This is a genomic window from Nostoc sp. CmiVER01, from assembly GCF_034531135.2.
Taxonomy (GTDB): Bacteria; Cyanobacteriota; Cyanobacteriia; order Cyanobacteriales; family Nostocaceae; genus Nostoc.
Window position 1 is genome coordinate 288,357 of record NZ_JAVRBU020000002.1, and the last position, 56,739, is coordinate 345,095.

The window sequence follows — 56,739 nt, forward strand, 5'->3', positions numbered from 1 at the left end:
TCAGATGCTGCACTCCAAGTTGCTGCCAAACATATTGATGTGTATTTAACTTGGGGTGAACCACCAGATCAAGTTGCCCAAAAGATTGCAAAGGTACGCCGATTAGCAGCAGAACAAGGTAGAACAGTCCGCTTTGGGATTCGGATGCACGTTATAGTGCGTGAAACTACGCAAAAAGCGTGGGATGCAGCCAATGAACTGATTCAGTATGTGGATGATGAAACCATAGCTGCTGCACATCGGCGGTTTGCTCAATCTGAATCAGAAGGACAACGCCGCATGACCCAACTGCATAAGGGTAATCGCCAAAACTTAGAAATTAGCCCCAACTTATGGGCAGGTGTTGGCTTAGTGCGTGGGGGTGCTGGTACTGCCTTAGTCGGAGATGCAGAGACAGTTGCAGCGCGAATGCTGGAATATGCCGATTTAGGAATTGATACCTTCGTTTTCTCAGGGTATCCCCATCTCGAAGAAGCTTATCGAGTTGCGGAATTGCTGTTTCCTCGCTTGCCACTACAAACTCCAGCAATTGCATTACCGCAGCAGGTTGCAAGTACATTCAGTGAATTTGTTACCAAAACAGATTTACTCAAACCACAGCCTGTGTAAGCAATCCAAAATTCACACATTCAAAATTCAAAAAAGCATGAGTACGAAAAAACCTCAACTTAGACTAGGTGCATTCTTGCCAAGCACTGGCCATCATGTTGCGTCATGGCGACACCCTGAAGCGCCAGCTGATGGTGGTTTGAACTTTCAACATTATAAAAGGCTGGCACAGACGGCAGAACGCGGCAAATTTGACATGATCTTCTTTGCCGATGGCGTGGCTGTGCGAGACCGCAATCAAGGAGCCGACGTTTTGAGCCGCAATGGTAAACTCGTCCACTTTGAACCTCTCACCCTATTGTCGGCGCTGTCTGTGGTGACAGAAAACATTGGTTTGACGGCGACAGTATCGACTACATACAACGAGCCTTATCACCTCGCCCGCAAGTTTGCATCACTGGATTATCTCAGTGGCGGTCGTGCCGGTTGGAATCTTGTGACTTCTGCCACTGAAGCTGAAGCGCTAAACTTCAATCGGGAAAAGCACATGGAGCATACGCTACGTTATGAGCGTGCCAAAGAGTTTGTGGATGTTGTCACCAAGCTCTGGGATAGTTGGGAGGATGATGCTTTCTTACATGATAAAGAATCGGGTATTTACTTCGATCCAAATAAACTGCACGTTCCCAACCACAAAGGCGAGCATTTTTCAGTGCGCGGCCCGCTAAATGTAGCGCGTCCTATCCAGGGTTATCCAGTCATCATTCAAGCTGGATCTTCCGAGGATGGTAAGGATCTTGCTGCACAAACTGCGGAGGTAATTTTCACTGCCCAGCAGACTCTGGCAGAAGCTCAGGCATTTTATACAGATGTGAAGGGAAGACTGGCTCAATACGGGCGCTCACCTGACCATCTCAAGATCATGCCTGGTGTATTCCCAGTTATCGGCAAAACTGAGCAAGAAGCTAAGGACAAATTCGATCAGATTCAGGAGTTGATCGATCCGGTAGTCGGCTTAAATTTGCTTGGCTCAATGATCGGTGGATTTGACCTGTCCGGCTATCCGTTGGACGGGCCTTTGCCGGATTTACCAGAGACTAACGGCGGTAAGAGCCGTCAGCAACTTTTGACTGACCTGGCTCGTAGAGAGAATCTAACAATTCGACAACTGTATTTATGGATAGCGGGAGCGCGTGGGCATCGTCAAATTCTGGGCACACCAGAACAGATTGCCGATCAACTAGAAGATTGGTTTATCAATGGCGGGGCAGATGGATTTAACATCATGCCACCTTGGTTGCCCGGAGGATTGGATGAGTTTGTTGACTTGGTAATTCCTGAATTGCAACGTCGCGGTCTGTTCCGCACAGAGTATGAAGCACGAACCCTGCGGGAAAATCTTGGTTTACCTCGTCCGGTAAATCAGTTTAGCAAAGTTGCTACTCCTGAAGTGGCGATCGCTTAACTTTATTTAACTTACGGTTAGTTCAAACATACAAAAATAATCTACAATTCTGCGTAGTCTGAACATCTGGAATACAAATCTCTTCATCGCTATAAAAGGAGTTAAAAAAGGTGTATTTTTTTGACTCCACTTCCTTTCAATATCGTTATCACCAAAGTTAAGGTTTGATTTCTGCTGGGATTATCGCAGCATATTCTTCAGGAGAAAGAGTCACATCTTTAACATTAATCTTCTTAGTAATGAATTTTTGCTTATAGAATAAGTCAGATATCTCTTGCTGTCCTGCTATCACCTTATCGGTAATCGGTCGCAAGCCAAAACGCCGCCGTTTGACTATTTTTTCCAATGTTGGCAAATCAAGCTTGGTATCACGCCCGACAATTTCAGCAACTTCTCGTGGATTTGCTTCAGACCATTTGGCTAATTTGTACACTTCTTCAAGGACAATTTTTACTAATTCAGGGTTCTCTTTAACGAAGCTACGTGCAGCTATCCAATAGCCTCCTTGGGTCGAAAGGCCTTTAGCATTACGGAGAATCCGAACCTTTTCTGTTTTTTGAAATATAGCCAGGTGAGGATCGCCTAATACAGCTGCATCAATACTCTTACGCAATAATGCTGCACGAGTTTCTGGTGCTATGAGATTGAGATGTTTGACATCTTTGAGTTCTAGTCCTCCTTCCTGCAAAGCTTTGACCACAAAGTACTGACTAGCAGTAGCTCTCTGAAAGGCAATTTGCTTACCTTTTAAATCAGCTATAGTCTTGATAGGAGAGTCTTCTGGTACTACGATCGCCGAACCCTCACCAGTACCGGGTATAGTATTAGCAAGCAAAACAAAAGGAATACCACTCGCTTGGGCAAAGATGGGTGGAGTTTCACCAACAGCACCGATATGCAAACTGCCCACATTCACTGCTTCTAAAAGCTGTGGCCCGGCGGTAAATTGTGCCCACTCTACCTTAATACCCAATGGATTCAAGCGTTTCTCTAAAACTTGTCTCGACCTAGTTATATCCGCAGCAGTAAAATATCCTATTCGTAACACCTTCGTTTTAATGCCATTAGAAGCAGCAACGGCGGTTTTTTCTGGTGTATTCGGTGTCTTGCAACTAACTAGAGTCGTAGATAGGGTAAAAACTCCAGCCATTAATAATATTAGAAAGTTGTGTTTTTTAGTTACCATAGTGTAATGTCAATTTTTTGATATTTAAGGTTGGCTGTAAATGCTTAAGGCTTAACTTCCGAAGGGGTTAAAGCCGCATATTGGTCTGAAGAAAGTGTCGCTTCTTTAACATTGATTTTCTTAGGAATGAATTTTTGCTCATAGAACAAATCAGCAATTTTCTGCTGTCCTGATAAAACTTCTTCACTAAGGGGTCTTAATGTGTAAAGCCGACGTTTTGATACTATTTCTAATGTTGGAACATCAATTTTTGCTTCCGGCGAAATTAATTCGGCTACTTTACGTGGGTTATCTTCAGCCCATTTGCCGATGTTATTAACCTCTTCTAAAATGATTTTCACTACCTTAGGATTATCTTTGACGAAATTACGCGAGCCTAACCAGTACCCTCCTTGGGTAGTAATCCCCTTACCATCTCGGATAATCCGAATACTACCGAGTTTTTGAAATAGGGCAAGGTGGGGGTCGCCAATTACAGCTGCATCAACACTTTTACGTTCAAATGCTGCACGAGTTTCTAATGGTGTGAGGTTAATGTGTTTAATGTCGCTCAGTTTCAGCCCTGCTTCTTCCAAAACTTTCAGAACGAAGTATTGCTGTGCAGTAGCTCTTTGAAAGGCTATTCCTTTGCCTTTGAGGTCAGCTATTGTTTTAATTGGAGAGTCTTTATCAACTACAACAGCAGTTCCCTCACCAGTACCAGGTTTGCTGCTAGCAACATAAACGAAAGGAACGCCAGATGCTTGGGCAAAAATAGGCGGAGTTTCACCAACAAAGCCAAAATCTACACTTCCCACGTTCATCGCTTCTAGAAGTTGCGGCCCAGCAGCAAATTTTGACCACTCTACAGAAATACCCAGTGGAGTTAAACGTTTTTCTAACAATCCTTTAATCTTGAGTAAGTCTCCAGCTGTCATATAGCCCATGTGTAAGACCTTTGTCTTGGTGCTATTAGAGGCGTTAGCGGCTTGTTCTGGTGTACTTGGTGCTTTACAACTGACTAAAGTCGTAGATAAAGTGAACACTCCACCTACTAAAAACAGTAGAAAGTAATTGAATAGCTTGAAGTGAGATTTGCTTGATATTTCTACCATAATGCAGTGGTAATTATTTAATGTTTTCGTTTCTTGAATACTTAATTTGTGCCCTTTGCACTACTGGCAATTGGCTGGAAAATGAAATAAGAGTTGTAGCTGATAAATTTAATTCAGCAACTTTGTAAATGGGACATAATCTCGATTAAATTTTAATCTACGGTAAATCAATCGATTTACAGTATTATTGGTTGCACGGATATTATCATAGACTTCTGTAAGAATCAAGCGGCAAATATAGCAACGCTTCTAAGACAAGTTTTCTGTGTATAGTTGGTATCAGAATGTTCTATTGTAGATAAATTTAGGGGAAATTATGTATAAATGTTAAGTAGCTGCAAGCAACACCAATGTTAAATACGAAGTTGCCAGAGTCCACTTCTTAAAGTTTGATTCCATAGAGACAATTTTTGAACTTCTACTAAAGAAAGAGGTGAATGTATCGGTAGGGGTAGCTCTTGTTGCAGAGATAGTTGCCACCATCCGATATCGTGCCACTCACTAAATTTATACCCAACTCTGCGAAATACACCTACAGATATAAAACCGACAGCCTCATGCACAGCGACACTTGCGGGATTAGGTAAAGCGATTGCAGCAAAAACGTTATAAAATCCTTGGAGTTGCAGCAACCCAAAAAGGGAAGTGTACAAAGCTTTGGCAACCCCTTTTCTGCGATGTTCAACATTTACGTATACGGATGATTCTACAGACCATTGGTAAGCGGCACGAGTCCGGTAGGGAGTAGCATAGGCATAACCAAGAATCTCACCATTAATTTCACACACTAGCCAAGGCATCTGCTGTTGATAATTCTGGATGCGCCCCTCAAATTCCGCTTTGCTAGGAGGCTGTATCTCAAAGGAAATTGAAGTTTCCCGCACAACTGGCGCATAAATTGTCAACATTTGCAATGCATCGCTTTCATTAGCTAGTCTGATTGTAGCCTTCACAGCACATCCCTTTTGGGCTAAAAATTAATCAAGCAAACTCAACATACTCAATAATGGTTCCATCAGGATGCATTGCTCGCATATTAGCTCCAGTGGGAACTTTGTTAGGTTCCGACAGAATCACTGCACCCTGCTGAATAAGTGCTTCTCGAAAATCATTGAGTGAGTCAACAAGAAATGTTGCATGTGTACTCTTGAATGAAGAGAGTGCTTCTGCTGAACCAGCAATTAAAAGAATAGAACCCACACCTGCGAGTTCCAACTCAGCTTCGGAATATTGAAACCACAACCAACATTTTTCTGTAAAGAGGTTTTCATAGAAAGCGATCGCCTCATCTAAGTCTATCGGACTAAGGTAAACTCTAGTTAGTACTTTAAGAATTTGCATTGCAAACTGTCTGTTAGGCAGCAAGTGGATTTTATTTTTTTACTTCAGCAACCATAGTTAACTAAGATTGATCAATAATTTATCTTCCATCTTTAAAAGGTCTTCAACTCTTTGTTCACCTAGCTCTAGATAACGTTGTTCGTTGTCAATTAAAATACATTTCATTTCTACTCCTTTAATCCTATAAAAGTCATCTGTATAGCTATCACCAATATATATACATGATGAAGCATCAGTATTTGGTACAACTTTGCATAAAACCGTGGCGAATAGAGCATTAAAACTGAAAGGCAAAGGTTGGTACACAGAGAAGTCGGAGTTAAGCAAAAACCGGAGTGGAGGTTTCTGCCAATCTGGATTTTTCAAGAGAGGCTTAATATCATGTCCGCCTAATTAGTTATAATTCCCGCATCTATGCAAAAACTAGGAAAACTTCTTTTCCCCTGCTCCCAGCAAGAACTGCTCCCCTGCGGTCTTAATGATAAGTCTTTCACCGAATACGATATCATTAGGGACTTCCAAATAGAGGTAAGTTTCCTCTGGGTTTAGGGAGGATCAAACTTTAAGCCAAGCGTATTAAGAAATGAACTTCTCCTGTAATTGCGGCTATGCAAACAGTCAGAACGCAGAGTCTTGATTATAAAGTCGGGATGATACTGAACCTAGTAGTGTATAATATGTATTTAAAATCAATACGAATTACTGTCTTCTCTACGAGACGCACCACAAACGTAGCGTGGTGTAACTCATTAGAAGTTACCAATTATTTAAACCTTTGCTCCATGTGCATAGATAAAATAGTTATCTGTCACGTTCACTTCAGCATGAAAACCTACCTGCTTGAGCTTATGTTGAAGTTCATCAGGCTGATAAAAAATTTTGACAATCTGAAATTCTTGACCATCATTTAACTTTCGGCTTTTATATATGTTTCCGTCGTCTTTAAGAACATGATTCTTAGCCGTTGATGTTTGTTCAAAGCGAGAGTCAATTATAAATATTTGTCCACCAAGGCGAACAGATTGATAGACTTTTGTCAAAAATGAATCGAGTAATTCTGGCGGCACATGAGAGAGCCAAAAGGCAAAGAAAACTAAATTATATTCAGTGGCAGGTTCCCATGTAAATATATCTATGAGGTGATATTCAACACTCAGTGAGTTTAACTTCGAGCGATTAATTGTAATCACTTCTTCAGAGGCATCGATCGCAGTAATTTTTTTCCCGATATTTAAAAGCTCCTGCGTCCAGATACCTGTTCCACAGGCTAACTCTAAAATATCATCTACCACGCCAATTTGGTGTAATGTATTTTTGATAACAGCTACTTCATTAAACCAGCGTTGGTTGTCTTGGACACCGCGATCGTAGCGTCCTTGCCTATAGAACCACTCATCATATTCGTTAGCTCTAGCGCGATAGTACTGAATCTGTTGTTCAAGAATATTATCTGTCATCACCTGCTTACTGATTTCGTTGAGTTTAGATTTGACGTTGCTATGACTTTTGAAGGAAATTTTGTATTCAACGAATAAACTTGCATTTCAGCTTTAATTATGTGATATTTTTATCATTCTATAATAATACGGTAAATCAATAAACTTGCCGGAGTTGTGCCGGACTTTTGCTGTAGTCTGATATTAATTTCCCCTTTCAAGCAGAGTAATGATGTTGACTAAGTTCTTTTTAACCCGACTGTTGGGTATGGCTTTTGCCTGCCTCCAAAGGTTCCAACAACGAAGAATCCGCAATTTTTCCCTACTGTTTGCAGTGGGACTTAGCTTAACTCTGGCTATCTCTGCTTGTTCTCCAAGCGCAAGCAACAATGGCACACCGCAGACAACCCAAGCCCCCAGTCCAGCAGCTAGCAGTATCACAGTTCGCATAGGCTACCAGAAAGCGTCAACTGTTCTCTATGCGCTCAAGACAAGAGGAGAATTAGAAAAAGCTTTCGCAGCTTCAGGAACTTCCGTCACTTGGTCAGAATTTCCTGCTGGGCCTCCACTTTTAGAGGCATTGAATGCAGGCAGTATTGATTTTGGCTATACCGGAGAATCACCACCTATATTTGCTCAAGCTGGGGGTATTCCTTTGGTTTATGTTGCCTACGATCCTTGGAGTCCCAAGGCTGAAGCTATTCTGGTGCCTAAGGATTCACCTATTAAAAGTGTGGCTGAACTCAAGGGTAAAAAAGTGGCTTTTGCCAAAGGTTCTAATGCTAACTACCTATTAGTGAAAGCGCTGGAAAAAGCAGGGGTACAGTACAGTGACATTCAACCAATTACTCTCACTCCCGCCGATGCTCGTGCTGCCTTTGAGAGGAAAAAGGTTGATGCTTGGGCAATTTGGGACCCGTACTTAGCCGCAGTACAAGCAGCAACAGGCGCACGTACCTTAGTAGACGCGACGGGATTAGCTCCCAATCGTGGTTATTATCTGGCTGCAAAATCTTTCGTTGATGCCAAGCCAGATTCTTTGAAAATAGTTCTCGATCAGGTGAAGAAAGTTAGTGACTGGGCAAAAAATAATCCTAGTGAAATTGCTAAATTTCTTTCCCCAGCTTTGGGTATAGATGCTCCTGTGTTGGAAATCGCAGAAAAGCGGCGTGAGCATAATGTACTTCCGCTCACAGATGAAGTGATTGCGAAACAACAAGAGATTGCAGATACCTTCTACAAGATTAAATTGATTCCGAAAGAAATCAAAGTTAAGGAAATTGTTTGGCAAGGCAAATAAAATAATTAGTAATTGATAATTTTTGAATTACGGATTAGCCCATTTATTATTTGCCAGTGACACAGTTTTTGGTGAACAGGTAATATGACGAATCTCAGCGTTAACCTTAACAAAGTCGCTTTACTCAGGAATGCTCGAAATTTTGGTAGACCGAGTGTGATTGAAGCGGCTTTGACCTGTATGAAAGCTGGCGCACAGGGAATCACAGTTCATCCACGCCCAGACCAGCGACATATCAAGCCTGAAGATGTTGATGCCCTGGCGCAGGTATTAACTGTTGAGTTCAACATAGAAGGTAATCCGTCACCTCAATTTTTAGAGATAGTCCGAAAAATCAAACCAACGCAGTGTACCTTAGTTCCCGATGCACCTGATGCTTTCACATCAGACCACGGATGGGATCTGGCTACAGATGCTTCTTGGCTCAGACCAATCATTCGAGAGCTAAAAGACCTCGGTGTTCGAGTCAGCTTGTTTATGGATACTGACTTAACTCAAATAAAACGTGCTAAAGAGATTGGAAGCGATCGCATCGAGCTATATACAGAACCTTATGCGACAGCTTTTCGTAACAGCAATGTAGAGTCTGTATTTCAAGACTACCAAAAAGCAGCACACAAAGCTCAGGAAATTGGTTTAGGAGTGAACGCTGGGCATGATTTAAATCTGCAAAACTTAGGAAAATTCTGTACAATTTCTAGCATACTTGAAGTATCTATTGGTCATGCTCTGATTGCCGATGCTTTGGAGGTAGGATTATTTACTGCTGTGCAAGAATATTTAAAAATTTTATCTTTGAACTAGATTTAAAGTTTTTCATAATAGGTGAATACATCATGTATTTTACCAATTGAAGGCTTTGCCAAAATATTTTATTTAATCAAAAAATAACTAGCTATTTTATGCCTGCAACCAGCAACTTCCAAGATTCAGAAGTTAGATAGTTAAATATGTATAAGTTTGCCCCAGCTTGGGAGAATGAGCAAATAGTCTTTGGTGCTGCGCGACCTGGATACACTAACAATAAGGTTCAGCACTGGATAGAATTCATGAAGCGTCAAGATATCAAGCGAGTTTGCTGTCTTCTTCCTAATCAACAGCTAGCTTCTTACTCTAATCTTCTGGACACCTACAAACAGGAATTTGGTAATCAACTAGTGTGTTGGGCACCAATTGAAGATTTCCATCTATGTGATTTAAAAACCCTCACACAGAAAATACTTCCTTTCTTAATAGAAGCAGATAAAGAAAATGAGAAAGTCGTTGTTCATTGCTCTGGTGGAATTGGGCGTACTGGACATGTGTTAGCGGCATGGCTAGTTAGTGTCCGAGGATTATCAAATCAAGCAGCGATCGCTGCTGTCAAAAAAACAGGTAGAAATCCTTATGAAGCTGCAATCGCTGCTGTATTTATAGGTAGAAATCCCTTGACAGTTGTAAAAGAGCTTGACATGCTTCTGAATGATTGCCGTCTCGCAGTAAATACAACATTTTGATGCTATCATCCTGTTTAATCAGTCTATTGATAAGGTAAATTCTATGGCAATGGTTCTAGATAAAGTAGTTCCTTTTGGAAGATCAATGGATGAATATATAAAAATATTCAATTTAACAAATGCAGATTTAAATAAAAGAATCATTGGGATTGGGGACGGGCCAGCAAGCTTCAATGCAGAAATGACACGTCAGGGTAAAAGTGTAGTCTCTGTTGATCCACTATACCAATTTTCTGGTGATGAAATATTGCAAAGATTTAATGAAGTAGTAGATAACATCATTAATCAAGTCAAGGCTACAACGAATGATTGGGTATGGAGCTATCATAAATCTCCAGATGATTTACGACACAATCGAGTGAAAGTTATTCAAGAATTTTTATCTGATTATGAAACTGGTAAAAAAAGTAACAGATACGCAATCGGTAAATTGCCAAAATTAGCTTATGATAATCAAGAGTTTGATATAGCTCTTTGTTCGCATTTATTATTTTTATATTCAGACCATCTCGATTACGATTTTCACTTAAATTCAGTAGGTGAGATGCTGCGTATTGCTAAAGAAGTCCGAATATTTCCTCTCATAACTTTAATGTGGAAATATTCACAACACTTAGATGAAATAGTAAAATATTATACCTCCAAAGGTTACAAGATAAATATTGAAAAGGTTGAATACGAATTACAGCCTGGTGGAAATAAAATTTTGAAGATAACCAAAGATATTATATAATTCATACCCATAGAAAATTGGTATAACTATTACGGTGGAATCTCATAACCATTGGGTATGTACAATTATTCGGCAAATATTTCAGCTAAGCTATCTAAAACTGCTTTTTGTTCATCAGAGTCAATCTGACCTAGCTTTTTGACTAATCGAGTTTTGTCAACTGTACGAATTTGATCTAGAACGATTTGCCCATCCTTACCCTGAAACTGACAACCAACACGAGTCGGATAAGACTGTCCTTTAGGTGTCATCGGAGCAACAATAACCGTGGCAATATATTTATTCATCTCATCTGGTGAAATTACTACACAAGGTCTTGTCTTCTGAATCTCACTGCCAACCATTGGGTCGAGGTTAACCAAAAACACATCAAATCGATTGACTACCACTCCCATTCTAGATGTTCCCACTCTGTAGTTACGCCATCATCGAGCAGTGCATCGTCGTGTTGCTTCGCCATTCTTGCAAATGCTTCTTCCCACCCCTTACGCGATTGAGAGGCTGCACGGACAATTAGGTGACAATCTTGAATTTCAATTTCTACCTCTTCACCAATACCACTTTGTTCCAGCAGAAGTTTAGGAATGCGGATACCTTGAGAATTTCCAATTTTAACAATACGGGTTCTAATTGCTGTCCCCATGAGGATACTTCTCCTTGATTGTAATTACATTGTGATTACTAATCAGGTTTTTGTCAACAAGTGCTCAATTTATCAATAATTTTTAATACGTAGGCGTAGCCAGCCGTAGGTATCGCTCTCAAAATTACCAGATGCGATCGCTTTGTTGTTATCCCTCTTCTAAGAAACAGAAATGTTTCTTTACATCCATTGGGAATGCGATCGCTTTCCTCGGACGCTTTTGTTACTTTAGGGAGAGAAAATATTAACTAGCAATGGAAAAAGCGAGTGGAGAAGCACGAAAGTCATTCATGAAATCGATTAATTTTAAAAAGCAACGTTTCATACCAGGAATATTAAATACTGCAAGCCAAGGTTGAATCAAACAGTAAAAAATATAAGGTTGAATAATTAATCTCAGGTTATTTAAAGCACTCTTCCATGTAGTGCCAGACTCCCAATTAGGATGTTGGCTATATTGAGCAAGATTAGAGCCAGAGTGAGACGAAGAGTCTGAAGTAGATGTTGTGTTTGATTGGTGAGCAAATTGAAAGTAGGTGGCTTGAATACTAATTAAAAGAAACGTACCCCCGTGCGCTTACTAGTCTTTAGGTCGTCTCAGAGTCATCCAGTGATTCACCAAGGGTCTGCTGTGCAGCGTGACGGATATGAAGAACACGTACTGTCGATATTTCTTGTCCTGCCAAAATCGTGAAAATTATTCGGTATGAATTGCGTCCTCGACCGTAAAGTATCTGGCGAATTTCTTGGCTAAAATAATCATTTTCTCTAGCTAGAGAACATCGGCTTGGCATTTGCGATAAAGACTCAATAACTTGTAGTAATCCTGCATACCACTGACTTGCTCTTTCAGAAGAAGTAACTTGAGATAACTGCAAAAATGCGCTGTCTGCTTCTGCTTCAGCTACACTAGAGATTTCAATGCGGTATTTCATGAATCGGCTGGCAGATTATACTTGCGACGCTGTTCGTCAGCAAAATCATCAAATGAACGGAATCTACCTACTTCAAAGTCTTCTAATCCTTGCTGAATACCCTTAATAGCTGCTTCTGAGTCTTGCACCTCCCACTCTAGGACAGCCTCTAGCAATTGGGCTGCAACGAAACTAACGTCTTGTCCCTGCTGTGTAGCTTTCTCGCGGAGTCGTGCTTCTAATTCTGGGCTAAGGGAAACAACGATCGCCATAATCGGATATTTTGTGGAAGGTTTATAGATATGATCTTATTTCAGAATATCTGATAAAGCTGCGTAGGCGTAGGCATCGCTCTGGGCACAACCACTTAAGCTGTCACCATTGGCCTTACTGAATCAGGGGATGCTGGCTCAAAATGTAACACCATAATTTGCTCTGGGCGTAAACCGACAGATTCATAAGTGCGGCCAGAGCGATCGCTAAATTCCACCTCAAATGCAGCACCACCAGCTAATAATTCTACTACAGTACCAACTTGACCACGGTACAGATTGTATTCTTGCTCAAGCCAGCCGATTTGTAGGCATGAATCGTATAGCATTTCAGCATCTACTTGCAAGTCGTCAAATTTCAGTGCATTATGGGGTCGAGGATTTTGACCAAGATATAAAAAACTTGCGGGCGGTGGGTAGACTGCGATCGTTGTCAGTGATACTTCACCCATTAATAACCTCGCCGCCATTAACCTTTCTTGCAGCTTCTAACTTTTGACGAATAGCTATCTGAACCTTTTCATCAAAATCAGGGTCGTTAAGAGATGCAATAATTCTGAGTGGATGTTCGTTAATTCTGTTTAAGTATGCCTGAAATGCAGCTTCATCTTTACGATGTTTGAGAAAATACTCTCTCAACTCGGCATTAGACATTGCATCATAGTTAACGCGGCTCATCAGCAAACTCCCCGTTGGGTAAAATTTGAAACTCCAGTTCTTCGCTATAACCAGCTAATAAATACACATTGCGAGTACGATTATCAAAACAAACTAGATGTATGGGCTGAAGCATAACATAGGTCAGTTGATAGGCGATGCGGTATAGACTCTCTAGCTGTGCAGCAGTAGGCATTCTGAACATTTCCTCACCTATTGGCTATCTTAACAAGTCTTTGCGCTTAATTTTTCAGTGATACTTCGCCCATCAATAACTTTGCCGCCACTGTACTGAGTTTCCTTTTACTCTGATTCAAATTTATGCCAGAAGTCTATTGACTTCTGGTAAATATATTGAGAAGCTAATAGTTAGATTTACTAATTAATAGAAGTGCATCAAACTTGTGACAATACTGACAGGAAAAATAAATCGATCGCAACCCCCTACCGAACCAAAACCCTTGATTTTGCAAACTCAGGGACTCACACGCCGTTTTGGCAAGTTCACCGCAGTTAATAACCTGAGCATATCTGTAGAACAGGGCGAAGTGTTTGGACTGCTTGGCCCCAATGGCGCAGGGAAAAGTACAGTTATTAAAATGTTGACAACCTTGCTGCCTATCAGTGCTGGGAAAGCAACCTTAGCTGGCTATGATGTGGCTCGTCAATCTAATCCTGTGAGACGGGCTATCGGCTATGTACCCCAAGCGCTGTCTGCTGATGGTAGTCTCACGGGTTACGAAAATCTCTTAATCTTCGCCAAGCTGTATGGAATACCAGCCAAAGGACGCGATCGCCGCATCTATGAAATTCTAGAATATATGGGTTTGCAAGATGCGGCGAAACGCTTGGTAAGAAACTACTCTGGTGGGATGATCCGCAAGCTGGAAATTGGCATATCAGTTCTACATCAACCCCAAATTTTGTTTCTTGATGAGCCGACTGTCGGACTAGATCCGATCGCTCGAACTCAAGTATGGCAGCTTGTACTACAACTCTGTGCTGATTACGGCACAACTATATTTTTAACAACCCACTTTTTAGAAGAAGCAGATAGCTTATGTAACCGAGTAGCGATTATGCAGCAAGGTGAAGTCGTTACCACAGGTTCACCAAGGGACTTAAAAGCTTCTTTAAATAACCCAAATGCAACTTTGGATGATGTCTTTATTCACTATACAGGCGATCAGTTAACATCAGGAGTCAACTACCGTGACACAGCAAGAACCAGACGTACTGCTCAACGGTTGGGTTAAAGCACCACCCACTGTCCGAGGAAATTTGATCTCTGCAATTAAAGAGCTAGTTACGAAAACACTGGCGATCGCAGAATTAGAAATACGTAAACTCCGCCACGATCCCACTGATTTAATAGTTCGAGCTGTGCAACCAACCTTATGGCTCCTAATCTTTGGGCAAGTTTTCACCCGAACTCGCGCGATTCCTACGGGGAACTTACCCTATTTGGACTTTATTTCTGCTGGCATTTTGGCTCAGAGTATTTTGTTTGTGGCAATTTTTAGTGGTGGGATGACGCTAATCTGGGAGCGAGATTTAGGCATTGTCCATAAATTTTTAGCTAGTCCTACGCCTCGTGTAGCGATGGTGTTGGGCAAAGGTCTAGCATGTGGGGTACGGTGCTTATCTCAGGTAATATTCATTTACGGATTGGCATTTTTATTAGGTGTCAAACTAAATCTTTATCCTCTGGCTATTCTCCAAGTATTGCTGCTAGTCATACTGGGGGCGGGAACATTTTGTATTTTTTCATTAATTATTGGCTGTTTGGTGAAAAGCCGAGAAAGGATGACGGGTATTGGACAATTGTTAACCATGCCGTTATTTTTTGCCAGTAATGCCATCTATCCGATCTCGTTGATGCCCAATTGGTTAAAGTTGATTTCTCATTTAAATCCGTTGACTTATCTAGTTGACGGGTTACGTAGCACCATGCTGCTGAATGGCACTAGCATCTATGGCTTTGGTCTGGATTGTACAATTCTCTTATTCACATTAATAATTTTGGCCATCCTTGGTGGAAAACTTTATCCACGGGTGGCCATGTAACTAGGAGAACAACAAGCCCATGACCTTGGATAAACCTAATCAAGGTGCAACTTCCGAAGAATGTGCCGCTAGAGTAATGGAGACAGTTCCATTAGTGATGCGGTTTATCCGAGCGGATATGCGTGCCCATAGTGCCGCTTTTTTATCTATACCTCAATTGCGATCGCTAGCATTTATCAACCGGAATCCTGGTGCTTCATTATCTGACTTAGCAGAGCATTTAGGTGTCACCTCTGCCACGGCATCAGCAACCATAGAACGCTTGGTACAACGCGACTTCGTGAAACGGATCGCCCATCCTCAAGAGCGGCGGCGGGTGCTGCTCAATTTAACTGAAGATGGAAAACACCATCTCAAGCAATCCCAAGATCAAACTCGCGCTCATATTACCGACTTGCTCAAAGGTCTTTCAGAAGACCAAATTTCCAACATTGAAGAAGGCTTAACTCTACTAAAAAATGTCTTCGAGAAAACAGAACTCAAAGCCCCATAACTTTGAGGTTGCACAACACGATCCCTTTGCAGCCTTTAAGTTTCGAGACTATCGGCTATTTACCATTGGACGGCTAGTGCTGTTTGTGGGGTCGCAAATGCAAACTGTAGCGATTGGCTGGGAACTCTATGAGCGGACTAACTCAGCGATCGCTTTAGGTGGTGTGGGACTGGCGCAAGTCCTACCGATGATTATTCTCACCTTAATTGCCGGAGATGTTGCCGATCGCCGCGATCGCAAAGTAACTATGTTACTCTCAGTAATGCTGCTAGCTCTCTGCTCCCTAGCTTTAGCAGTACTTTCCTATACTCAAGGTGCAATTTTCCTAATTTACGCCTGCTTAGTATTAACAGGTGTCGCTAGAGCATTCCTCAAACCTGCCAGTGATGCTCTGATGTGGCAGTTGATACCTGTCAGCGCCTTTACCAATGCAGCCACCTGGAATAGTAGTAGCTTTCAGTTAGCTGCTGTTATTGGCCCAGCCTTCGGAGGATTTGGGATTGCGCTGTTAGGAAGTGCTACAGGGGTTTATGTATTAGCAGCGATCGCAGCTTTACTGTGTTTTATTTTAACGCTGGCGATCAAACAGCAAAAAGTCACCCGCAAAACTGAGCCAATTTCATTCAAAGCACTTGCTGCTGGTGCTAAATTTGTTTGGCAGAATCAGTTGATTCTAGCCGCGATTACATTAGATATGTTTGCTGTATTGTTGGGTGGTGCGATCGCATTGTTACCCATCTTTGCCAAAGATATTTTACATGTGGGGCCAGTAGAATTGGGATATCTACAAGCAGCCCACTCCATCGGTGCTTTGAGTATGGCTATCACGCTGGCGTATTTACCACCGTTACGCAAAGCAGGCCCAGCCTTATTATGGTCAGTGGTTGGCTTTGGGGTTGTCACAATTATCTTTGGACTTTCTCGTTCCTTTTGGCTGTCGATGTTGATGCTGATCCTTGGTGGCGCATTAGATAGTATTAGCGTTGTAATTCGCCATACATTAGTTCAAATCAGAACACCAGATCATTTGCGTGGTCGGGTTGCTGCTATTAATAGCGTGTTTATTAGTGCCTCGAATGAATTAGGCGGCTTTGAGTCCGGCTTGACTGCTGCTTTATTTGGCCCGGTGATTTCTGTTGTGGGTGGTGGAATTGGCACAATTTTAGTAGTGATTGCTACAGCAATGATTTGGCCAGGAATTCGTAAGTTAGGAGCTTTGCAAGAGTATAAATAAATTTAAAATGGAAGTATTAAATGATGGAGTTATATCCATTACTAAGTCTTCTATAAATAATAAAAATCCCACCCTATGCAAGAGCTACAAAATTATAATTGTTATCTCTTGCTAGGATGGAATTTTCTTTAGTGGAAGTTGCATATCGCTTAATTAAGAGGTAGACAAACCCAGAGCTTTAGGATTATGTCTAACTTAATTTTACTAATTGTCACACTAAGCAGTTGGGCTACCACCAATATTTGGTATATTGCCTCCGGTTGGAATACCATACTGAGAAGGATTGAAGCTATCAGCAGTTGGAATACCATACTTAGAAGGGTCAAAGCTATCAGCCGTTGGAATGCCAGAGCTACCTAAACTAAAGCTGCCTTCTTTTGGAATACCATACTTGTCAAAATCGAAGCTGTCAGCCGTTGGGATGCCATACTTAGCAGGATCGAAACTGCCTTCTTTAGGAATTCCATACTTAGCAGAATCGAAGCTTTCAGCCGTTGGGATGCCATACTTAGCAGGATCGAAACTGCCTTCTTTAGGAATTCCATACTTGTCAAAATCGAAGCTGTCAGCCGTTGGGATGCCAAAAGCGCCTCCAGATGCGAAAGGATCGCTGGGTTTGCTAGCCTGACCATCACTATTACCACTATTAATGGTATTACCAAAAACAGAATTTGAATCAGATGCCATTAGAGTTAATTCTCCTATTAGGATATAAATTTTGCTTCATTAATAAATATCAAAAAGCACAATTAAGCTTTATCAGCTTTTTTATTGTTTTTTTAATTGCTAATATTAAGCTTTTCTGAGTAAATTACAGGGTGTTTTTATGAAATATTGCTGACTAAAAAACCTGCAATTTATGCTGGTTATGTCAACAAATATAAAAAAATTAAATTATTTTTACAATGAAAAATATTTAGATACTTGTGCCAATTCTTTAGATACTTGTGTCAAATCTTTAGATACTTTTACTACAGGAATTTGCAGGGTAAGATCGTTTAAATTGGTAGAAATAGGACTTGACAAATGGGCATCATGAGTAAAAGATTATTTGAAAAGTTGTAAAGTATACTCAAAACCCCGCTCCCATTCCTCTCCCCAAAAGATCGAGAGGCTTTGAAACCCACATTCTTTTGTAGGGTGGCTACAATTGTTACCTAAAATCAACTTTAAGAGTTGCATCCGATCGCACACATATTACACTGTCGATTGGGATATAGAAGATTCTGACGGGCGACAAAATAGGCTGGAAACAACTCCTAGTAATGTGTTGCAGGAGTTCTTTATCAGGAAAGGCAGAAGGCAGAAGGGAATTATGCTTCCTGTCCTCTGTCCGTGACCGGAGCAAACTTGGGTTTAAGACCCCCACTGAACTCTTTCTTGTTCAGTAGCTCCAAGTCAGGAGGGGTCTGAATCCTCTTCTGACTTGTTCCTTCTGCCTTCTTCAATGATTTAGTTGAGTAATAAATTACAGTCTGCAATATTTGACAGACTGTCATTTAAACGCAGAATTGATGCTTCCAGGATTTTAGAGCTTTTTAACTCGGACTTATATACAAATCTTCTCAAGTAAGCTATTATTCTCATGATGATTTGATAGTAATTATAATTAATAAGGTTATTCATGCTTTTTCCCTTCTTGATCATGTTCCGAGAGGGCGTTGAGGCTGCACTTGTCGTGGGTATCATTGCCAGCTATCTCAAGCAAACTGGGCGTACCCATTTGATGAAGTCAGTCTGGATTGGCATCGCACTAGCGACTTTTTTTTGTCTAGTTGCTGCAATAGTTTTGCAAATAACCAGCCAGGATTTTCCCCAACAAGAACAGGAATTATTTGCAGCTGTAATTTCCATCGTTGCAGTTGGGGTTCTCACCTGGATGGTTTTCTGGATGCGCCGTGCTGCTCGTTCTATTAAAGGCGAGTTACAGTCCCAAATTGAAACTGCCATTCAGTCGGGGGATAAATGGGGACTAGCGCTGGTGGGAATGGCATTTTTTGCTGTGCTACGCGAAGGTTTGGAAACAGTAGTGTTTCTACTAGCAACGTTCCAACAAAATTTGGGAATTCAAGCTCCCGTGGGGGCATTATTTGGATATGCAGCCGCAGTAGCCGTCGGTATAGGCATTTATCAAGGTGGTATCCGCATCAATCTGAGGCGATTTTTTAAATGGACGGGAGCGTTTATTATCCTGGTTGCTGCTGGACTCTTAGCAAGTGGTGTGAGAGCTTTCCATGAAGCTGGAGTGTGGAATTTACTGCAAACAGTGGTATTTGATGCTAGCGGGGTACTTCCCAATAACGGGTTTATAGGTTCACTTTTGGTGGGATTTTTTGGATATAACGATGCCCCCACAGTTAGCGAGGCGATCGCCTATTTTGGCTATCTAATTCCTACCATGTTGTTGTTTTTGGGGGATAACGCCAGACAGAGGAATACAGCAAGGCATTCTTAACTAGTTGAATAATTTTTAGGAAATACAACAATGAAAAATTTTTTAAAGCACTCAACAATTATCTGTCTAATTGCCTTGACAGTAGCTGCTTGTGAATCCCACAAGTCAAGCGATAGTTCCGGGAGCAATTCTCCAGTCGCTAAAGTAGCTAGTGATACCTCTGCAAACAATCCTGCGGAAACTGCTTTGACTGTCACAGATAAAGGTTGCGAACCCAATCAGCTAACAGTAGCATCTGGGCAAAACAGCTTTGTGCTTACCAACAAAAGCAGCCAACCCTTGGAATGGGAAATTTTGTCTGGGGTGAAAGTTGTTGAAGAACGGGAAAATATTGCTCCTGGCTTCGTTCAAAAACTCAAAACCAATCTAGAACCAGGTGAATATGAGATGGCTTGTGGTTTACGCAGCAATCCCAAAGGGAAGCTGACTGTGAAAGCAGGAGTTGGAGATTCGCAAGCCAAAGAGACTGTAGATCAAGGTAAATTAGTAGGTGCGATCGCAGAATACAAAGTCTACGTCACTAAAGAAACTGACCAACTAGTGGCAGACAACAAGACCTTTACCGATGCCGTGATTGCTGGCGATCTTGCCAAGGCTCAGAAACTCTATGCCTCTACCCATGTCCACTGGGAACGTGCAGAACCGATAGCTGAACTGTTCTCCGATCTTGATAAAACGATGGATTCCCGTGCTGATGACTTTGCCAAAAAAGAGGCCGATCCACAATTCACTGGATACCATCGCATAGAGAAAGCTTTATTCCAAGACAAAACCACAAAAGGTATGAAACCTTTTGCCCAAAAGCTACAGAAAGATGGACTAGAGCTACAAAAGCGCATTGCTACCTTAACCATTGAACCGAAAAATATGGTAGGTGGTGCTGCTGACTTGATTGAAGAAGTGGCTGCTACCAAAATTTCTGGAGAAGAAGACCGCTACAGCCATACTGACCTCTGGGACTTTAGCGCTAATGTAGAGGGTTCCCAAAAGATTGTGCAGTTATTGCGCCCCATCATCCAAAAAGCCAACCCTGAACTACTGGGACGTGTGGATACAAACTTCACCAAAGTTAACCAAGAACTTGCTAAATACAAAACCCCTGATGGTGGTTATGCTACATACGACAAGGTGAGTGAAACAGACAAGAAAGACATGAAAACAGCGATCGCTGCTCTTTCTGAAGATTTGTCTCAGTTACGCGGCACTCTAGGCGTGAACTAATTTATCAATAATTCCTAGAGGAGTAAACTATGTCTAGTTCGGAGCAACCAAGTTTACGCATAACTCCCCGGATCGGTCGTCGTGACTTGTTAATCGGCATGGCGGCAGCCGGTGGAGTAGCAGCTTTGACCAGTTTGGGTTATCGCACTCTTTTAAAACCTGCCGAAGACCCATCTGAAGAAACTGTGCCATTTTTTGGTATTCACCAAGCAGGTATTATCACCCCTGTTCCGGCTTCGGCGCTGATGGTGGCATTTGATACAACTGCTAAAACCAAAGCGGATTTGGTGCGCTTATTTCAAACCCTCAGCGATCGCATTCAGTTTCTCATGGCAGGGGGAACGCCTAAGCAACGCGACCCCAAATTTCCACCCAATGATTCGGGAATTCTTGGGTCTATAGTAGTTCCCGATAACCTCACCATTACCCTAGCAGTGGGTGAATCACTGTTCGATAACCGTTTTGGACTTGGCAACTCGAAACCCAAGCGGTTAGATACTATGCCAGGTTTTGCCAATGACCAACTTGACCCAAATTTGTGTCATGGAGATATACTGCTACAATTTTGTGCCAACACAGAAGAAGCGAACATCCACGCTTTGCGGGATATTATTAAGAATCTGCCTGATTTGATAACTTTGCGTTGGCAAATAGAGGGGTTTCTACCACCCAATACTCATAAAAAGCTTGGCAAAACCACGGTACGGAACCTACTTGGTTTCAAAGATGGCACAGCAAATCTAGATGCTAGCGATGAAAAGTTGATGAACCGGATTGTTTGGGTACAGCCAAACACCGACGAACCAGCTTGGACAGTCGGGGGAAGCTATCAAGTTGTGCGGGTAATCCGCAACCTTGTCGAACGTTGGGATCGAACACCATTACAGGAGCAACAGACAATTATTGGACGCAGTAAGGACTCTGGCGCACCTTTGGGAATGAACCACGAGAAAGATATTCCCAATTATGCCAAAGACCCTAAAGGTCAACAAATTCCCCTAGATGCCCATATCCGCCTTGCTAATCCTCGCACATCAGAGTCGAGTTTGATTCTGCGGCGTGGTTTCAATTATTCACGCGGGTTTGACAAAGCTGGACAGTTAGATATGGGTTTGTTATTTGTCTGTTTTCAAGCTGATTTAGAGAAGGGGTTTGTGACAGTGCAAAATCGTTTGAAAGGAGAACCTTTAGAGGAGTATATTCGCCCCATTGGTGGTGGATATTTCTTCGCCTTACCTGGGATTAAAGCTGTTGGAGGTTATCTTGGTCAGTCATTACTAGAAGCGTAGATTTATCTTTAATTTTTAATTTTTTGACGGTGGTTAACAGCTTGTAATAACAGAGATTCTGCAAATGCGATCGCATTAGTTGCGTATTTACCACCAGGTAACTGCACTTTTCGCGCCTAATATTTACTGCGATCGCATCGCAGGTACTTGAGATTAACTCAAAAAAATCTTAGTTATGATGGTAGATATAAGCCCTGTTTCTAAGCCTCAATTTTGAACCGTAAGTATTATGAGCAATAACTTTCCAGCAGACGCGGCAAAAGATTTTAACTTAGCCGAGACTTCCATGAACAAGGAGTCACCTTTTGTGGAAAATGATGGATTGCTCTTGTATAAAGATGGGTACAAGACTCCAGAATTTTTAAGCTCATCTTTTTGCATATATCTATTTGGTGAACGAGTAATCGTAGATCACTATGTACTGTTGTTTCCTGATTCAGAAACTCTTACAGACTATGCTAAAACTCTGATCGACTATGATGCCATAATCACCGAAGGCCCAGGAAAATGGCCTGATGATTTTTGCCCTGAGCAAAACCTATTGCCCGAAGATGCAAGTATGTACTTTCTCTCAGCCTTAATGCCGTCAGGCATGATTTTGGTACTGCTTGCGCCTAACGAACCAGATGAACAGATTGCTAACTTATTCCAGGAGCAAGGTTTTAATACTGTTCATCACGTTGCTATTCTTGTTGATGATATCTATACAGCAGCAGAGGTATGGCAGCAGAAAGGCTTTATTCCTCTGTCTATGACTCCTCAAGAAGATGGCTCTTTATGCCAATGGTTTTTTCGCAACTGGACAGGGCAAATTATAGAGCTAATCTGCCGCCAACATATTGGTATAGAGACTTTTTCTTGCGAGAATATTGCTGGTTTACGCCTTTCAGAATTGGCAGCCTAAATTTATAATTTTTAATTCGTAATGACGCTCGTTCGCGCAGCGTCTCCCCTTGGGAGAAGACCCGCTAACGCTGCGCTAACGTAATTCGTAATTATTTGGTCAAGTATGCTTGCCATGACGGTGGTTAGCAGCTTGTAATAATAGAGATTCTGCAAAAGCGATCGCGTCAGTTGCAGATTTACCACCAGCTAACTGTGCTAATTCTTCCCGGCGAGTGTTTAAATTATCCAAGGTAGTAACTCTGACAACGGTACGCTGTTCGGTGTTGTCATTGCTGGCTTTTTTACCTTTGCCTTGATTGATAGTTTGCTTATCCACGCGGAAATGGCGATCGGCCATCGCTGCAACTAAGGGCTGGTGGGTAACACATAATACTTGGTTGCGTTGACTTAGCTGGTGTAATTTTTCCGCGATCGCTTGGGCGACTCTTCCCGAAACCCCAACATCAATTTCATCAAATACCATTGTCCCAGCCGCATCAACTTGTGAAAAACAAGCTTTCAGCGCCAGTAAAAAGCGGCTCATTTCCCCACCAGAGGCAACTTCTGTTAAAGGTTGCAGTGGTTCTCCAGGGTTGGAACTAAACATAAAAGTAATTTTATCTGCTCCCATAGCAGTTGGGAAAGCTGGTAATATCTCAACCAAAAATTTCACCTTTTCCATCGCTAGGGGCTTGAGTTCAGCTATCAAACGTGACTCTAAATTAGCAGCTGCTTTACTCCGCAATTGAGTTAACTGATTACTTGCTTGGGTGAGTTTTTCAAAACATGCCTTTTCTTGCTGTTCTAACTTTTCGATAGATTGTTCGCTGTCATTAAGTTGGGCTAATTCTCCTTGGATACGCTGGTAATAAGCGATCGCTTCTGTAAGTGTCGGCCCATACTTACGGCAAATTTGCTTTAATTCTTGAATCCGTTCTTCCACTTCTTCCAATCGCTGCGGATCGGCTTCTAATCCATCCCCATAAGCATTAATCTGCCTTCCCACTTCCATTACCGCAGCTTGCGCGTCCCGCACTAATTCTAATAGGGGTTGCAATTGCGTATCATATTCCACCATGTCATTTAATATCGCCTCACTGTCTCCCAATAAATCACCTGCGGCGGGAGTTTCATGATCGTTTTGATACAAAGCTTGATAAACTTTGTAACTCATTTGTTGCAAATCGACGACATGATTCAGGCGTTCCCGTTCTTGTCCCAACTGTTCCAATTCATCAGGTTCGCTCAGATTGGCTGCTCCCAATTCTTGCACTTGATAAGTAAGCAAGTCGAGTTGTTGTAAGCGTTCCCGTTCTGATGTCCGGCGTTTTTCTAGTGCTAAATTCGCCTGTTGGTAAGCATTAAAACTCGTGGCGACTTTATGACGCTGCTGCATTAAAGAGTCACCGCCATATAAATCCAACCAATCGCGGACTTGAGCAGATTGTCCCACTTGTACAGTTTGACCTTGGGCGGTGATTTCCACCAAGCGATCGCGCATTCCTCCCATAATCTGCCGATTTACCAACACGCCATTCACCCGCGATCGACTGCGGATATTACTAGCAGTAGCTGTGATTTCTCGGCTAATGACTACGGAATTTTCATCAAGCAAATCTATTTCTTGTTCGGTTAACCAAGCGGCTAGGGGCGCGTTTGAGGTGAAAGTCGCTTCTACCATCGCCCGACTTGTTCCCGTGCGAATGACTCGACTAGAGACTTTACCGCCCAAAGCGGCATCAATGGCATCCAAGATAATCGATTTTCCAGCGCCGGTTTCACCTGTTAACACATTTAGTCCCGCGCCAAATTCCAATTCCAGTTGGTCAATTAGGGCAAAGTTTTCAATTCGCAGGCAAAGCAACATCAAGCCAAATTCTCCATGAGGGCAGATGCCGGATACTTCCAACTTACAGGATAATAAGTCTCATCTGTGAGCAACTAGCAATACCTAATACGATTGAACTAGTATGCCCGTTTAAGTGTAGCAGACTAGAGGGGAGTAGGGAGTAGGGAGTGGGGAAGAAGCAAGGGAGCAGGGAGCAAGGGAGAAAAGTAATTTTTCCCCCTGCCCCCCGCACCCTGCCCCTCTGCCTCTTATGCCTATTCCCAATTCCCAATTTCTAAACATATTGTTACAATACTTAATGTGATCGTTCTGACTGGTGGCCATTCTTCATGATTGTTAAGACACTTCCCCCTAGTTCCCGACCGATTCAGGAGGACAGTAGCAACGGCACGACTAGCCGAGGCGAACTGGACGTTATTGATATAGTGCCAGAAGATGGTACATCGAGCTTAGTTGTGCGCTCGCCAAGACTCTTAGCAGCCCAACAGTTGAGGACAACAGCCCAACCTGAGACGCTTTACGATCCTGTGGGTATAGCGGCACATTACCAAAAGAGAAAAGCGCAAGTTCTACGGCGGATTTTCGCCGTGTTGGGGCCGACTCTATCCTTTGTTTTTGGATTGTGGTCGGATAGTAAACGGGGAATTGTCGTCAAAAATGATCGCCGCCGAGCTACTCAATTACGAGTATTGCTGACCAAATTAGGGCCTGCTTACATCAAAATTGGCCAAGCTTTATCCACCAGACCCGATCTAGTTCCTCCGATATATCTAGAAGAATTAACTAAACTACAAGACCAATTACCGCCTTTTCCTAACGAAATTGCTTACCAGTTTATTAAAGAAGAATTAGGCGCTCCTCCAGAAGAGGTTTACGCAGAACTCTCGGCCCAGCCAATTGCTGCGGCTTCATTGGGGCAAGTGTATAAAGGCAAGCTAAAAACTGGTGAAGAAGTTGCTGTTAAAGTTCAACGCCCCGACTTAAGAGAGGGGATTACCATTGACTTGTATATCTTGCGTAACCTCGCCTCTTGGGTGCAGAAAAAGGTCAAACGGGTAAGAAGTGATTTAGTTGGGATTCTTGATGAATTAGGCGATCGCATTTTTGAAGAGATGGATTACATCCATGAAGGCGAAAATGCCGAGCGATTTTTCGAGTTATACGGTCACATAAAAGACGTATATGTACCGAAAATTTACTGGGAATATACCAATCGTCGCGTCTTGACGATGGAGTGGATTAACGGTACTAAATTAACCCAGACAGAAGAAATTAGCGCCCAAGGTATAGATGCTCGTTATCTAATTGAAGTGGGTGTGCAGTGTTCCCTGCGCCAGTTGCTAGAACATGGATTTTTCCATGCAGATCCCCACCCTGGTAATTTGTTAGCAACAACCGATGGTAAGTTAGCTTATCTCGACTTTGGCATGATGAGCGAGATTAAGCCACCACAGCGTTATGGTTTGATTGAAGCGATCGTCCACGTCGTCAACCGCGACTTTGAAGGATTAGCAAAAGACTACGTTAAGTTAGATTTTTTATCACCAGAAACCGATTTAACACCAATTATCCCAGCTTTTGCCAGAGTCTTTGCTGATGCCCAAGGAGCCAGCGTTGCCGAACTCAACATTAAAAGCATTACCGATGAACTATCGGCTTTAATGTATGAGTATCCTTTCCGTGTACCGCCCTACTACGCCTTAATTATTCGCTCTCTGGTGACGCTAGAAGGTATTGCAATATATATAGATCCCAACTTTAAAGTCCTCAGCGAAGCTTATCCCTACGTTTCTAAACGCCTGTTAACCGATCCAGCACCGCAATTAAGAGCATCATTGCAAGATTTGCTATTTAAAGATGGCAGATTTCGCTGGAACCGCTTAGAAAACTTGTTAAAAAATGCGCGTAATAGTCAAGACTACGACTTTAATTTAGTGCTGAATCAGGGGATAGAATTTCTAGCATCTGAACGTGGTGCTTTTATTCGTGACAAGCTAGTAGATGAATCTGTTAATGGCCTTGATGCTTTAGGTAAAAATGTTTTGCATAACTTCACCTATTTGCTGCGGGAACGCGTTGGGTTGACAGCAGTTAATGAAACTCCGGCGGCGACAGTTGAGCAACAACAAACCCTGGAGCATATCAAACGTATATTAGGTATTCTCCGAGAAACACGAGGCTTTGATCCAATAGAACTTGCGCCCAAAATTGCCCAGTTATTGGTAAATTCAGATGTACAGCGTTTGAGTCAACAAATTGCCAATCGCTTTACGCAAAAGGCTGTAGCCAGGTTAGTTAGGCAATTATTGGCATCTTAGCAAAAGTTATGAGTTGAAGAATGCAGAATTCAGAAATATTGATGCTCTCTACGAGACGCTGCACGTAGTGCCGTAGGCAAGTGGTACGACACCCTCAGTAAATATCGCAGAGAATTAAATTCTGAATTCTGACTCCTGACTCCTGAATTCTTTCTTATTAAAAACTTTCTTTAACTCATAAATAATTCCTTACTAGCAACTATATAACCCAACTCTTCCAGCTTTTCTAAGACCTTAGTTGCACTTTGGGTAACAATTTCTTGGTTCGTTTTGCATTCGACTTCCGGACGGAGTGGTATTTCATAAGGATCATCAATACCAGTGAAGTGCTTAATCTCCCCGGCTCTTGCTTTTTTATATAACCCTTTTACGTCTCGCTGTTCACAAACTTCTAATGATGCATTGACGTAAACTTCTATGAAAGATGGAATACTTTGGCGCACTTCTTCCCGAATTTCACGATATGGGGAAATGGCCGAAACCAATACAATTACATTATTTCTGCTAAGAAGATGAGCTACAAAACCAATGCGCCGAATATTCTCTTCTCGATCTTTTTTACTGAAACCCAATCCTTTGCATAGGTTTTGACGTACTGCATCGCCATCTAGAACTTCAACTCTGTATCCCTGTATCCGCAGTTCCTTCTCCACGAATTTACAGATAGTAGTTTTACCTGCACCACTTAGACCAGTGAACCATACTGTCACGCCATACTCTTGTTGTCTCATCTTACCTCCACTGTACACTTCAAATGGCAGACCAAAAAAATGCTTTTTTGGCTAATTTTAGGTCAATAAATACACATTGGAGGGTATCGTGGTTTTATGGACAATACAATTGCAAACTTTTAACTTTCCTCTGGGGGATCACCATTTTTGTCGCGTTTGAGGCTTTCTTCTAAGGCTTGAATTTGTTCGCGTCTAGCTTCCAATTCTAAAGAACGCCGCGCTAAGTCTTGGTTTTGCAACGTCAGGGATTGTCGCCAATGTTCTGCTCGTTCTGCTTCGTGCTGCAAAAATTCTGGAGTAATGCCTATGGTGAGATAGCTTTGTACCAGATGGAGTACCCAGTTGGTGGCATCCTCTAGCCTTTCAATGTCGCCTGTAGAGGAAAGTTCTACTAAAACAAGCAAGTTTTCACTCATGACTTTTCCCTTTCCTAGCAGAATGAAAGCCTCTTCTGGAATTATCGCCCACAAGTTATCAGCTTCTTGACGCGCTAACAAGCGTAACTGGTGCTGGTCTAAAAAATCGTTTTTACGCACCTGGGCTAGATATAGCATGAGGGTCGCTTCGCTCCAATTAAAAATTAAAAATTAAAAATTAAAAAATTTTAATAAAATAATAAGTCCCAGAATTGAGATTTGGATCTTGTTAATTAGTAACGGGTAATTGAGAATTAATAATCTCATTACCCATTACAGTTATCCTAAGCTACGCAGGCGATCGCTACGATAACCCCTTGAGGCGCTCGCGCAAAATTTCAGCTTGCTTTTGTGCTTCTGCTAAAGCATCCCGCGCTCCTTGTACCACATCAGCCCTAGCTCTATCTACGAAACTAGGATTGTTTAATCTGGTACTCAGGGATTGAACTTCGGCTTCAGCTTTACTTAAGCTTTTTTCTAGCTTGGCACGTACAGCTTCAATATCTACCACACCGCTTAGAGGAATTAGCACCTGTATTGTACCAATTACACCTGCGATCGCATTTTCTGTTTCTTGTGGTTGTTCTAATTCTTTCTGCGGAAAAAACTGTCTCCATAACTTTTGTCTAGCTTGAGCAGTTAATAAATTTTGGCTAACAAACCACGCTGTGTAAACAAAACCAATTAGTTCAAAGAAAGTTCCGACGATGGGAATGTCATTAATGGCATTTCCCGCAGCTAAACCTAATCTACCAAAGATAATGGCCACAATAATTAAGCCAATTGTCTTCAAACCTCTTTGAGGTTTTTTCGCAGCAACAGTTTGGTTTGCTTGCTTGTCGGTAATAGTTAAAGTCTCAACCTTCGCCAAATCTTTAATATAAGACTGTCCAGCAGTGAGAATTTCCCGCTCTTTCTCACTTTCAGTTTGCAAATTCACTGTAACTTTTACCCCTGGCTTAATATCCGCCTCAGCTCGCAAATTCCGAATTGTGCGGATAGTGGCAATCAGCAATTCAAACTGTTCTTCTAAAGCTGAATCAATTAAGTTTGCATCTACCTGGGGATAGGTTTGTAATGGTAAAGTTTGCGGGGAATCTCCTGATTGTTGAGTAAGAGTCTGCCAAATTTCCTCGGTAATATGAGGCATGAAGGGATGAAGCAGTTTCATAATCCCTTCTAGTATGTAGCCGAGGGTTTGCTGTGCTACCCGCCGCGATACTGGATCGGCATCTGCTTGCAATCTGGATTTCACTAGTTCAATATACTGATCGCAGAAATCACCCCAAATAAACTCGTAGAGTCCTTTTGCTGCTTCCCCTAAACCGTAATTATCGATGTAATTAGTGGTTTGTTTAACAACTTGATGATACCGCGAGATAATCCAGCGATCGCTCAATTCTGTGGCTATTGGATTTCCCAATTGTTGCGGTGTCTGTCCATCCAAATTCATCATCACAAATCGGGCAGCGTTCCACAACTTATTTGCAAAGTTGCGGGATGCCTCTACTGATGCTGATTCATCCTTTTTGCGATCGTATTCTAAGCGGATATCTTGACCAGCACCAGCCACTTCTCTAATTAAGGTATACCGCAGGGCATCAGTACCATATTTGTCAATTAATAACAGAGGGTCAATACCATTACCTTTGGTCTTTGACATCTTCTGGCCTTTTTCATCCAGCACCAAGCCATGAATGTAAACTGTTTGAAAAGGCATTTGCTGCGTAAAATGCCCAGCCATCATAGTCATTCTGGCTACCCAGAAAAAGATGATATCAAAGCCTGTTACCAAAGTGGTAGTCGGGTAGTAAGTTGCTAAATCTTGAGTTTGTTCCGGCCAGCCCAAAGTCGAAAACGGCCAAAGTCCAGAAGAAAACCAAGTATCCAGCACATCTGGGTCTTGTTCTAACTTGACATTTTCGCCAAATTGTGATTTAGCTTTTTCCCAAGCTTCGGTTTCTGATTTCGCCACTACAAACGGCGTGTTATCGGTAATTTGTCCATCCGTTTCACTGACAGCGTACCAAGCCGGAATTTGGTGTCCCCACCATAATTGGCGAGAGATACACCAATCAGTGAGTTTTACTAGCCAATCACGATAAACCTTAGTCCAGCGTTGGGGGACAAACTCTGGAGAAGTCTGTTGGTCGAGGAATTCGAGAGTGTTATCAGCTAAGGGGCGAATTTTGACGAACCACTGAGTCGAGAGGAGAGGTTCAATAGGTACTTTACCGCGATCGCTGTAAGGAACGGTATGTTTATAATCTTCTATCTTCACCAAAAAGCCATCTGCTTCTAGGCGAGAAACCACATTTTTTCTAGCAACAAAGCGGTCTTGTCCTTGAAACTCCCCAGCGTTGGCGTTGAGAGTGCCGTCTTTGTTCATAATGTTGATAAACGGCAGATTGTGACGCTTACCCATGTCAAAATCATTCGGGTCATGGGCGGGAGTTATCTTCACGCAACCTGTGCCGAAAGTGGGGTCAACATATTCATCGCCAATGATCGGAATTTCTCGTTGTAGAATTGGCAGAGTTACAGTTTTACCAATGAGATGTTTGTAGCGATCGTCATTGGGATTAACTGCTACTGCTGTATCGCCCAGCATTGTTTCTGGTCGAGTTGTCGCCACCTCTACAAAACCGGAACCATCGGTGAGGGGATAGCGGAAGTGCCAGAGATTTCCATTCACCTCTTGATTTTCCACTTCTACGTCAGACACCGCCGACCCAGAAGCTGGACACCAATTAACTAAATATTCACCACGATAAATTAAGCCTTCTTCGTAAAGACGAGTAAATGCCTCGACAACAGCTTTAGATAAACCCTCATCCAGGGTAAACCTTTCCCGTGACCAGTCCACCGAGACACCCAAGCGGCGTAGCTGATTCAGAATCGTTCCCTCAGACTCCGCTTTCCATTGCCAAGCGCGTTCTAGGAATTTCTCGCGCCCCAATTCGTAGCGAGTCTTACCCTCTGTTTTGAGTTGCTTTTCCAGCATAGTATGCACAGCTATGCTGGCGTGGTCAGTTCCGGGTAGCCACAGGGTATTGCGCCCCTGCATCCGATGGTAGCGCACGAGAGTATCAATCAAGGAACTTTCAAATGCGTGACCCATGTGTAAGCTGCCGGTGACATTTGGGGGGGGAATGACGATGCAGTAGGGTTCGCCGCCTTTGTTGGGGTCAGCTTTGTAAACTTGGTTGTCTTCCCAGAATTTTTGCCACTTGGCTTCGGTGGAAAAGGGATCGTAGAGACTGGGGAGATTGGGAATGGTTGCGGTCATGCTGGGCAAACTAAGGAAGGACTTTAATAAATTTTGCCATAGGGTTGGAGAGGGATTGATGGAAACGAACCGCCAAGACGCCAAGGACGCCAAGAGAAGGGAGCCAAGTGAGGAGGTGGATGGATTAGTTTATGCTGTGATTGGGGCGGCGATTGAGGTGCATCGGGTGTTGGGGCCAGGGTTTTTGGAGGAGGTGTATAAGGAGGCGCTAATTATAGAATTTTTCAGGTGCGGGATACCTCATTTGGTTGAGAAGTCGGTAACAGTAAATTACAAAGGACATGAAGTAGGCAAGGGTAGATTAGATTTTTTGGTTGCTAATTGTCTAATTGTGGAATTAAAAGCTGTCCAAAATTTAGCCCCTATCCACGAAGCTCAAGTCCTCTCCTACCTTAAAATGACTCATTACCCGCTAGCCCTCCTCATCAACTTTAACGTCCCTCTCCTCAAAGACGGCATCAAACGCATCATCCTCTCTTAATCTTCTCTTGGCGCACTTGGCGTCTTGGCGGTTCGTTCCTCAAACCCATGAAAAATCAAACAACCTCCCCCTGGAAATTCATCCCCACCCTCTACTTTGCCTCCGGCATACCTTACATCATCATCAACACAGTTTCCGTAATCTTTTACAAAAAACTCGAAATAGATAACACTCAAATTGCCCTGTGGACAAGTTTTCTCTATCTACCTTGGGTCATCAAAATGTTTTGGGCCCCAATTGTCGATACTTACTCTACCAAACGCAAATGGATAATTTACACCCAATTTGCCATGTTCTGTTGCTTGGCTTTGATAGCCATCTCCTTACAACTGCCAAATTTCTTTTTCATCTCCCTCGCAACATTAACAATAGGAGCATTTATTTCTGCAACTTATGACATTGCCACCGACGGCTTTTATCTATTGGCTTTATCTCCAGAACAACAAGCCTTCTTTGTCGGCATTCGCTCACTTTTTTATAGACTTGCTGTTATCTTCGGTTCAGGAATATTAGTAGTCTTAGCAGGTCAGCTTGAAGTATATTTCAATAATATTCCTTTAAGCTGGACTCTAGCTATTGGCTTCTCAGCTTTAATTTTGGCAATCTTGTTTATTTCTCATCGCCTATTTTTACCCTTACCTGAGTCAGATAATAAAGAACAGCTACACTCTACAAAAATAATCCCCTTTTGGTCAATTATTAGCTCATATTTTGCTCAAGATAATATTATAAATATTTTAGCATTTATACTGCTTTACAGACTTGGTGAAGCAATGCTTGTGAAGATAGCCTCTTTATTTTTATTGGACAAACCAGAAGTAGGAGGTTTAGGGTTATCAACATCAGATGTCGGGCTAGTCTACGGGACATTTGGGGTAATATCCCTAATCTGTGGAGGAATTTTAGGAGGCTTACTAATTTCTAGATATGGATTAAAAAAATGTTTATTCCCTATGGCTTTAGCATTGAATTTACCTGATATTTTTTATGTGTATATGGCTTACACTAAGCCTTCACTAACATTAGTGTATCCCTTGGTTTCCTTAGAGCAATTTGGCTATGGTTTTGGATTTACAGCTTTTAGTGTTTATTTAATGTATATTTGCCAAGGCGAATATAAAACTTCTCATTTTGCCATATCTACTGGCATTATGGCTTTAGGAATGATGTTACCCGGATTAGTTAGCGGTTATTTGCAAAAAGCACTTGGCTATCCATTATTTTTTGTCTTGATTTGTTTGCTGACCATTCCTGGGATGATTGCTCTATTTTTTATACCTTTAAAAGAAGAACCGAAGCATCAAAATAATTAAGATTATTGCAATCCATGAGTTATGTTTTAGGAATAGATGGTGGCGGTAGCAAGACTGTTTGTATCTTGATGGATGATTTGCGTCAGGTGCTAGGTCGTGGTGAAGCAGGCCCAGCTAATTATCAGAGTATAGGTATCGAAGCAACTTTACAATCTATTCAAACAGCGATTAAAAATGCGATTGAGGCAGCAATAATTACAAATTCTGTGAATATTGATGCGATATGTCTGGGTTTAGCAGGTGTAGGTCGTGCAGCAGATATTGAAGTAGTAAAAAGTTTAGTTAAAGAGTTGCAGAAGAACAAATCGCCTATTGATTGGGCGTTAGAACCAGCGAATATTGTAATTTGTAACGATGCTTTAATTGCTTTAGTTGGTGGAATTGGTCAGCCTGTAGGAATTGTGGTTGCAGCAGGTACTGGTTCGATAGTTTTCGGACGAAATCATGAAGGACATACTAAGCGAGTCGGCGGCTGGGGATATATTTTAGGAGATGAAGGTAGTGCTTATAAAATTGCGATCGCAGGCATGAACGCAGCATTAAAATCTGATGATGGACGGGAAATATCAACGAGTTTGATAGAGGGTTTCAAACAGCATCTTGATTTGGAAAGTATAGAAGATTTAATAGAAGTAGTATATCGTCGAGAATGGGGAGTTAAACAGATAGCAGCTTTAGCACCAGTTGTAGATTTTGCAGCAGCGTCAGGCGATATAGTAGCGAATATGATAATTGATGATGCTGTAAAAGAGTTAGTAAAAGCTACATCTACAGTAATTGATGCGATTTTTACTGCCGACTCAGTTTTAGAAGTAGTTACAACGGGAAGTGTCTGGCGTGGTAGATGCAATATCCATGAAAGATTTGCAGCATCTCTTGTTAATAAATTTCCTAATGTAAAGGTAATTTTTCCGAGGTATGAACCTGCTTATGGTGCTGGTTTGTTAGCGTTGCAAACAACTCAAAATTGACGCGAAGAAAGCAATAATAGGAGTTTTCACTCTGCAAATATACGCCCCAAGAAAGTTACTATTTCAGCCCAAGCTGCGGTGCTAGCACTAGAATCATAACGATAACCGTCGTCGCGCATGAATGTATGTTCTGCTTCATACAAGAAAACTTGGTGAGGAATGTTAGCATTCTCAATTGCTTTTATTATAGTTTGGCGATCGCTCTCTGGTATATGAGGGTCAAGAGTACCGAATACCATTAGCATTTCGCCTTGAATTTCATTTACCCTCTGGATTGTATCGGCTACCTCTTTACCCAGTTTACCACTGGGAATACCAGTAGGGTAACAGCAGACACAAGCCCGAATTTCGCTTTGAAATGCGGCGCGGAAAGCTAAATGTCCACCAATACAAAAGCCGAGAGTACCTATTTGATTTGGAGAAACCGCACTCTCTGTTTTTAGAAATTCAATCACAGCAAGGCAATCGGCATCATAATCAGCTACGGCGGTTCGACGCGCATCGTCATTACCCCGCATCCTTCCAAGATCATCTGGCTCAATTACTGAACCAACTGGTTCTATTCGGTGAAAAATTTCTGGGGCTGCTACTACATAGCCGTATCCTGCTAAGTAGTTAGCTAGACGAATCATTGGATCACCTAATTGGTAAATATCACTGTAGAAGACAATACCAGGGTATTTTCCTGCTGCTTTGGGAGCTGCAACATAAACACGCATTAAGCTGCCATCTACTCTTAACTCAACGTTGCGCTTAGTGATTTGCACTTTTTTGTCTCCGTGTTCCGCTTGCTGTAATTAGCTTCTACACTATAGCGCCGCAGCATCCGGTTACTTTCAACTTACAATTTTGCGTTCTTTTATCATCACTGCAATCATTTAATATCCCCAGTGAAAGTTTGTTGCGAAGCTACTAAGCAACCATATCTCATTACTCTAAGTATTTTTACGCTAGCGTTTTATTTATTCAATTACATTGAAATGATTTATAAAATAAAATATTAGTAATTTTTAATTTTTATGGATAATCACGAAGAAAAAACATTTTTCTATGAAAATACCTTTAAAGTAATTCAACAATACAAAAATAAGCACAATGATAATAATATTTATAATTCTCAAGAATATAAAGATTTTTTAAACACAGTAAAAATTCCATTTATTAAGTTTTGCGACTTCATATATCAACAAATACCAACTGAAATTGCTGCCAAGAATTTTTATATAACAACAGACAATGGGCGAACTGAAGTAGATATTTATATATTAGTTTCTCCTAGTGAATTTCGCCTATACAAATATTTAGATATATTTTCATTGTTAAGTATACAGTTAATAGATTCAGGTATAGACATAAGTTTAATAAACAATGCAGGTTCATTTCTTGCAAAAAATATTTTAGAAATCAATCCTATAATGATAGCAAATAGAATTGCTGAAGATGTATATGCATTTGATTTTCCACAGAGTCATGAGAGTTGTTATTTTAATAAAACAGAAATATTAAATTCATCTAAAGAAGAATTAATTAATAAGTTTAAAGATTGGTTTCAACATTATCTTCCGTTATTTTTACAAGCAGTATCTAAGGAGGTAATACCTGATATTATTCCAACTATAAGTGAACCTTATACCTTAAACCAATGTACTGAAGATACTGGAGTTTCCCAACTAGTTTTAAAACACTGGATACGCACGATTAATCGTAAAGGTCAAGCAATTTTATATGGTTCACCTGGAACAGGCAAAACCTTCATAGCTGAAAAACTTGCAAAACACTTAATTGGCGGTAGTGATAGTTTTTCGGAACTAGTGCAATTTCATCCAGCATACTCTTATGAAGATTTCATTCAAGGTATCCGCCCCCAAAGTCAAGATGGGAAATTGACATATCCGTTGGTTCCAGGGCGCTTTTTAGAATTCTGCAAAAAGGCAGAGTCTTATCAAGATACTTGTGTTTTGATCATTGATGAAATAAACCGCGCTAATCTTGCACAAGTTTTTGGTGAATTAATGTACTTACTTGAGTACCGAGATAGAGAAATTCCATTAGCTGGCGGTAACAGCTTTCGTATCCCGAACAATGTCCGCATTATTGGGACAATGAATACAGCAGATAGGTCTATTGCCAATATAGATCATGCCCTACGCCGCCGCTTTGCATTTATTGAACTTTGCTCAAACTATGAGGTGCTGCGAAATTATCACCGAAAAAGAGGTTTTGTAATAGAGGGATTAATTAATATTTTAGAGCAGTTAAATCAGGCGATCGCAGATAAAAATTACGAAATTGGTATTTCCTTCTTTTTAACAGACAGCCTACGTGAAGATATAGAAGATATATGGCGCATGGAAATTGAACCATATTTAGAAGAATACTTTTTTAACCAGCTAGAAAAAGTAGATAAGTTTCGCTGGGATGAAATCAAGAATAAACTATGCATATAAACCCAGCACAACCAAGAATTATTGAACTTACAGAATACAAAGCTAATTTTTTTCAGCGTGATGAAATAGACGAATTAGCTGGAATGGAGTTATATCAGAAATATGAAAATCAAGTTGATGTAGAATTTCCTAACTTCAGAACAGGATATCAGTGGCAACTGAAAGCTAAAGGATGGGTAGGTTACATTTCTGTCACTCCTGAATTGCATCTAAAAATAAATCCGAAAGTACCTATCCAAAACCTCTTCGGAATGCTGGAATATGCCTACAATTTCAAAGGGTTTCGCTTTCTCGAAGGGCTAATGGATTGTGAATCTCTAGAGAATTTTTATAATAATCTAGCTCATATCTTAGCCGATAAAGTTTTAGAACGCTGCCGCAAAGGATTATATCGTACTTACTTGCCTAAAACACAGCAGCTTTCTTATGTGCGGGGAAGGCTAGATGTGCAACAGATAATTCAAAAGCCGTGGAATGTTAAACTTAAATGCAATTACGAAGAACATACGGCTGATGTTAAAGAAAATCAAATCTTGGCATGGACACTTTATATCATTGGTCGTAGCAGTTTATGTTCAGAAAGAGTATCACCAACAATACGAAAAGCTTATCACGCTCTACAAGGATTAGTAACGCTGCAACCTTGTAGAGCAGAAGATTGTATTGCCAGACAGTATAATCGCCTCAATCTCGACTATGAACTGTTACATAATTTATGTCGATTCTTTTTAGAAAATAGTAGTCCCAGTCATGAAAGGGGAAATTACAAAACCCTACCCTTTCTCGTCGATATGGCACATTTATATGAACTTTTTGTTGCAGAATGGCTTAAGAAAAACACGCCACAAAGCTATTTTTTCAAACAGCAACATCCAATAGAAATTAGTCAAAATAGGCACTTCAATATAGATATATTACTGTGTGATGCTGCTACTGGCAACACAATAGCAGTTTTGGATACAAAGTATAAAGCCCCAGAACAGGCAGGATATACAGATATTCATCAAATGATCAGCTACGCTAACACAACAAAATGCGAGCAAGCCTTTTTGATATACCCCAAAGACTTGACACAGCCACTAGATATTAAAAGCGATCAAATCCGAGTCCGCAGCCTCACCTTTTCCTTAGATGATAATCTCGATCGCGCAGGCCAAACCTTCTTGAAAAACCTTTTCTTTTCTCTCAATCACTTCAAAACTCACACCGACAATTAATAAAGGGGATAGATGACATTCGCTTGTGGCGAAGCACCCATCCCCGAATAGCTGCCCAGATCATGAACCTGGAATCTATAGTCCGGTATCTAATAATCACAGTATCGGCCGAGATATGTAGATTGTCACTGGGATAGATACTGATTTACGAAATACCTACGAAAAGATTGTTACACAATTACTCTTGTTCACCCTTAATTCCGCCTCCCATCGCCAACAGCGCCGCTCCATAAGCTGCTTCTGTGTACACTGACGCGACTACAGGAACCTGCAAATTACGCGCCCTAATCGCAGTCCAAGCTTCATTCGTCGCGCCACCGCCAGCAGTATAAACACGGTTCAATTTGTCTGCGCCCATTTGCTGTAATAATTCATACCCTCGCGCTTCTATACGGGCAATGCTTTCTAACAACCCATGCAAAAATTCCACTGGGTTATCTGGGCGTGGTGACAATCGTGGGGGTAAATTGGGATCGTTAATGGGAAAGCGATCGCCTACCTTCAACAACGGATAATAATCTAAATCGCTAGCTCTTGATGCATCAATTTCCCGGCTAAGACTTTCTAACTCAGCGTTTGTGAAAAATTGCTTTAATACTGCACCTCCAGTATTAGAAGCACCACCAGTCAACCATAAATCACCCAACCGATGGCTGTAAATCCCATATCTGGCATCTTCTTGCCGGGTACGACTTAATAACTTTAGTACCAACGTTGAACCAAGGGAAGTCACGGCTTCACCAGGTAATTTTGCCCCACTGGCAAGAAAAGCGGCAATACTATCAGTTGTACCTGCACACACCAGACAATCACGGCGAAAACTGAATTTATCTGCAACTTCAGGACTCAATTCGGCAATTGGAGTACCAGGAGGTAAAACTTTGGGTAGCTGAATCGGTATTTGCAATTCTTCTAGCCATTCTGGGTATTTCAACTCTTCCACGTCATAACCCAGCTTTAAAGCATTATGGTAATCGCTAATACCCAACTGTCCATGTAGGAGAAACGCTAGCCAATCTGCTTGATGCAGGAAATATCTGGCTTCACTAAAAGAGGGTTGTTGCCTCATCCACAAAAGTTTGACCAGGCTAGAGGTGGCGCTCAATACTGTATGATTGGGGGGTGCAATACTCTTCAAATGCTCTAGCACCAATGATCCCCGCCCATCGTTGTACAGCAATGGTGCATCTGTTGGATTGCCAGCAGTATCCACTAGTAGGACGGTGGAGGAAGTACCATTAATTGCGATCGCTTTAATTTCTCGCCGCAATTGCTCAGGTATTTGTTCCACCAGCACAAACAAAGCCTCCTGCCAAATTGTGGGCGTAACGGCGGCTGGTGAGTCCTGGAAGGGATATCGCACCTGTGCCTGGATGCTAGCTTCCTCATCAACCACCATACCGCGTGCGCCAGAGGTGCCAAAGTCGATACCCAAATAGAAATCCATAGTTTTATGAATTTTTTTATTAAAGAATTACTAAGGACTACTGATTAATAACTGCTTTTGTTGCATCTTGTAACAAGATATTCCCCAATCTTGGCAAAACAAGGAAAAGTAGTAAACGAACTGTTCAAAATCTATTCAGGTTAGGAGGTTTTCAGCCATGCCTATCTTAGATACTCTGTACATCGCTCAGATATCTTCCATCTCAGATACTCAAGTCTACATCGCTCTAGTTGTAGCCTTGATCCCCGGAGTTCTAGCTTGGCGATTAGCCACAGAACTTTACAAATAAGGCTCCGATGTGACACAGTTAAAAAGCTAATAATCCTGGCAGTACGGGGTGCAATTTCCAGACCTTATGGTGTAAAGCCATAAGTATCTAGACTTGCACTTACGTAAGCCAGGTTATTTTTTAACTGGTGCAACACTTGTAGCTATTTCAAAAAAATGAAGTAATATGACAGCTAAATCAGCAGTAATTAGCGCCAGAGAGCTTTTACAGTGCTTCCCTTCACTCAGCGAGGTTATTTTTTAGCATCATGAACGCGATTCAACCCTCCAGACCACCGTTACAACCTATACAAAAACGCCGGGTTACTCCTCGACCAAAGCGGCATCTTCGTCAACGTTCTTACCAGGTGATGGCTTTGGAAAGCACAGCCAAAATAGCAGTTAATCTTGTGATTACAGCCGTTGCAGGATCTGCTTTAGCACAACTTCTGCCTTATCATTGGTCACAGCAAGAAAAGTTGCGCGAAATTAGTACTGAAGTCAAGCTGATGGAAGGACATGTCAACAGTTTGCAGGTGGAATTTAGCCGAAACTTTGATCCTCAGCAAACCAAAAGTATTATGCAACAACAAGGGTACCGATTTGATCCTAATCAGCGTCGGGTCGTGTTAATGAATCCCGATCGCCGAGAAGATGAACAAACAGAGTCATCACCCTAAGACAAATAGCGAATTTGGGATTATTTAAGTTTCTTGTGATTCAGGCTACGTATAAGCCGGGTGTTAAATTTATATTATTGCTAATAAATAATGGTTAATAGCTAATTTTTGAATAGCTATGTAGCTATCATCTATTAGTCATGAGCGATACAGCGTCACTATACTCTCATTCAAAGTTTAATAATTTATTTTGAATTTTGAATCCCCCAGAAGAACTAATCTACCAATTAAGACGCTGATTCAGATAGCAGCTCGTTTAGCCAATTTTCGAGTTGTAAACGCAAGCGACAACCAGTAATATCCTTACTGTTGTCGAGAGAAGGCAGTTGAGTGAGGGCGCGACGATAATCAGCGATCGCACAATTCCAGTCGCCCCAAAGATGGTAAGTTCTGCCGCGTTCAGCCCAGATATGACCTTCGAGTTGACCAAAAAGCAGTGCTACCTCAAAATTCTCAATTGCCTCCTCATATTGCCCCAAATCACGCCAGGTAATGCCTCGGTTTATCCATGCCCGGACATGGCGAGGATTGAAATCAATCGCTTGATCGTAATCGGCAAGTGCTGCTGCTAATTCTCCACAAGCTGCGTAGTAATTTGCCCGATTATTATAAGCACTAGCCAGATAAGGATTAAGTTTGAGGGCGGTATTATAGTCGTCAAGCGCTTTTTGCGTTTCACCACTTTGGAAATAAATTAGCCCCCGATTGTTGTAATCAATGGCATTATGGGGATGGCGAGAAATTAGTTGGCTTAAAAGTGCGATCGCTTCAGTATAATCTCCTTGTTGAGCCGACCTTAAAGCACAAGAGCGCAAATAGCGATCGCCAAAAGTAGATTCGCTGCGATCGCTTGTCCTCTCCTCTTGTACTTTATCTGTATTATTTAGCGCGTTATTATATTGCTTGCTTTGCTGCTCACCGTCAGCTAAAAATGAGTGAATATTCATCTTTCCCTGCCTTAAATACCTGCTTTTTGAATCAAATTCTAATTTTTTGCAGCTAGTAGTTTTACTACTATGTGTATATTTTTAAGGTATTTATAGTTACTTTAAAGCTATCTCAAGACTGAATTTAAACTACTCACACCTGTAGAAATCTACGCCCTAAATAAACGATTGCTCCTCAAACCTAATCATGGATACTCGATCCCCAAGGTGAATTCCAGAAATAGCAGATGTCAATCTCAAAGACTAGTCAAGTAGTAACAGCGACAAATTGGTAGAATGCCAACAAGCCGTTCATTAAACAGGGGATGAAGAAGCAGGGGAAGCAGGGGAAGCAGGTGAGCAGAGGGGACAAGGGGACAAGGTGACAAGGTGACAAAAGTTTAGAGCTTCCAACAAGTCTTTCCCCTTGTCCCCAATTCTCCTTGTCCTCAAGTCCTCTTTCCCATGCCCAATGCCCAATGTCCAAATCCAATTTTTAAATTTTGAGAAATTTTCCGATGACAACCGCAATTTCCTATCCTAATGCCCCAGATTTAGCAACCGATGATTACATTGTTATCGGCTTGGCAACCTGCTTCGTCAAAGAAGATGGAGAAGTTTATCAAATCGAAGTTATAGAACCAATTCCCTCTGCGGCTTTAGAAGCGCTCTTAAAGGGCATCCCTACCTCCTATAAGCTGGCTCATGCCACAACTTTAGGAGCTGTGCTGGATGGCGATTCACAAGTATTGCCAGATGGCTTTCCAGAGACGGCTCAGTTTGGAGAAGAATTTGTGCCGAGGGCATTTGCAGCAGCTCGTACCTACAAGCGTCGTGAATCTGCAAAATCTTTAATTCCCTTAGGTACAAACTACACTGAATTTAAGTATTCTACTGAGCGCAAACGGGTGTTAAACGCCGCTAGAGTTGTCACCAAAGAAGATAACGTTAAACAGCATTCTCACACTCACAAAGTGCTTTAAGTAATTATGCTAAAACTTTATGGTGGCGCTCGTAGTCGAGCTTCAATTGTTCACTGGTTTTTAGAAGAATTAGGAATTCCCTACGAATTTGTCAGGCTTGATATGCAGGCAGGTGAACACCTCAAGCCTGAATATTTGGCAATTAACCCGGTTGGTAAAGTTCCAGCAATTGTTGATGGAGATTTTAAACTTTGGGAATCTGGGGCAATTTTGCTGTATCTTGCCGATAAGTACAGTAAAACTCCACTTTCGCCAGAGGAACGTGCTGTATTTTACCAATGGGTTTTATTTGCCAATGCTACCCTTGGCCCAGGGATTTTTGGAGAGGAGAATCGGGAACGGGAAATGCCCCGCTTGTTGACTCCGTTAAATGAAATTTTCAGTAAGCAACCTTTTTTACTTGGCAATGAGTTCACTGTTGCTGATGTGGCAGTAGGGTCTATTTTGAATTACATTCCCATGATACTGAAGCTAGACCTCAGCCCTTATCCAGCAGTTTTGAACTATATGAAGCAATTATCTGAGCGTCCGGCATTTCAAAGAAGTATTGGCGGACGGACTTAAAATAATTCGTAATTCGTAATTCGTAATTAAATTTTTAACTACGAATTACGAATCTTTTAACGATAATTTGTAAATTGCAAAGCAACTGGGTAGTCTTCTTGTTTTAGACGCTGCATGACAACTTGCAAGTCATCTTTAGATTTGGCAGAAACCCGCACAGCATCACCTTGAATTGAAGCTTGTACCTTTTTGAATTCGTCCCGAATCAATTTGGAAATTTGTTTGGCAATTTCCTGACTAATGCCTTTTTTAAGTTTGATTTCTTGACGCACGCGATTACCACTGGCTGATTCAACTTTGCCAAAATCAAAGATTTTCTGGGAGAGGTTACGCTTGGCGGCTTTTTCTCGCAGAATGGTGTGTACAGAATCTAAGGTAAACTCGCTGTCAGTACTAACGTTAATGCTTTCCTCGACTAACTCGACAGTAGTTTCAGTATCTTTGAGGTCGTAACGACCTTTGATGTCTCGGATAACTTGATCGACAGCGTTAACCAACTCTTGTCGGTCAAAGTCGCTCACAATGTCAAAAGAAAAAGTAGAAGCCATAAAACATTTTGGATTTTAGATTTTGGACTTCGACTTCGCTCAGTCGAACGATTTTGGATTGGGAAAAGTTTTCCCCACTCCCTACTCTCCATGCCCCAATTAACTAGTAGCTTGAATGATGCTCAATAAGATGAGAGTGGCACAGCTAAGGATGCCAATGCCAAACATCAGCGATCGCAAAAGGGGTATATTCAAAATATAAAAAATTGAGTATAGCAAACGGGCTACCACAAAGGCGATCGCAGCTATTTGGGCTGTAAAAGAATTTACACCAGTTACATAAGCCATCAATGCTGCTGCGGCAAACACCATAAACGCTTCAAAGGTGTTCTGATGTGCCCAAGTAGCTCGTTGTGCATAAGGTGGCAATTTATCAAACATAGCGCGAGGAGTAGAAAAACTTTCATACCCAATACGCACACGGGCATAAGCTACTAGCAAAAATGGCACGTAAATTAGAACGACAGCAGCAGCGATCGAGTACAAAAAAATTATCATTACTTATTAGTCATTGGTTATTAGTCATCAGTGAGCCAGCGCGGTCTTGGGGGTTTCCCCCATGAGTGACTGGCGAACCCGTAAGGGCCATCAGTCATCAGTCATTAGTCAAATACAAATGACAAAGGACAAATGACAAATGACTAATCAAAGTAAAAAAGCGTCACCACTTTTCTTTGTTCTTCTGCATCCTGACAAGTTTGTAACAGGGTGCGACTGTCGTGAAACGCAAAGCAGATTAGTTGCTGGCAACGGGAGACAATCTCTTTGTTGCACAAGTAACTAGCTTCAGCAAGAGACAGATTATCATTACTGGGATTTTCGACTAGATGCATTACCTGTTCTAGTTGCTGGCGCGATTCCAAAGGCTGGCGTTCCAGGCTTTGGGGTAGAATCACTGTCAACAAATTTGCATCCGCCCGTGTTGCTCCCTTAATGGCAGCTGAATTTGTACCTGTAGCACCAGAAGTAATGATTCGATTACCCGATAAAACTAGGGCGTATGTCATCATTTCAATAAGATTCTGATGCGTAATCGGGACATGACGAGAACCCAGCAAGGCGATTCTTTTAGAACCCGTTTGCTGGATTGTCGCTAGTTCTTGCGCTAATGTATCTAGGTTAATAAGGTCTGTTGATTGGCTCAAAGATGGAGATAATCACATTAAACGACCCAGATATTCTACCAAACAGCGTGTAGATACGAGGAAAACTTGAATTAAACATTGTTACTAATTTTCAATTGTTTGGTTCAGTAACTCTCTTACTTGGTTACACCAGGCTAGCCAATGTGTTTCGTAACTAATGCCATTTAGGAGAGTCAAATACTGAAATTTGCCTGATTCTGGCAGTTCTTGCGGATTCTGAAAGTAAAGCTGTTCTAATTGCTTGTACGTAGACAATTTTTTTAGATGGGCTTCTTGGTGATGTTCTAACTCTGCCAAGATAGTTTGCTTATGAACAATATGACCAGCAAAAATTTTTACCAGTAAATCATCTTTAATCGGTGTGGGTTCACAAGGTTGAGCAATCCACTCTTTGAGGTGCTGTTCTCCTAAGTCTGTAACGCTGTAGAGTCTTTTATCTGGTCGTCCTGCTTGAAGAATCGACTCGGAACTAATCAATCCTTGATCTTCTAGCTTCGCCAACTCTCGATAAATCTGCTGGTGACTTGCTGACCAGAAAAAGCCTACAGAGCCATCGAATCGCTTTGCCAAATCATACCCACTACAGGGTGCATCAACCAGAGCAGCTAATATTGCGTGCGCTAATGCCATATTTTTTAATTCACCACTTGACTTATGCAACTAATTGCATAATGATATTTATATGCAATTAGTTGCATATTAACTTAAACAACAAGGAGTGAGATATGCCTCAAGTAATACCGGGACGATTTACAGCCGAGATTGATGAACCCTTTGTTGTGTTTCTGATTGGGATGCGAATTAATAAATTATTCGCTTTTTCCAAATGGATTCCCACAGCCAGGGCAATGTCGCCCATGCTACAAAGCCTTAATCAGAATCCTGAAAAAGGGTTTTTAGGGGGAGAAACTTTTGTTTACTGGCGAGGGGTAGGACTGATTCAGTATTGGCGATCGTTCGAGGATTTGGAGCGTTTTGCTAGAAATCCAGCCGATGCACATTTAAAAGCTTGGCAAAGGTTTAATCAAGCCATTGGTGCTGATGGCAGTGTCGGCATTTGGCACGAAACCTATTTAATAGAACCGGGAAGATATGAGGCAGTTTATGGAAATATGCCTGTCTTTGGATTAGCTGCTGCAACTAAGCACGTCCCAGCTATGGGGCGCAAAGAAACAGCTCGCCGTCGCCTGGGAGGTGACGGTGAGCCGGCTGTACCCTCAGCAATACAGCCTTCTAACTGATAACTGAGCAATGAATCTAAGACAATGCCGTTGCCGGAGTTAAACCTAATTTGGATAACAAGCGGTCAATGTCAAAATGCTCAGACATCAACTTGCGAATATACTGAACCTTTATCGGCTCGTGGACACGGACTTGACCAAAAGTGCGGTCAACAATTTCTACAGTAGTTAGGGTATCTAAGTCAACAGACAAAATGGGGATTTCTAGGTCTTCAGCGCGACTGAGAATGAACGGTGGGGGTGGTAGTTGCCCGGTGAGAATTAAACATTGGGTAGAAGTTTCCAAAGCCGCTTGCTGAATTTCCACGCGATCGCCTCCTGTTACCACTGCCATATTCCGACGTTTGCGGAAATATTTCACAGCAGAGTTGACATTCATCGCTCCAATTGCTAAACTCTCAACCAACAAATCCATGCGATCGTTACGACAGAGAACATCAGCCTTTAACTGTTTGACCAGTTCGCCAACACTGACACTGCGGAGCAAATCGCTATTAGGTAGCATTGCTAACACTGGAATCCCCTGCTGTTCCAAAAACGGGCGCAAGAGAGTATCAACTGCTTCTAGTTGGGTGACAGGGATATCATTGATCACAACTCCAATCAAGCGATCGCCCACACGCCCTTTAGCAGCCAATAGCGACTCAACCGAAAGCAACGATTTATAGCGAGCTACTAACAGCACGCCAGCATCCAATACTTCAGCAATTTGCAGCAAAGACAAGTCAAACAAATTGCCTTCGGACAAATCACCAGGCCCCTCCAGTAACACCAAATCTCCTTGAGATTTATGCAAATATTGCTGTATTAAGGACTGCTGATAATCGGTTTTGTCTTCCCCTCGCAAGCGTTTTTGCACATTTAGTTCATCCAAAGCCAGCATTGTAGGTGCAACACGGTTTTCCGGCAAATTGAGGCTAAGAGCGATGAATTGGACATCTTCCTCAATCACGGTTCCACTGGACGAATTCAAACATGTACCAAGCGGTTTACCGTAGGTAATATCCAGTCCTTTTTGCTGTAGCTGATGAGACAAACCCAGAACAGTTGCAGATTTACCGCTATAAGTCTCGGTTGATCCAATCAGCAAATATTTAGGGGATTTTGGCACACATGCACTCCTAATTTCAAAAGTCAGAAGAACCCAGCTAGGTGTTTTCTAATTCTAGTTCCTTCTGGCAAAAGCCTCAGCTCTCACAAATTAAGGTTTCCCAGAATTACCTTCTGATTGAACAAGCAGGGGAGGCTGAGGAAGTAGGGGAAGCAGGGGAGGTTTTTGAGGAAAGAGGGTTCTTGTTCAGTAATTCTTCTCTCAAGAACAGCTTTTCTTTTTTAATTGTCTGGCTCAACCAAGAAATTCCTTAACTCAACGGTATTGCACCTTATCTCCCTCTCCCGTTGCCCTATAATCATCAATTTGGGTCAAATAAATAGCTGGCAAAAAAAGCTGCGATCGCAGTAGATGATTTCCCCAATTCTTCTTTTACGGCAATCTAGCCAATAAACCGTAGTATTGTAGCTGAGTATGAACATCTCACATTTAGCTAAAAAAAGTAAGTTGCAGTAACGAAAATTGCCCATAACTCAGGTAAAAAGCTTCTCTTCGGCAAGATCAAGTTTTGAAAAACTGTAGTGTTTAGTGAGGAAAACCTCAATGATTATCGATCCCTCCCAGAACGACCCACGGAATACTTATCAATTACTTGTAGGTTCAGTGGTTCCCCGACCGATCGCTTGGGTGTCAACGATCGCTAGCGATGGTACGCCCAATGTTGCACCTTTCAGTTTTTTTATGGGCGTGACAGCTAACCCACCGACTCTAGCCATCTCCACAGGTCTCAAACGTGGTGTTAAAAAAGATACTTTATTTAATGTAGAGCAGTCGGGTGAACTAGTGGTCAACATAGTTGTTGAAGAATTGGGAGAACAGATGAACACCACTAGTGGTGACTTTCCACCAGATGTAGACGAATTTCAAGTAGCAGGACTAACTCCTGCTCCCTCAAAGCGGGTGCGTCCGCCACGAGTTGCTGAATCACCGATTAATATTGAGTGTGTGCTGAAGCAGGTAGTTTACGTAGGAAATGAAGGTAGCCAATCGGGATTAATTATTGCTGAGGCGGTGCTGTGGCATATTCGGGACGATTTACTTACACCACAAAACACAATTGATGTCGCAAAGTTGCATGCAATTGGTCGCCTGTCGGGTAACTGGTATACCCGCACTCAGGATTTGTATGAAATTACTCGCCCGGCTTAAATGCCCCGCTTCGCTAACGCAATGGGCTAACGCCCCGCTCCGCTAACACAATTAAAAAACTTAGATACAGCAATACTTTCAAGGTTCACATCTGTATCAGATTTTTCGTGAAATGGTATAAGTTGTAGAAATTGAAAAATTCTGAAAAAATATCCTGCTGGGGAGAGAGATTTTAATGGACTAATTTGAGTGATAGCGATTTGATCGGTGTTATATCATGTCCGCCTAATTAGTTATAATTCCCGCATCTATGCAAAAAATAGGAAAACTTCTTTCCCCCTGCTCCCCTGCGATTTTAATGATAAGTCTTTCACCGAACATGATATTAATCTTATTAGTATCGACCCGACTTCAGATGCGATCGCCTCCGACACACTAGAAGCGAAAGCAGGTGAAAAGCATTCATAATTTTCATCAAAAGCCCAACACCTGCATTGATTTTTCAAGTACTTCTTTGGGGCGAAATGGTTTAGTTAGATATAAATCTGCACCAACTTCTATTCCTTTTTGTTTATCAAATTCCTGTCCCTTCGCTGTCAAGATCACGATATAAATATCAGTCAATTGTAGTTCGTGTTTAACAATATGACAGACTTGCAGACCATTCATTTTAGGCATCATCACATCGAGAAAAACCAAACTTGGTTTTTCAGTTTTAATAGTTTCGAGAGCTTCTTCTCCATTTCGAGCCGTTAGAAGTTCAACACCCTCGTCTTCTAATGCTTCTAAGGCTTGTTCCATCAAAATTAAGATATTAGGTTCATCGTCAACAATTAGAATTTTCTGGTTCATAGGGATTGGGAATTGGGGATTAGGGATTGGGGATTGCAGATTGGGGATTGGGGATTAGAGATTGCGGATTAGAAGAATTCCTTCCCAGTTCCTAGTCCCCAACCCCCAGCCTCAACGATTACTGTTCAGACAGCATAATAAAAAATACATTTTCTAACTCTTTCTCAAAGCGTAGGGTTTTCACCAAATCGGCTTCTTGAGAGAAGATAGAATCAATGATGATCATGTCAGGTTTAGCTGACAAGGCTTTATAAATGCATTCTTGCGGATTGGAGGCTTCAATCACACTGTATCCCTGAGTTTGCAGTACATCTGATAAGGTTTTTAAAGCTGATGCATTTTTATCTACAACCAATACTTTTTTATTAGAAGTACCCTGGTAAAGCAGTGAGCCAATTTCGTTGAGGAGTTTTTCTGTGTCAATGGGCTTAGTGAGATAGCGATCAATACCAATATGGTAGCCTCGTTCTTTGTTTTCAATAATCGACAGAATGATGATTGGAATGTCTGCGGTCTGAGGATCATTTTTGAGGACGGCTGCTACATCGAAGCCGTTGATTTGGGGCATCATTACGTCCAAAAGAATCAAATCGGGACGGGCTATTTTGATTTGATGAATTGCATCCATACCGTCCTTTCCTTCACGAACATTGTAGCCTTCGTTTTCCAATTGTTGACGCAGCAGTTCCCGAATATTAGCGTCATCATCTACAACCAAAATGGTTTTACGGTTTTGGTTTAGCACAAGGTTTTTGGTGATGACGTGTTCTTTAAGTTGTTTGACTAGTGTATCCAAATTCAGATTAGCAGTGGTTTTTTGATCGCTGGCGTAGGTGGGAATGATAAATGAAAATACGCTGCCGTTACCTGGTTCACTCTCAACCCAGATTCTACCGCCGTGATGATCGACGATTTGTTTACAGATAGGCAATCCTAACCCTGTGCCTTTGGGTTTGTCGGTGAGGGTGTCGCCAACTTGGCGGAATTTCTCAAACACTTTCGGCTGATCTTCAGGTGCAATCCCAATGCCTGTGTCGATAACGCTGATGCAAACACCGTCGTTTTCTTGTTTGACGCGACAGGTGACACAACCAGATTCGGTAAACTTAACGGCATTGGAAATTAAGTTGATTAAAACTTGCAGCAAACGATTGCGATCGCCTATTATCTGAGGCAGTTCAGGTTCAATCTCGCTCACAAATTGCAAACCATTGGTTTCAAATAATCCGGCGGTCGAATTGGTTGCCCAATCCAATAATTCGCTAGGATCAATCGGCTGCATCTGCCATTCCACCTTACCTGCTTCCATCTTGGCGATGTCCAAGACATCATTAATCAAAGATGTGAGCCGTTCTGCTTCCGATACAATAATGTTGAGATTGTCAGCCACCCGCTTAATTGTTTTTTGAAGCTTGCGGTCTTCGCTAGAAATCATTGGGAACACATCGGTTTGCAACTTTTCTTGAATAATCGACGCAAAACCGAGGACAGAAGTCAATGGCGTCCGCAGCTCATGAGAAACTGTTGAGATGAAGTCGGTCTTCATCTGGTCGATTTCCTTTTCTGCCGTCACATCTCGAATTAGCAGCGCCGAACCAAAGCAGGCGGCGGGTTCTGAATCTGTCGTCTTTTTGAAAATGGCAGTTGCCACTGCCTGACCAATGCGTTCTTTGGTCAGTGCAACTTCGGCAGAGAACACCTCTTTGGGATAGGACTGAGTTCGTGCAATTAGGTCTGCTAAACCAGATATCGGCAATTCTCGGTAGTGACCGTTGAGGGCGGTAGCTGTTAATCCATGCATAGCTAAAAAAGCAGGATTGAAGTGGGTGATTTTTCCTGCGGTGTCTGCCACTAACAAACCATCTGCTAAGTTATCCAAAATGGCATTTAATCCCTGCGCTTCTGCTAAGGTATTTTGCAGGGCAGCTGTCCGCTCGACAACTCTGGCTTCCAGTTCTTGATTTAGTTGCCGCAGAGCGATTTCTGCTTGTTTGCGAGCAGTAATATCGGTATTGATTTCTAGCATAGCGCAGGGTTGACCGGATAAATCTCGTTGCAAAGTCCAACGGCTCTGAACGGTGATCGGTCTGCCATCGCGCGTCATGTGTTCCAGTTCTCCCTCCCAAGTGCCCTCCCGTAGAAACTCTGATAGAATTTCTTCTAAAGGTTTTGGAAAGGTTGATTTTATAAATGCGTGAATGTATTGGTCTTTCACTTCCTCACGCGTCCAACCGTAGAGTCTTTCGGCACCCTGATTCCAGTGAGAGATTTTGTCGCTCATGTCGCGGACGATAATGGCATCGCTGGAATGATTCAACATATCGAATAAACGTTGATTTTCAGCTTCTGCCTGTTTGCGATCGTGAATATCAGTACAGGTGCCAATCCATTCCCGAATACTGCCGTCTTCTTCCAAGACGGGGGCACCACAGACAGAGAAGTAGCGGTATGTACCATCCTTACCATGCAGTCGATATTCGGTTTGGTAGATACTTCGGTTTGCCACAGCAGCATTCCAAACTTCTATGGAGTTGGCACGGTCATCGGGGTGAATTGGATCGATCCAGCCCCAACCCTCAACTTCAGTTTCACTCTGCCCCGTATAGTCCCTCCAGGTGAGCATTTCACTACTTATTCCTAGCCCTTCCGGGGTAGCTCCCCAGACAATCTGTGAAGTCGCAGTTACTAACGAGCGATATCGTTCTTTTAGACGCTGATTTTCTGCTTCTGCCAGCTTGCGCTCGTTAATATCGGTGCAGGTGCCAATCCACTCCCGGACGCTGCCATCTTCTTCTATAACGGGCGCACCCCACACCCAAAAGTAGCGATAGTTGCCATCCTTGCCACGAATTCGGTATTCAATTTGATACATACTCAGGTTTGCCACAGCAGCACTCCAGACTTCTCCGGTGTAGGCGCGATCGTCGGGATGAACGGCATCAATCCAGCCCCCATTTTCCGCTTCAGCTAGACTTTGACCTGTATAGGCTATCCAGCTTGCCAGTTCAAAACAAATTCCTTGTGGTGTGCTTACCCAGACAATTTGTGTATTAGTAGTTACTAAAGAACGGTATCGGGCTTCACTCTGTTTCAGAATTTGTTCAGTATGTTGGCGTTCCTGCTGAATGCGTCGAAGATCGCTGATATCCTCCACACTAGACCAGATCAGTTGCTCTCCATCTTTCTCAATCATCAGTCCAGAGATCCTGACCGGAACCAGATGCCCGTCTTTGTGGATTAACTCTTTCTCATAGGGGCCGTAGCGACCAGTTTGTTCTAGGTTCTTTAGCGTAGCTTGGTCAGTAGCTGCATAGTTTTCTGGAGTAATTTGCCAGTAGTTGAGATTCAGAGTTTCTAGAACAGTGCGCCCCAAAATGGCAGCATAGGCGGGGTTGATATTAATTAGTGTCCCATCTGTTCGGCATAGTACTAGCCCAACAGGACATAGTTCAAATAGCTGACTATTGTATTCATCAAGTTGATTAAACATGGTTGAAATTTCTTTTAATGGCGTATTTGGGTAGGGTTAGAACAACAGAACCAAGACAACAAAGTGGCGTAAAGCCTTAATGAAATTGGATGGCGTTGGAACATCTGGTAAATTTGATCGGGTGATGCACTTTCCACATTTTGATTGTGCTGTGAGAGTCGCTGGATCAATTGAGTATGGCGAATCAACAAATCCGTCGGTTTGAGCATTGGAGTTGTTGATGGAATGAAGCCATCAGTATTGGGAGTATGGGATAATTCTGTTGTGTAAGTTTGCGAGACAGAGGCGCTATTCTGTTCTTCAGTAGCATCCACCAATGCACAATTTAACGGAATCTGAATCCAGAATTCTGTTCCTTCACCCAGTTGAGAACGACATTTGAGCATTCCCCCATGTTTGTCTACAATAATTTGGTAGCTGATTGCCATACCTAACCCGGTTCCCTTACCAATATCTTTTGTGGTGAAGAAAGGATCGTAAATGCGGCGAATTACCTCCTCCTTCATGCCTGGGCCGTTGTCAGCGATACGAATCACAACCCACTGTTGGTCAAGAACTTGGGTACGAATAGTTATTTGGGGATTGGGGGTTAGGGATTGGGAGCTACTTCTGAATCCGGAATTTTCCATATTTTCTTCTAAAGCATCGATGGCATTTGCCAGGATGTTCATAAATACCTGATTCAACTGTCCGGGGTAACATTCAATTAGAGGAAGTTTTGCATAGTCTTTAACGATTTCAATTGCCGGACGATGAACATCTGCTTTCAGGCGATGATGAAGAATCATTAAGGTTCCATCGATGCCATCGTGGATGTTCACGGCTTTCATGTCGGCTTCGTCATGGCGAGAGAAATTTTTCAGAGATTGGACAATTTCTACAATGCGACTTGTGCCCAGTTTCATCGAATCTAACAGTTTGGGAAGATCCTGCATGATAAATTCTAGGTCTATGTTGTCTAACTCTGATTCCAGTTCTGGAGGAGCAACAGGTAGGAACTTTTGATACTTTTCCAACAGGTGCAATAAGTCTTGGGCGTATTCGGCAACATACCTTAAATTGCCGTAAATAAAGTTAACCGGGTTGTTGATTTCGTGGGCAACTCCGGCAATGAGTTGTCCGAGACTGGACATTTTTTCGCTTTGGATCAACTGAGTTTGGGCCAATTGCAACTCATGAAGAGCTTGCTGAAGCTTCTGTGTTTGGGCTTTTGCCTGGAGGGCTGCTTTGGTGCTTTGCTCGTAAAGCAAAGCTTTGTCAATAGCGATCGCACTTTGAGAGGCAAAGATACTCACAAGTTTCAGGTGTTCAGCCATGTATGAGTCTGTTTTGGGCGTTCCAATGGCGATCGCTCCCAGTACCCGCTCCTTGGCTCGCAACGGTACACAAATCATTGCACTAACGTTTTTTTGCCCCTCTAACCGAGGATCGGCTTGCACATCATTGACCAGTTCTGCGCGGTTGGATTGTACAATGTCGCCAATAATTCCCTTACCCGGTTCCGGTTGACTGTGGTCAAAAAACATTCCAAATTCGGCAATGATTTCAAACTCAGTTGCATCTGGACTCAAAAGCAGAATCATCCCCGCAGATGATTCAATTAATTGACTCAATTCTTGAAGCACAAGTTGGGCAATTTGTCGCGTATCTAAACTTGTTGTCAGTTGAGTCGAGATATCCTCAAACAAATCAATTTCTTGGTATCGCTCTAGCAATTCTTTGGCGAGTACTTTCTTCTCAGCTTCCTGCTTTGCCAAAAAGGAGAGCAAAGTCGCAAGTAGAGTTGCCTGTTCTCCCCCAACAACCCAACCGATGATTTCTCCTGACACCTCGATTGGATATCGGTTTTTTGCAGTTTGCTCCCCAATGCTAATCAGTTTCGTGCCGTCTACTAGTTCAATATCAATCGCAATGTTAAACTGGTAAATTAAGTTATGAAGTAGAGATGGCAACTCTTTTTTGTTGAGCATCTTTCTGAGGTTAACTGCGGACATGAAACACCTCATAAGTAGCAACTTGTAAATTGGCTGTATTCAAGTCAACCAGGTTATTAATTTTATCTGCTACCTCTGGGGCTAAGTTTCCAAAGACAGGCATGTTCTTAGTTTTTACCAGTTGCGATCGTGCGGCCTCTCCTATAGAAAAGCAGCCTAAACTGTATTGCAACCCTCTGCCTTCTGCCTCCTGCCTCCTGCTCACTTCACCGTAGCTATCCATACCCCTTCCCTGCGGGACGCTCCGCGAACGGATAAGGAAGCTACGCCTAGCATCTCTAAAAAAGAGAGAAATTGTCATAAAAATCTAGGGATATAATAATTTACTAATTAAGACTAGGTTTCCCAGAAAGATGGGCGACATAACAACAAAGTTGAGCATTAGCAAATATATTTAAATTACGTAATAGAGGCGTTCTTGCGTCTATAGAAATCGCTTGCTTTTTGATGAGTTACAGACAAACTATAAATAAAGCCTTCACAATTCTATAAAGGCATAGATTAAAAGCTATAGTCAATTGGTGTCTGTTGTTGCGATTACTCGTAAATTGGGAATCAGCTTTTCTGAGGTTGGAATAGTTTTCTGTCTGGCAAAAAATAAATAGTTTACGAAAAAAGGCTGCGATACCTTCGGTAAGCTTCTCTACGAGACGCTCCGCGAACGCTAACGCAGCCTTTTTTGCTAATTTTAAAAAGTATGGCTCTCCAAGAGGAGTTAGGTAAGCGCTAGCTTCTGTTAGATCCGAGAGTAACGAAAACGAAGTCTAAGTAACCGAAGCCAGCGTAACCACATTTGTGCAGGTTGTTCAAAGAACGTGAAAATATCACCGAAACCCAAATTAGTTTTGTGATGATGCAACCAGTGTCTTTCAGGAGTAGTAATAAATAGAATTTGGCATAAAATATTGACAGGCTTTGAAGTTTGCCAACCTAGTACACTTATGTGTCTCCACCATACATGAAACTGACCAAGCAGTAATCCAGAGATAACGCCGATGGGAGAGAAAGGCCACAAGACTACTGCTATAAGTACATAAGGCAAAGCTCCCAAGATACCATCTAAAAGAACTTGGGGATTAAAAGTCAAAATAGCGTAGTGGCGAAAGTCCTTCTTCCAGGAGTGGTGCGTTTTTAAATGTAGGCTACCAAAAACGTGCTCGGGTACGTGGTAAAAAAATGTAGATAAAAAATCGCCAAAAAACAGTAATAACCAAGCAACAACGATAGCCTCAAGCATTTGTACTCCTCAAGTAAGTTAAGAAACTCCACAGAAAATATGCAAATTTGATGCTGTAAACGTAGACACCTGATTTTCTATGATGCTTGCATCATCTATGCATTTCATGGGTCTACACTCCAGTTAATTTGACTCAGAGTATATGTAATTGGGTAAGTTGCAGTTTCTACGAATCTATAATCCTTAATGCAGTAAACAGCAACTTGTAAGAACCTCCAATTTGGCTTTTAACTCTGGATTAATGGCAATAATACATCTAAATTCCGATAGGAATACTGTATTTTACCATAGTTACTACATAATCTTCTTACTAAGACATACAGCGTAAGCAAAGGTTAAGTTAAAATTAGTACAAATTTAGGTTAAGGCGTTCTTCAGTATTATTAATACTAAGCTGATTGCAATTTAAGCTTTAATTAAAAATTTAATTAGAACAATAGAAATAGGCATTCTGCCAAGGTAGTCTGGGTTATCAAAGTGAGGAAAGCTGCTTGACAATTAAATTAAGAAGTGGCAAAATTTGGAGTATCTAGAATTAACTATATGTCATATATAGTAAGCTATCAATCAGCATCATCCTATCTTCAAATTTCTGGATGATTTGCTCTTCCAGCAAGAACTGTCTCCTGCGGTCTACCTCCTTCAATTAGAACTTGTCCTCTTGAAAAGGTATCTCGGCATACCCCAAATTTAGGTTACTTTCCAATTAGGAAGGTAAAATTAGAGTTTGAAGGTATGATTACAGGATTTATCTGTTTCAGCATGAACAAAAAATGGGCCGTCAAACGAATCACTATAAACCTGGCATCAAATGAAGCCAAGAACCTTGAAAAGTATTGTGAACAAACAGGCAGACCAGCAACGGATGTGATTCGAGAACTGATTCGAGCTTTGCCACTGATAAAATAAAAGTAGATTTGCGAACCATTTAACCTTAGTTTATTCTCAAGATATTAAGTATTAGAATCTGGTTGAACTACTCAGACTTGCCTACGGCTGTTCGGCTTTACCGTTCCCGAAGGGTAGTTTGATGGCCCTTCTGGACTGAGGCTTTTCAAACTTGGCATGAAAAGTCAGATCAAGGCAACGCTTGAATGAGTTCCCGAATTACATCTATTGCTGGTCTACCTGTCTGTTTACAATACTTTTCAAGGTTCTGGGCTTCATCTGATGTCAAGTTTAAGGTAATTCGCTTAAGCGCCCTTTTTCTACTGGAGGTTGCCAAACGGGGAAATTTAAGTGCAGCAGTTTTATTCATTGATTGATAGGCTAGATATATAGGAAGTTTCTTTATCAAGCTTGCCAATTTAGAAACGTCTTTACCAGTGAAGATCAGGATTTTGAGATTGAACTTAAGCTTTACGCCTCAAGTATATTACTTAAAACTCAAAGTATTAAATTAC

General features: G+C 41.9%; 59 protein-coding genes (1 of these 59 cut by a window edge). 29 read left to right on the top strand and 30 right to left on the bottom strand.

All coding sequences use genetic code 11. The features are described from left to right. Positions 1-609, top strand: the 3' portion of a protein-coding gene (gene ssuD, locus RMZ43_RS03925; RefSeq protein WP_322654589.1) for an FMNH2-dependent alkanesulfonate monooxygenase. The gene continues 528 nt to the left of window position 1, outside the view; only the last 609 of its 1,137 coding nucleotides appear in the window; its start codon lies off the left edge, out of view; it ends in the stop codon at positions 607-609. Positions 610-646: 37 nt separating this feature from the next. After that, positions 647-2,014 (top strand): LLM class flavin-dependent oxidoreductase, encoded by a 1,368-nt coding sequence (locus RMZ43_RS03930; RefSeq protein WP_322654588.1) that lies wholly within the window; start codon positions 647-649, stop codon positions 2,012-2,014. A 157-nt stretch (positions 2,015-2,171) separates the two neighbouring features. Here RMZ43_RS03930 and RMZ43_RS03935 read toward each other — a convergent pair whose 3' ends face one another. From RMZ43_RS03935 to RMZ43_RS03955, 5 genes are all read right to left on the bottom strand, one after another. Then, the gene (locus RMZ43_RS03935; protein WP_322654587.1) at positions 2,172-3,200 is read right to left on the bottom strand and encodes an aliphatic sulfonate ABC transporter substrate-binding protein; all 1,029 of its coding nucleotides are present in this window, start codon (positions 3,198-3,200) and stop codon (positions 2,172-2,174) included. 44 nt (positions 3,201-3,244) lie between these two features. Next, positions 3,245-4,294: an aliphatic sulfonate ABC transporter substrate-binding protein gene (locus RMZ43_RS03940; RefSeq protein WP_322647511.1), complete on the bottom strand. Its 1,050-nt coding sequence runs from the start codon at positions 4,292-4,294 to the stop codon at positions 3,245-3,247. A 353-nt stretch (positions 4,295-4,647) separates the two neighbouring features. Further along, positions 4,648-5,247, bottom strand: a complete 600-nt coding sequence (locus RMZ43_RS03945) for an arsinothricin resistance N-acetyltransferase ArsN1 family B (RefSeq protein ID WP_322647512.1) — start codon at positions 5,245-5,247, stop codon at positions 4,648-4,650. Between the two features lie 28 nt (positions 5,248-5,275). Beyond that, complete coding sequence (locus tag RMZ43_RS03950; protein ID WP_322647513.1) at positions 5,276-5,635, bottom strand: VOC family protein; 360 nt, start codon at positions 5,633-5,635, stop codon at positions 5,276-5,278. A gap of 767 nt (positions 5,636-6,402) precedes the next feature. Continuing rightward, a complete protein-coding gene (locus RMZ43_RS03955) occupies positions 6,403-7,092 on the bottom strand; it encodes a class I SAM-dependent methyltransferase (protein ID WP_322647515.1) in 690 nt (229 codons plus the stop codon). Positions 7,093-7,303: 211 nt separating this feature from the next. Between RMZ43_RS03955 and RMZ43_RS03960 the strand changes: the two genes are divergently transcribed. The 4 genes from RMZ43_RS03960 to RMZ43_RS03975 all read left to right on the top strand — a co-directional run bounded on the left by RMZ43_RS03960 (position 7,304) and on the right by RMZ43_RS03975 (position 10,600). Further along, positions 7,304-8,371 (top strand): sulfonate ABC transporter substrate-binding protein, encoded by a 1,068-nt coding sequence (locus RMZ43_RS03960; protein WP_322647624.1) that lies wholly within the window; start codon positions 7,304-7,306, stop codon positions 8,369-8,371. Positions 8,372-8,455: 84 nt separating this feature from the next. Next, positions 8,456-9,175 (top strand): pyridoxine 5'-phosphate synthase, encoded by a 720-nt coding sequence (locus tag RMZ43_RS03965; protein WP_322654586.1) that lies wholly within the window; start codon positions 8,456-8,458, stop codon positions 9,173-9,175. Positions 9,176-9,321: 146 nt separating this feature from the next. Further along, positions 9,322-9,867 carry a protein-tyrosine phosphatase family protein gene (locus tag RMZ43_RS03970; RefSeq protein ID WP_322654585.1) on the top strand — a complete coding sequence of 182 codons (546 nt, stop codon included), beginning with the start codon at positions 9,322-9,324 and terminating at the stop codon, positions 9,865-9,867. Between the two features lie 43 nt (positions 9,868-9,910). Beyond that, complete coding sequence (locus tag RMZ43_RS03975; protein ID WP_322647518.1) at positions 9,911-10,600, top strand: SAM-dependent methyltransferase; 690 nt, start codon at positions 9,911-9,913, stop codon at positions 10,598-10,600. Positions 10,601-10,665: 65 nt separating this feature from the next. Here RMZ43_RS03975 and RMZ43_RS03980 read toward each other — a convergent pair whose 3' ends face one another. The 5 genes from RMZ43_RS03980 to RMZ43_RS04000 all read right to left on the bottom strand — a co-directional run bounded on the left by RMZ43_RS03980 (position 10,666) and on the right by RMZ43_RS04000 (position 12,758). After that, positions 10,666-10,995 carry a type II toxin-antitoxin system PemK/MazF family toxin gene (locus RMZ43_RS03980; protein WP_322647519.1) on the bottom strand — a complete coding sequence of 110 codons (330 nt, stop codon included), beginning with the start codon at positions 10,993-10,995 and terminating at the stop codon, positions 10,666-10,668. Further along, positions 10,983-11,243, bottom strand: a complete 261-nt coding sequence (locus RMZ43_RS03985; RefSeq protein WP_322647520.1) for an AbrB/MazE/SpoVT family DNA-binding domain-containing protein — start codon at positions 11,241-11,243, stop codon at positions 10,983-10,985. Before RMZ43_RS03985 ends, RMZ43_RS03980 begins: the two co-directional genes overlap by 13 nt. Positions 11,244-11,830: 587 nt before the next feature. Further along, positions 11,831-12,178 (bottom strand): type II toxin-antitoxin system RelE/ParE family toxin, encoded by a 348-nt coding sequence (locus RMZ43_RS03990; RefSeq protein ID WP_322654584.1) that lies wholly within the window; start codon positions 12,176-12,178, stop codon positions 11,831-11,833. Continuing rightward, entirely contained in the window at positions 12,175-12,429 is a 255-nt protein-coding gene (locus tag RMZ43_RS03995) for a hypothetical protein (RefSeq protein ID WP_322654583.1), read from the bottom strand. The genes RMZ43_RS03990 and RMZ43_RS03995 overlap by 4 nt, the downstream gene beginning before the upstream one ends. Before the next feature lie 95 nt (positions 12,430-12,524). Then, positions 12,525-12,758, bottom strand: coding sequence for a DUF4926 domain-containing protein (locus tag RMZ43_RS04000; protein WP_322654582.1), 234 nt, complete (start codon positions 12,756-12,758; stop codon positions 12,525-12,527). Here RMZ43_RS04000 and RMZ43_RS04005 point away from each other — a divergent pair. Further along, positions 12,743-12,928, top strand: coding sequence for a UPF0175 family protein (locus RMZ43_RS04005; protein ID WP_428850696.1), 186 nt, complete (start codon positions 12,743-12,745; stop codon positions 12,926-12,928). The two genes, RMZ43_RS04000 and RMZ43_RS04005, sit on opposite strands and share 16 nt — an antisense overlap. Here the strand turns inward: RMZ43_RS04005 and RMZ43_RS04010 are convergent. Together RMZ43_RS04010 and RMZ43_RS04015 are read right to left on the bottom strand one after the other, a co-directional pair. After that, positions 12,874-13,107, bottom strand: a complete 234-nt coding sequence (locus RMZ43_RS04010; RefSeq protein ID WP_322654580.1) for a DUF6887 family protein — start codon at positions 13,105-13,107, stop codon at positions 12,874-12,876. The two genes, RMZ43_RS04005 and RMZ43_RS04010, sit on opposite strands and share 55 nt — an antisense overlap. Continuing rightward, on the bottom strand, positions 13,094-13,282 hold the full coding sequence (locus RMZ43_RS04015; RefSeq protein WP_322654579.1) for a DUF6888 family protein: 189 nt from the start codon (positions 13,280-13,282) through the stop codon (positions 13,094-13,096). Before RMZ43_RS04015 ends, RMZ43_RS04010 begins: the two co-directional genes overlap by 14 nt. Before the next feature lie 208 nt (positions 13,283-13,490). On the opposite strand from RMZ43_RS04015, the gene RMZ43_RS04020 reads away from it, so the two are divergent. From RMZ43_RS04020 to RMZ43_RS04035, 4 genes are read left to right on the top strand one after another with little or no spacing between them, the layout of a single operon-like run. Next, positions 13,491-14,342, top strand: coding sequence for an ABC transporter ATP-binding protein (locus tag RMZ43_RS04020; protein WP_322654578.1), 852 nt, complete (start codon positions 13,491-13,493; stop codon positions 14,340-14,342). Then, on the top strand, positions 14,299-15,153 hold the full coding sequence (locus RMZ43_RS04025; protein WP_322654577.1) for an ABC transporter permease: 855 nt from the start codon (positions 14,299-14,301) through the stop codon (positions 15,151-15,153). The genes RMZ43_RS04020 and RMZ43_RS04025 overlap by 44 nt, the downstream gene beginning before the upstream one ends. A 19-nt stretch (positions 15,154-15,172) precedes the next feature. Next, positions 15,173-15,646 (top strand): MarR family winged helix-turn-helix transcriptional regulator, encoded by a 474-nt coding sequence (locus tag RMZ43_RS04030; RefSeq protein ID WP_012410989.1) that lies wholly within the window; start codon positions 15,173-15,175, stop codon positions 15,644-15,646. Next, on the top strand, positions 15,612-16,880 hold the full coding sequence (locus RMZ43_RS04035) for an MFS transporter (RefSeq protein ID WP_322654576.1): 1,269 nt from the start codon (positions 15,612-15,614) through the stop codon (positions 16,878-16,880). Before RMZ43_RS04030 ends, RMZ43_RS04035 begins: the two co-directional genes overlap by 35 nt. A gap of 216 nt (positions 16,881-17,096) precedes the next feature. Here the strand turns inward: RMZ43_RS04035 and RMZ43_RS04040 are convergent, their stop codons facing one another. Further along, positions 17,097-17,567 (bottom strand): hypothetical protein, encoded by a 471-nt coding sequence (locus tag RMZ43_RS04040; RefSeq protein WP_428850697.1) that lies wholly within the window; start codon positions 17,565-17,567, stop codon positions 17,097-17,099. 937 nt (positions 17,568-18,504) lie between these two features. Here RMZ43_RS04040 and efeU point away from each other — a divergent pair. The 4 genes from efeU (at position 18,505) to RMZ43_RS04060 (ending at position 22,749) form a co-directional block, all read left to right on the top strand. Then, positions 18,505-19,335 (top strand): iron uptake transporter permease EfeU, encoded by an 831-nt coding sequence (gene efeU / locus RMZ43_RS04045; RefSeq protein WP_322654574.1) that lies wholly within the window; start codon positions 18,505-18,507, stop codon positions 19,333-19,335. Positions 19,336-19,365: 30 nt separating this feature from the next. Further along, positions 19,366-20,556, top strand: coding sequence for an iron uptake system protein EfeO (efeO, locus tag RMZ43_RS04050; RefSeq protein WP_322654573.1), 1,191 nt, complete (start codon positions 19,366-19,368; stop codon positions 20,554-20,556). Between the two features lie 29 nt (positions 20,557-20,585). Continuing rightward, complete coding sequence (gene efeB, locus RMZ43_RS04055; protein ID WP_322654572.1) at positions 20,586-21,845, top strand: iron uptake transporter deferrochelatase/peroxidase subunit; 1,260 nt, start codon at positions 20,586-20,588, stop codon at positions 21,843-21,845. A 229-nt stretch (positions 21,846-22,074) separates the two neighbouring features. Then, positions 22,075-22,749: a VOC family protein gene (locus RMZ43_RS04060; RefSeq protein WP_322647532.1), complete on the top strand. Its 675-nt coding sequence runs from the start codon at positions 22,075-22,077 to the stop codon at positions 22,747-22,749. A gap of 99 nt (positions 22,750-22,848) precedes the next feature. Here RMZ43_RS04060 and recN read toward each other — a convergent pair whose 3' ends face one another. After that, positions 22,849-24,597, bottom strand: a complete 1,749-nt coding sequence (gene recN / locus RMZ43_RS04065) for a DNA repair protein RecN (protein WP_322654571.1) — start codon at positions 24,595-24,597, stop codon at positions 22,849-22,851. 311 nt (positions 24,598-24,908) lie between these two features. Between recN and RMZ43_RS04070 the strand changes: the two genes are divergently transcribed. Next, positions 24,909-26,897, top strand: coding sequence for an ABC1 kinase family protein (locus tag RMZ43_RS04070; RefSeq protein ID WP_322654570.1), 1,989 nt, complete (start codon positions 24,909-24,911; stop codon positions 26,895-26,897). A gap of 170 nt (positions 26,898-27,067) precedes the next feature. Here the strand turns inward: RMZ43_RS04070 and cysC are convergent, their stop codons facing one another. The 3 genes from cysC to RMZ43_RS04085 form a co-directional block, all read right to left on the bottom strand. Next, on the bottom strand, positions 27,068-27,628 hold the full coding sequence (gene cysC, locus RMZ43_RS04075; protein ID WP_322654569.1) for an adenylyl-sulfate kinase: 561 nt from the start codon (positions 27,626-27,628) through the stop codon (positions 27,068-27,070). A 119-nt stretch (positions 27,629-27,747) separates the two neighbouring features. Beyond that, positions 27,748-28,182: a hypothetical protein gene (locus RMZ43_RS04080; protein WP_322647535.1), complete on the bottom strand. Its 435-nt coding sequence runs from the start codon at positions 28,180-28,182 to the stop codon at positions 27,748-27,750. A gap of 166 nt (positions 28,183-28,348) precedes the next feature. Beyond that, a complete protein-coding gene (locus RMZ43_RS04085) occupies positions 28,349-31,333 on the bottom strand; it encodes a valine--tRNA ligase (RefSeq protein WP_322654568.1) in 2,985 nt (994 codons plus the stop codon). Between the two features lie 58 nt (positions 31,334-31,391). Between RMZ43_RS04085 and RMZ43_RS04090 the strand changes: the two genes are divergently transcribed. Genes RMZ43_RS04090 through RMZ43_RS04100 form a run of 3 tightly spaced genes read left to right on the top strand, consistent with a single transcriptional unit; the run spans position 31,392 to position 34,098 of the window. Continuing rightward, positions 31,392-31,814 carry a GxxExxY protein gene (locus RMZ43_RS04090; RefSeq protein WP_322654567.1) on the top strand — a complete coding sequence of 141 codons (423 nt, stop codon included), beginning with the start codon at positions 31,392-31,394 and terminating at the stop codon, positions 31,812-31,814. Positions 31,815-31,861: 47 nt separating this feature from the next. After that, positions 31,862-33,127 (top strand): AmpG family muropeptide MFS transporter, encoded by a 1,266-nt coding sequence (locus tag RMZ43_RS04095; RefSeq protein ID WP_322654566.1) that lies wholly within the window; start codon positions 31,862-31,864, stop codon positions 33,125-33,127. Positions 33,128-33,141: 14 nt separating this feature from the next. Beyond that, positions 33,142-34,098 (top strand): N-acetylglucosamine kinase, encoded by a 957-nt coding sequence (locus RMZ43_RS04100; protein WP_322647538.1) that lies wholly within the window; start codon positions 33,142-33,144, stop codon positions 34,096-34,098. A 26-nt stretch (positions 34,099-34,124) separates the two neighbouring features. On the opposite strand, the gene RMZ43_RS04105 is transcribed toward RMZ43_RS04100, so the two are convergent. Beyond that, on the bottom strand, positions 34,125-34,865 hold the full coding sequence (locus RMZ43_RS04105) for a dienelactone hydrolase family protein (protein ID WP_322654565.1): 741 nt from the start codon (positions 34,863-34,865) through the stop codon (positions 34,125-34,127). 252 nt (positions 34,866-35,117) lie between these two features. Here RMZ43_RS04105 and RMZ43_RS04110 point away from each other — a divergent pair, with 252 nt between their 5' ends. Next, positions 35,118-36,545: an McrB family protein gene (locus RMZ43_RS04110; RefSeq protein WP_322654564.1), complete on the top strand. Its 1,428-nt coding sequence runs from the start codon at positions 35,118-35,120 to the stop codon at positions 36,543-36,545. Then, positions 36,536-37,762, top strand: a complete 1,227-nt coding sequence (locus RMZ43_RS04115) for an McrC family protein (RefSeq protein ID WP_322654563.1) — start codon at positions 36,536-36,538, stop codon at positions 37,760-37,762. The genes RMZ43_RS04110 and RMZ43_RS04115 overlap by 10 nt, the downstream gene beginning before the upstream one ends. Positions 37,763-37,940: 178 nt before the next feature. Here the strand turns inward: RMZ43_RS04115 and RMZ43_RS04120 are convergent, their stop codons facing one another. Then, a complete protein-coding gene (locus RMZ43_RS04120) occupies positions 37,941-39,209 on the bottom strand; it encodes an FGGY-family carbohydrate kinase (RefSeq protein ID WP_322654562.1) in 1,269 nt (422 codons plus the stop codon). Positions 39,210-39,408: 199 nt separating this feature from the next. Here RMZ43_RS04120 and psaM point away from each other — a divergent pair, with 199 nt between their 5' ends. Both psaM and RMZ43_RS04130 read left to right on the top strand, forming a co-directional pair. Next, positions 39,409-39,498: a photosystem I reaction center subunit XII gene (gene psaM / locus RMZ43_RS04125; protein ID WP_040630342.1), complete on the top strand. Its 90-nt coding sequence runs from the start codon at positions 39,409-39,411 to the stop codon at positions 39,496-39,498. A 247-nt stretch (positions 39,499-39,745) separates the two neighbouring features. Next, positions 39,746-40,156, top strand: a complete 411-nt coding sequence (locus RMZ43_RS04130) for a hypothetical protein (RefSeq protein ID WP_322647544.1) — start codon at positions 39,746-39,748, stop codon at positions 40,154-40,156. A gap of 227 nt (positions 40,157-40,383) precedes the next feature. On the opposite strand, the gene RMZ43_RS04135 is transcribed toward RMZ43_RS04130, so the two are convergent. Then, positions 40,384-41,103 carry a tetratricopeptide repeat protein gene (locus tag RMZ43_RS04135; RefSeq protein ID WP_322654561.1) on the bottom strand — a complete coding sequence of 240 codons (720 nt, stop codon included), beginning with the start codon at positions 41,101-41,103 and terminating at the stop codon, positions 40,384-40,386. 497 nt (positions 41,104-41,600) lie between these two features. On the opposite strand from RMZ43_RS04135, the gene RMZ43_RS04140 reads away from it, so the two are divergent. Further along, positions 41,601-42,065: a hypothetical protein gene (locus RMZ43_RS04140; RefSeq protein WP_322647546.1), complete on the top strand. Its 465-nt coding sequence runs from the start codon at positions 41,601-41,603 to the stop codon at positions 42,063-42,065. Between the two features lie 6 nt (positions 42,066-42,071). Continuing rightward, positions 42,072-42,629: a glutathione S-transferase family protein gene (locus tag RMZ43_RS04145; protein WP_322654560.1), complete on the top strand. Its 558-nt coding sequence runs from the start codon at positions 42,072-42,074 to the stop codon at positions 42,627-42,629. A gap of 56 nt (positions 42,630-42,685) precedes the next feature. Here RMZ43_RS04145 and RMZ43_RS04150 read toward each other — a convergent pair whose 3' ends face one another. The 4 genes from RMZ43_RS04150 to RMZ43_RS04165 all read right to left on the bottom strand — a co-directional run bounded on the left by RMZ43_RS04150 (position 42,686) and on the right by RMZ43_RS04165 (position 44,952). After that, entirely contained in the window at positions 42,686-43,177 is a 492-nt protein-coding gene (locus RMZ43_RS04150) for a YajQ family cyclic di-GMP-binding protein (protein WP_012411046.1), read from the bottom strand. 99 nt (positions 43,178-43,276) lie between these two features. Then, a complete protein-coding gene (locus tag RMZ43_RS04155; RefSeq protein WP_322647548.1) occupies positions 43,277-43,675 on the bottom strand; it encodes an MAPEG family protein in 399 nt (132 codons plus the stop codon). 143 nt (positions 43,676-43,818) lie between these two features. Continuing rightward, the gene (locus tag RMZ43_RS04160; RefSeq protein WP_041565591.1) at positions 43,819-44,322 is read right to left on the bottom strand and encodes a hypothetical protein; all 504 of its coding nucleotides are present in this window, start codon (positions 44,320-44,322) and stop codon (positions 43,819-43,821) included. A gap of 84 nt (positions 44,323-44,406) precedes the next feature. Then, positions 44,407-44,952 (bottom strand): PadR family transcriptional regulator, encoded by a 546-nt coding sequence (locus RMZ43_RS04165; protein WP_322647549.1) that lies wholly within the window; start codon positions 44,950-44,952, stop codon positions 44,407-44,409. 95 nt (positions 44,953-45,047) lie between these two features. Between RMZ43_RS04165 and RMZ43_RS04170 the strand changes: the two genes are divergently transcribed. Further along, positions 45,048-45,563 (top strand): DUF4188 domain-containing protein, encoded by a 516-nt coding sequence (locus RMZ43_RS04170; RefSeq protein ID WP_322654559.1) that lies wholly within the window; start codon positions 45,048-45,050, stop codon positions 45,561-45,563. Between the two features lie 16 nt (positions 45,564-45,579). Here RMZ43_RS04170 and RMZ43_RS04175 read toward each other — a convergent pair whose 3' ends face one another. Next, positions 45,580-46,674, bottom strand: coding sequence for a phosphotransacetylase family protein (locus RMZ43_RS04175; RefSeq protein ID WP_109010813.1), 1,095 nt, complete (start codon positions 46,672-46,674; stop codon positions 45,580-45,582). 543 nt (positions 46,675-47,217) lie between these two features. On the opposite strand from RMZ43_RS04175, the gene RMZ43_RS04180 reads away from it, so the two are divergent. Both RMZ43_RS04180 and RMZ43_RS04185 read left to right on the top strand, forming a co-directional pair. After that, entirely contained in the window at positions 47,218-47,823 is a 606-nt protein-coding gene (locus RMZ43_RS04180; protein ID WP_322654558.1) for a flavin reductase family protein, read from the top strand. A gap of 207 nt (positions 47,824-48,030) precedes the next feature. Continuing rightward, the gene (locus RMZ43_RS04185) at positions 48,031-48,231 is read left to right on the top strand and encodes a hypothetical protein (RefSeq protein ID WP_322654557.1); all 201 of its coding nucleotides are present in this window, start codon (positions 48,031-48,033) and stop codon (positions 48,229-48,231) included. Positions 48,232-48,237: 6 nt separating this feature from the next. Here the strand turns inward: RMZ43_RS04185 and RMZ43_RS04190 are convergent, their stop codons facing one another. From RMZ43_RS04190 to RMZ43_RS04210, 5 genes are all read right to left on the bottom strand, one after another. Further along, positions 48,238-48,615, bottom strand: a complete 378-nt coding sequence (locus RMZ43_RS04190; protein ID WP_322654556.1) for a response regulator transcription factor — start codon at positions 48,613-48,615, stop codon at positions 48,238-48,240. A gap of 118 nt (positions 48,616-48,733) precedes the next feature. Beyond that, complete coding sequence (locus tag RMZ43_RS04195) at positions 48,734-52,105, bottom strand: PAS domain S-box protein (RefSeq protein ID WP_322647554.1); 3,372 nt, start codon at positions 52,103-52,105, stop codon at positions 48,734-48,736. A gap of 14 nt (positions 52,106-52,119) precedes the next feature. Further along, a complete protein-coding gene (locus tag RMZ43_RS04200; protein ID WP_322647555.1) occupies positions 52,120-54,099 on the bottom strand; it encodes a GAF domain-containing sensor histidine kinase in 1,980 nt (659 codons plus the stop codon). Next, the gene (locus RMZ43_RS04205) at positions 54,086-54,322 is read right to left on the bottom strand and encodes a hypothetical protein (protein WP_322654555.1); all 237 of its coding nucleotides are present in this window, start codon (positions 54,320-54,322) and stop codon (positions 54,086-54,088) included. The genes RMZ43_RS04200 and RMZ43_RS04205 overlap by 14 nt, the downstream gene beginning before the upstream one ends. Before the next feature lie 513 nt (positions 54,323-54,835). Continuing rightward, positions 54,836-55,336, bottom strand: a complete 501-nt coding sequence (locus tag RMZ43_RS04210; protein WP_322647557.1) for a fatty acid hydroxylase — start codon at positions 55,334-55,336, stop codon at positions 54,836-54,838. A gap of 762 nt (positions 55,337-56,098) precedes the next feature. On the opposite strand from RMZ43_RS04210, the gene RMZ43_RS04215 reads away from it, so the two are divergent. Beyond that, positions 56,099-56,245: a ribbon-helix-helix protein, CopG family gene (locus tag RMZ43_RS04215; protein WP_229493684.1), complete on the top strand. Its 147-nt coding sequence runs from the start codon at positions 56,099-56,101 to the stop codon at positions 56,243-56,245. The last annotated feature ends 494 nt before the right edge of the window (positions 56,246-56,739 follow it).

Bases quoted from the DNA above. Each gene is read 5' to 3' on its own strand.
- RMZ43_RS03930 (WP_322654588.1), top strand. From the start codon at position 647: ATGAGTACGAAAAAACCTCAACTTAGACTAGGTGCATTCTTGCCAAGC.
- RMZ43_RS03935 (WP_322654587.1), bottom strand. From the start codon at position 3,200: ATGGTAACTAAAAAACACAACTTTCTAATATTATTAATGGCTGGAGTT.
- RMZ43_RS03940 (WP_322647511.1), bottom strand. From the start codon at position 4,294: ATGGTAGAAATATCAAGCAAATCTCACTTCAAGCTATTCAATTACTTT.
- RMZ43_RS03950 (WP_322647513.1), bottom strand. From the start codon at position 5,635: ATGCAAATTCTTAAAGTACTAACTAGAGTTTACCTTAGTCCGATAGAC.
- RMZ43_RS03955 (WP_322647515.1), bottom strand. From the start codon at position 7,092: ATGACAGATAATATTCTTGAACAACAGATTCAGTACTATCGCGCTAGA.
- RMZ43_RS03960 (WP_322647624.1), top strand. From the start codon at position 7,304: ATGTTGACTAAGTTCTTTTTAACCCGACTGTTGGGTATGGCTTTTGCC.
- RMZ43_RS03965 (WP_322654586.1), top strand. From the start codon at position 8,456: ATGACGAATCTCAGCGTTAACCTTAACAAAGTCGCTTTACTCAGGAAT.
- RMZ43_RS03970 (WP_322654585.1), top strand. From the start codon at position 9,322: ATGTATAAGTTTGCCCCAGCTTGGGAGAATGAGCAAATAGTCTTTGGT.
- RMZ43_RS03975 (WP_322647518.1), top strand. From the start codon at position 9,911: ATGGCAATGGTTCTAGATAAAGTAGTTCCTTTTGGAAGATCAATGGAT.
- RMZ43_RS03980 (WP_322647519.1), bottom strand. From the start codon at position 10,995: ATGGGAGTGGTAGTCAATCGATTTGATGTGTTTTTGGTTAACCTCGAC.
- RMZ43_RS03985 (WP_322647520.1), bottom strand. From the start codon at position 11,243: ATGGGGACAGCAATTAGAACCCGTATTGTTAAAATTGGAAATTCTCAA.
- RMZ43_RS03990 (WP_322654584.1), bottom strand. From the start codon at position 12,178: ATGAAATACCGCATTGAAATCTCTAGTGTAGCTGAAGCAGAAGCAGAC.
- RMZ43_RS03995 (WP_322654583.1), bottom strand. From the start codon at position 12,429: ATGGCGATCGTTGTTTCCCTTAGCCCAGAATTAGAAGCACGACTCCGC.
- RMZ43_RS04005 (WP_428850696.1), top strand. From the start codon at position 12,743: ATGAATCGTATAGCATTTCAGCATCTACTTGCAAGTCGTCAAATTTCA.
- RMZ43_RS04000 (WP_322654582.1), bottom strand. From the start codon at position 12,758: ATGCTATACGATTCATGCCTACAAATCGGCTGGCTTGAGCAAGAATAC.
- RMZ43_RS04010 (WP_322654580.1), bottom strand. From the start codon at position 13,107: ATGAGCCGCGTTAACTATGATGCAATGTCTAATGCCGAGTTGAGAGAG.
- RMZ43_RS04015 (WP_322654579.1), bottom strand. From the start codon at position 13,282: ATGCCTACTGCTGCACAGCTAGAGAGTCTATACCGCATCGCCTATCAA.
- RMZ43_RS04030 (WP_012410989.1), top strand. From the start codon at position 15,173: ATGACCTTGGATAAACCTAATCAAGGTGCAACTTCCGAAGAATGTGCC.
- RMZ43_RS04035 (WP_322654576.1), top strand. From the start codon at position 15,612: ATGTCTTCGAGAAAACAGAACTCAAAGCCCCATAACTTTGAGGTTGCA.
- RMZ43_RS04040 (WP_428850697.1), bottom strand. From the start codon at position 17,567: ATGGCATCTGATTCAAATTCTGTTTTTGGTAATACCATTAATAGTGGT.
- efeU (WP_322654574.1), top strand. From the start codon at position 18,505: ATGCTTTTTCCCTTCTTGATCATGTTCCGAGAGGGCGTTGAGGCTGCA.
- efeO (WP_322654573.1), top strand. From the start codon at position 19,366: ATGAAAAATTTTTTAAAGCACTCAACAATTATCTGTCTAATTGCCTTG.
- efeB (WP_322654572.1), top strand. From the start codon at position 20,586: ATGTCTAGTTCGGAGCAACCAAGTTTACGCATAACTCCCCGGATCGGT.
- RMZ43_RS04060 (WP_322647532.1), top strand. From the start codon at position 22,075: ATGAGCAATAACTTTCCAGCAGACGCGGCAAAAGATTTTAACTTAGCC.
- recN (WP_322654571.1), bottom strand. From the start codon at position 24,597: ATGTTGCTTTGCCTGCGAATTGAAAACTTTGCCCTAATTGACCAACTG.
- RMZ43_RS04070 (WP_322654570.1), top strand. From the start codon at position 24,909: ATGATTGTTAAGACACTTCCCCCTAGTTCCCGACCGATTCAGGAGGAC.
- cysC (WP_322654569.1), bottom strand. From the start codon at position 27,628: ATGAGACAACAAGAGTATGGCGTGACAGTATGGTTCACTGGTCTAAGT.
- RMZ43_RS04080 (WP_322647535.1), bottom strand. From the start codon at position 28,182: ATGCTATATCTAGCCCAGGTGCGTAAAAACGATTTTTTAGACCAGCAC.
- RMZ43_RS04085 (WP_322654568.1), bottom strand. From the start codon at position 31,333: ATGACCGCAACCATTCCCAATCTCCCCAGTCTCTACGATCCCTTTTCC.
- RMZ43_RS04090 (WP_322654567.1), top strand. From the start codon at position 31,392: ATGGAAACGAACCGCCAAGACGCCAAGGACGCCAAGAGAAGGGAGCCA.
- RMZ43_RS04095 (WP_322654566.1), top strand. From the start codon at position 31,862: ATGAAAAATCAAACAACCTCCCCCTGGAAATTCATCCCCACCCTCTAC.
- RMZ43_RS04100 (WP_322647538.1), top strand. From the start codon at position 33,142: ATGAGTTATGTTTTAGGAATAGATGGTGGCGGTAGCAAGACTGTTTGT.
- RMZ43_RS04110 (WP_322654564.1), top strand. From the start codon at position 35,118: ATGGATAATCACGAAGAAAAAACATTTTTCTATGAAAATACCTTTAAA.
- RMZ43_RS04115 (WP_322654563.1), top strand. From the start codon at position 36,536: ATGCATATAAACCCAGCACAACCAAGAATTATTGAACTTACAGAATAC.
- RMZ43_RS04120 (WP_322654562.1), bottom strand. From the start codon at position 39,209: ATGGATTTCTATTTGGGTATCGACTTTGGCACCTCTGGCGCACGCGGT.
- RMZ43_RS04130 (WP_322647544.1), top strand. From the start codon at position 39,746: ATGAACGCGATTCAACCCTCCAGACCACCGTTACAACCTATACAAAAA.
- RMZ43_RS04135 (WP_322654561.1), bottom strand. From the start codon at position 41,103: ATGAATATTCACTCATTTTTAGCTGACGGTGAGCAGCAAAGCAAGCAA.
- RMZ43_RS04140 (WP_322647546.1), top strand. From the start codon at position 41,601: ATGACAACCGCAATTTCCTATCCTAATGCCCCAGATTTAGCAACCGAT.
- RMZ43_RS04145 (WP_322654560.1), top strand. From the start codon at position 42,072: ATGCTAAAACTTTATGGTGGCGCTCGTAGTCGAGCTTCAATTGTTCAC.
- RMZ43_RS04150 (WP_012411046.1), bottom strand. From the start codon at position 43,177: ATGGCTTCTACTTTTTCTTTTGACATTGTGAGCGACTTTGACCGACAA.
- RMZ43_RS04155 (WP_322647548.1), bottom strand. From the start codon at position 43,675: ATGATAATTTTTTTGTACTCGATCGCTGCTGCTGTCGTTCTAATTTAC.
- RMZ43_RS04165 (WP_322647549.1), bottom strand. From the start codon at position 44,952: ATGGCATTAGCGCACGCAATATTAGCTGCTCTGGTTGATGCACCCTGT.
- RMZ43_RS04170 (WP_322654559.1), top strand. From the start codon at position 45,048: ATGCCTCAAGTAATACCGGGACGATTTACAGCCGAGATTGATGAACCC.
- RMZ43_RS04180 (WP_322654558.1), top strand. From the start codon at position 47,218: ATGATTATCGATCCCTCCCAGAACGACCCACGGAATACTTATCAATTA.
- RMZ43_RS04190 (WP_322654556.1), bottom strand. From the start codon at position 48,615: ATGAACCAGAAAATTCTAATTGTTGACGATGAACCTAATATCTTAATT.
- RMZ43_RS04195 (WP_322647554.1), bottom strand. From the start codon at position 52,105: ATGTTTAATCAACTTGATGAATACAATAGTCAGCTATTTGAACTATGT.
- RMZ43_RS04200 (WP_322647555.1), bottom strand. From the start codon at position 54,099: ATGTCCGCAGTTAACCTCAGAAAGATGCTCAACAAAAAAGAGTTGCCA.
- RMZ43_RS04205 (WP_322654555.1), bottom strand. From the start codon at position 54,322: ATGGATAGCTACGGTGAAGTGAGCAGGAGGCAGGAGGCAGAAGGCAGA.
- RMZ43_RS04210 (WP_322647557.1), bottom strand. From the start codon at position 55,336: ATGCTTGAGGCTATCGTTGTTGCTTGGTTATTACTGTTTTTTGGCGAT.
- RMZ43_RS04215 (WP_229493684.1), top strand. From the start codon at position 56,099: ATGAACAAAAAATGGGCCGTCAAACGAATCACTATAAACCTGGCATCA.